Here is a 57,671-nt window from a genome sequence, read left to right on the forward strand (position 1 = left end):
AGAAATAAATTAGCAACGCTTGTAGATCGCACAGTTTCAGCGATTAATATCGACGCCTTAGCCTCATTGGTAATGGAAAAATATATGCGGCGTCAGTTAATTAAAGCTGGTAATGAAATTGTGCAATTGGGTTATCAAACGGAAAGCGAATTACCTCAAATTCTCGATCAAGCAGAACAAAAAATCTTCGCCGTTACTCAAGAACGTCCTCAGTCTGGTTTAGTCCACATTTCTGATAGCTTGGTTAATGCTTTTCAAGAAATAGAAACTCGCCATCAAGGTATAGCTTTACCAGGTATTCCCTGTGGATTTTATGATTTAGATGCCATGACTAGCGGTTTTCAGCGTTCAGATTTAATCATTGTTGCTGGCAGACCGTCAATGGGGAAAACCGCATTCTGCTTGAACCTTGGTTATAACGTCGCCGCTTTATATAAACTACCAGTTGCGATTTTTAGCTTAGAAATGTCTAAAGAACAACTGGTACAGCGATTAATAGCTAGTGAAGCAGAAATAGAATCTAGTTATTTGCGGAGTGGACGCATCAGTCAAGCCCAATGGGAACCTCTCAGTCGTGCGATCGGCTTACTTTCAGAGATGCCAATTTTTATTGATGATACGCCGAATATTACAGTTACAGAAATGCGTTCTCAGGCACGACGTTTGCAAGCCGAATTAGGTTCAGAACTAGGATTAATTATTATAGATTACTTGCAATTAATGGAAGGAGCAGGGGACAACCGCGTACAAGAATTGTCTAGAATTACTCGTAGTATTAAAAGTTTGGCTCGTGAATTATCTGTACCAGTAATTGCCTTATCTCAGTTGAGTCGAGGAGTGGAAGCACGTACAAATAAGCGTCCCATGATGTCTGATTTGAGAGAAAGCGGCTCGATTGAACAAGACGCGGATTTAGTAATCATGTTGTACAGGGATGAATACTATAATCCCGACACTCCTGATCGAGGTATTGCAGAAGTTAATATTGCCAAACATAGAAATGGCCCTACTGGAACTATTAAACTTTTATTTGATCCGCAATTTACAAAGTTTAAAAATTTAGCTAGACCAAATTATTAATAGTTAGTGGTTGATTGTTGTTTGTTGTTTGAAAAAATCAACAACCAACAACCAACCATCAAAGATCAACTATCAACTAACCTTCAATAACTCCACATCAAAAATTAGAGTGGCGTTGGGAGGAATGACACCGCCAGCACCACGAGCACCATAACCTAATTCTGCGGGAATGATTAACTTACGCCGTCCGCCGACTTTCATAGTACTAAGTCCTTCATCCCAACCTTTGATCACTTGTCCCTGGCCAATCTTAAACTTGAATGGTTGATTGCGATCGCGTGAACTATCAAACTTCTTACCGTTTTCGAGTGTACCAGTGTAGTGAACTGTAACCGTTTGCCCTGGTTCAGGAGTCGCCCCAGTCCCCTCTTCTAAATCTACGTACTTTAACCCAGAAGGCGTGGTAACAACATTAGCATCAGACATAGGAGCGCTCGCAATCAGAGTATTGTTTTCAATAACAGTAGTGGGTGCTGGTGTACTGTCTGTGACTTGGGCAGCGATCGCAGACTCTTGCTTACCACTGCCAATTTGGGCTACCACCAAAATCACAACACAAATCAGCATGAAACCCACGCTGAGTAAAATCGCTTTCAAAATTAACCCCCCCTACTTAAGCTGGTTTTAAAATTTAGCATAACTAGTAGGATAAAATTCAGTGTAAATCAGAAAGCGCCCCTAAATAGAATATTAGATTTTAGATTTTGGATTACAAAATTGTTAATAGCACAATTAACCATTAGCTATTAGCGCCAGATCTTATTTTCTAAATCTCGTACTTGACGCTCTAATCGGTCAATTCTACCCCGCAATTCATCTACTTCTGACTGGCGTGCAACGCCTAAGTCTTGCATCATATTCCGCATTTGTCGTTGCATATTTGCTTCCCAGTTGCCCTGCTCAGACTTTAACTGGTTTACTATATCATCCATTACTGCTTTAGCTTGCTCAGGATCGAGTTTGCCATCTTTGACTAACTGATCACTCACTTGTTTCATTTTCTCTGCTACCAAGGATGTTGTACCAATACCAAGTATTAATAGCTGCTGCATCCAGTTGTTGCTGTCCATACCTAATCCCTATTAATTTTTATCTCACCAGAAACAATAACCTTACTTTTGCATCTAGCCAGAAACCAATGGCGCAAGGATAATTATCAAGGTCGGGTGATGTGAAAGCCTTACTTTTAAAAGTGAATGGTTCAAACAGCACATCACCCAGTAATTGGTAATTGGGAAGATTGCAAACAAATTTTACCCATTACCTATTACCTATTAGCCATTACCGGGACAACCCCGCTACCAAAACATGGGCGAATTCCCCAAAATTTAATCGGGGTGTCCCCTCAATCTAGACTATAGCTCTATTGTGACAAACCTACACGGGGATTAAAAGGAGTGATTATCGAACTGCTGCGGGTGAAAGTACCACCTGAACATCGGGAACAATACATCCAAAAGGACGCCGAAATTTGGACAGCAGCACTTGCTCGTTATCCTGGTTTCCTCGGGAAAGAAGTTTGGATTAATCCTAATGACACCGGAGAGATTATTTTAATAGTGCAGTGGGCGACAAGGGAGGAATGGAAAGCCATTCCCCAAGCTGAACTTGATGCTATAGACCAAAAGTTTAATCAAGAATTAGGATTTCAGTTTGAGATCGTAGAGTTTTGTGAGTACCAGGTACGGAAATTTCCTAGAAAGAGTGAGGTTTGAGGATCAACCCTCTGTTAAGAAGCATCATAAATCTGCCAACCTCGAACACCCACCGTTTGAGAATTGGTTCGGCAATGGGCATTTGATCTAAGAAGTCGGGGATCTACTTTCTTTGACTTTTTTATCAACGTCGTCAAAATGCGATCGCATCTGATCAAAATATATGATCGAACTGTCGATTAGGAATTCAAACCACAACAAAAAATCAATGAATGACGAACACAGATGAACACAGATGCACACAGATAATTCATCTGTGTGCATCTGTGTGTATCGGTGTTCGCTTTCCCAAAAATTTTTATCTTTAACCAATCTCAAATATGGAAATTGCCTGTAATTTTGAATCCTGCCCAATAATAGGGATGACTATAAACTTTTGTATCTGCCGCCATTTGACTAGTTCTATACAGTTCTGATGCTAAATGGGTTTTAATTCTTAATCCCTCTGAAGGTATTTGCTTTAACAAATCTTCATACCATTGTCTCAGTTCTGCAGCAGTTAATTCCTTTAGCCATAATATGGCTTCACCTAAAGCGAGAGTAGGTGATATATTTTGTTGGATTCTTTGGTAAAACTCTATCATTACCAAAGTACTAGCTGGTGATTCTACAGTCCAGAGATTACTAACAATATGATGAATTTTTAGACTCAGCAGAAAGTTTAATAAGTCACTACATTCAGTAGTTATAGTTTGAGGACAAGCTGTTGTAGTTTTGATATTGCACAAGGTAACTAGTTTGTAGTTTGCCAGTTGATGAATATCAAGTTCTGCAAGAGTGATTTTCTCTTGATTTGCTAATACTAATTCTGAGGCACACGGCTGGCTATAATTAGGAATTACCTGCCCCAAAAAGTGAAACATGTTGTAATCTTTTTGTAGAGAATTGATGACAAACTCTTTAGTAGCCCGTGCTTCTTGAATGCATTGAGAATGAGTAAATGTTTGGCTTATTACTTCAGCTTCTACCTTAGCAAGTTTGAGTTTCGATGAACCTGTAGCTTGTTCAACATATAACAGCAGCTTTTCATCTGTTTTTTCTATAGCTTTGGAATTTAAAGATAAACCCATCTGAACGCTTGGTAGGTAGGTAATTGTGAAATGAGAAGATACATTTAAGGATTCTTCCTCACTCGCACAGTTGAGATAGAAAAGCGCATGAAGAGGTAATTTGTGCAAATCGCGGTGGGGAATCAAAATCAATTGGTTAATGTCTTCAAGTTCTTGCACAATCGCAGAAATATTGAGAATTTTTTTGAGTTGTAGCAGTTTGCGTTCAATGTCCGAGTCCCAAGCATACTTGCTTCGGCTTTGTTCTTCTTCACCGAGACTAGAATATTCTTGATATTTTTGATGCCATTGTTCTATCCAATCTTCAAATGCACTTAAACGTGCAACTGCTTCCGGTACAGGCAACTCATCAATTGAGGCAAAATTAAGTATTGGTGTAAAAATGGGTATAGGTTCAGGGGATTTGTATTTAATAACAAAAGTGCGTAATGTACAAGGGCTAATATGCCAGTAAATTATTGCTGTTTTGGGATTAAGTAGTTGGTGAATTTCGTTGTAACTGGGTGAGAAAATTTGCTCACGCCAACCAGAAAATAGCCAAGTGAAACAAGCATTTTTGCCGTATTCGGCAATTTCCCAACCTTGTGCTAACTCTCCAAATTGTATGGCTATATCAACAGCCAACTGCCATAAACCCACAAATTTCAAAGCCAGTTGCTTTTTATCTTCGTTGCTGCGAGTCGGTTCTTCTAACAGACTTTGCAATAAATCGGTAGCACGCTTTTGGTATTGGTGGGCTAGTTTTGTTTCTCCTAAAACAACCAAGGTTTTAATGAGATTTTGTAGAGTCTCTAAATGCAACAGAGGAAAGGTTTGATCTGTCAGGGTAGTCAGTGCATTTTCATAAGCAGCGACAGCTTCTAGCCAATAATGACGGGGTACAGGATGTCTTTTACCTCGATCATAATGAGCATTACCAATTGCTAAATGTAATCTACCCCAACCTTCAGGATGGGTGTTTGGGCTAAGATATTTAAGTCCCTCTTGATAACTGGCCAATTTTCCTTCATAGCCACGTTCGTTGAGAGCATGATTATCGGCTGCGATACTACTCAATACAGGCGATCGCCATTCCACCATAATTGCGTTTCCAGCAGCGCTACCCCGACCTAGCCAAGCTTCCCAGTAATCTGGTTTTATTTTTAAAGTGCCATCATAGGAGATAATCGCTTCTTCATATTGCCCTAAATAAAATTGCGCTACACCCCGGTTGTACCAAGCAAGATAAAAGTCGCTTTCGATTTCTATGGCTTTGTCGTAAGAGGCGATCGCTTCTTCTCGGCGTCCTAAATTGTCCAACGCTACACCCCGGTTAAACCAAGTTAAATAAAAATTAGGGTTAATTGCTATGGCTTTATCCCATGAGGCTATCGCTTCTTGCCAATTTCCTAAACTGGCTAAGATGACGCCTCGATCAATCCAAGCTTCGTGGAAGTTGGGTTGAATTTGTGTAGATCGATCATAGGCGGCAATCGCTTCTTGGATGTTACCTAATTTTTCCTGGACACCAGCCAATCCATACCAAGCTTGGTAACATTCAGGGTTGATTTGAATTGCTTGATGATAATTGGCGATCGCTTCTTCCCAGTCGCCGATGTTAAATAATGCTAACCCTCGCTTATACCAAGCTAAATCAAACTCGGGATGATATTCAAGGGCTTGATCGTAACAGGCGATCGCATCATGACTTTGCCCGGCTTCTGCTAAAGCAGTCCCCCGGAAATACCAGATTTCTGGATCGTGGGGTTGTAGTTGTAGTGAAGCATCAAAACTAGCAATAGCTTCAGATAACTGTCCTAGCTTTAGTTGTACTAGCCCTCGTCCAGACCAAGCTTCGTGATAGTCGTGTTTCAATTTTAAAGCTTCATCAAATGAGGCGATCGCTTCGGTAAAATTTCCTAACTCACTCAGGGCTGCGCCTCTGTTGTACCAGCCTTTATAAAAATCAGGTTTAATTCCAATCGCCCGATCATAAGAGGCGATCGCTTCTGGGAAATTTCCTAAATAAAATAGCGTTAAACCCCGGTTAAACCAATATTCATAAGCATCGGGTTTTAATTCTACGCTCTTATTGTAGTATGTCAACGCTCCTGCCAAATCACCTATTTTAGCCTGTTGTAGACCTTCGTAAAACCATGCCTCTGCTTGGACACTATTGCCATTTGATTCATCGCTCAGTGCTTCAATAATCGCATGAGTATCGGTGGTTTGAATTCCCAACCCCACAGCTAATTGTTGTACTAAATTAGTACTCTGCTCTAACCTCAGCAATAGATCATCAAGTGAAGTTTCTACAATTGGCGATGAGTTTTGCCAAGTTTCGTCTAATGCTGTAGCTGCAAGACTTTCTCTGACCCAACTTTCTTCTTCGTATTCTTGCCAAGCAGTATCCTCTTTTACTACATCTAAAGGTGGAACAAAATGGTCGAGTGTTTTGCTTACTACACCATCTTCTTGGTACTCCCATAAAAGTTCCCCAAGATTGCGTATCAAATCTATCCCTGGAGTTGCCGATACAGGTGTGGGTATAGTATTTCCCTCATGCTGATTCGGCAGATTTGCGGGTAATTCTGCTTGTGGTAAAGGAATAGAGTTAGGTTTCGACTCTGGGGTTTCAAAGTCTATTGCCAAATCTTCTGCATCAGTTTGCCAATATTCTCCACCTAAATTCCGTGTTAACAGGCGTATACCAATATCGTAGGCAAGGTCTCCGACTGTTCCAATCCTCAATTCACCTAATTGCACCATCCTTTCTGCCAGGTGATTATTTGGTGCAGGTGAAGATAGTAATTTTTCACCAAAGTTTAACAACCACTCTATCCAGCGATCTGTACTGATACGATTTTCCATCCGTTGCAGATACTTGATCGCCCAGTGCTGTCCTCGCGCCTGATACACACCTTCTAGCAGTTGGGTGAACAAAAATTCCAGATCTGCGTCCGTCAGTTCTGGTAGCTGCTGTTCCACCTGATACCCCGCTACAGCCTTGCTATGAGCAGTCTGCTTTCTGCCATAGGGGGACTTCCATAACCTTTTTAGCCAATCTACTAGCCACTTGAGCATTTCAGGGACTCTTGGATGCTTTTCATATAAATTTTAGCGATCGATGTTTAAAAAAACTCATTAATTACGTAAAAACTCGTTATATTGTTACATAGAAAAATGCTAAATTTATCACCAGATATCTAAGCTAATTCTACAGTAAGACACTGGTCTAAAATTTATAGCGATTATCTCAGTGATGGTCAAGTGCATAGTATACATAATTTGACACTCTCTCTTGAAAATGGGTGTGGGAGTGTAATACCGTTTCATCATTAGTCTGATGTACTTGGCGAACTGGAAGACAAGGCAGAGAATTTGTATCAATAATTTGGTGAAATGGTCTAAGGGTGCAGGAGTGATAGTTTAAGTTGCGATTAGCTAACTAGAATAAGGCTTTTAAACTGTTAAATTTTACATCTTGCAAGAGTTGCAACAGCCAGGAGGCTGAGGATCCAAACCCTTGTTAGCAGTAACATGAACAAGAAATTCTGGCTTTTGTTGATCTTGGTGCAAGACTTCCATGAGCAGAGTTGACAATCAAGCAATTAAAATTTCTTTTTACTCCTTCTACCTTCTGCCTTTCCAGACAGTTAGCAGAACTTATGACTGTGAACTCAAGTTCACGACTTGATGCAAGATGTAAGGTATCAGACTATTCATAGTTGACGTTGTGTTACCTTAGTATTACTTGCAAAGCTAAACTCTTGAAAAATTGAGAGGAAATCATTATCGTAGTCCAAAAACAATTAATTAACTCCCAAATCAAGTCTCCTCAAGTCTTGTTGATTGATCATGAGAATAACAATCGTGGTCTTGTTGACACCCGTGAAGCTCTAGAGCTAGCCCAGAGCGTAGATCTTGACCTAGTTGTAGTCTCTCAAGACAAAGATACTCCTGTGGCGAAGATTCTCAACTATGGTAAGCTTCAGTATCAAAAGAAAAAACGTCAAAGCCAGAGTGCTAGACCCACGGTCAAGGAAGTACGATTCCGTCCAAATGTGGGTGCGGCTGACTACAATTTACGTATCAGCCAAGCGACTCAGTGGTTGAGTAAAGGTGATTCAGTAAAATTTGCCATTCGTTTAAGAGGTCGAGAACATCAATATCGTGATCAAGCTGGAAAATTACTAGACCGTATTGTCAATGATCTTACTTCAGTGGGTAAAGTCCAGTCGCTTGATAAACGTTCACTAATTCTTCAAGTCATTCCTGCCTAAATTTATCTTTTAATAATCTCGTTAGAAAGTCCCTCAATGAAGAAATTGAAGTTAAAGAGGGTCTAATAATATTGAATGAGCCAGACGACCAATCCACAAATCAAAATTTTTTCTAGTGGAATGGGCCTCTGGCTCGTTATCATTTAGGTGATAAAATTGATAACTGAAGACTGATAACTATTAAAGCCAATCTCGATAAGCTGAGATTTCATTGACACTAATTTCAAAGGGCATCCCTTTACCAAAGGGAGGATAGACGCGAAGATTGGCGTTATTATTAAATTTTTCTAGCTTGCTTCCTAGTTGGGGAATATTATTGACGATATGCCAGTAGGTGACTATATCTGGGCAGTCAATTACTAATTTCAGACTACCGTCTTTGGTCGTGAGATACCACTGACAACTAGATAATAATACTTGTGTGATGCGATCGCACGCTTGAAAAAAGCACGCACCTATTGACTGTTCTAGTTCCAGATACAACATTCTATCCTGTGGCGTTACCTCGTTGGGTGGCATGTCATCTGGAGGCAAGAAGGGTTTCTTCATGATATTAGCCCTTGATTCAAAATTTGTTGATGGTTAGTAGATAGTAGTTAGTAGTCAATTTTTCCCACTAACCACTAACCACTAACAACTAACCACTAACCCTTTTCAGACATAACTTCGCACTTCTTGGTTGTAGCGGGTTAAACTTTCGAGATTTTTTTGCCAATCAAAAGCTGAGGGTTTGAGTGCCAGTGCATCTATATTTAATTCGTCCTGAAATCTTTTGATTTTGTCGCGACAAGTTGCTACGTCACCAATAATTGAGTTCTCAATCAGGTAGTCTTCTTCAAAACAAATATTATGGCGATCAAAAGGCTTTTGATGCTGGTTGCCGTGATTTTGATTTTGCATCACGACAGCAGCATTGGCTTGCATTTTTTGGCTAAATTTGCGGATAAAAGGTAAAGCCTCACTCACTGCCTGATCATAGGTTTTAGCAACAAAAAAGAAGCGTGCCAACATCAGTTTCTCAGAACCACTGGAATTTAATGCCCGATATTTGACAACAGTGGTTTTCAATCTCTCTAGGGAAAAGGGTGGCCCCCCCATTAAACCAAAAGAATGTTTGGCGGCAAAGGTTATCCCCTCGTCATCACCACTGGCAATATACACAGGTATCTGTTTCTGCAAAGGTTTGGGGAAAATTGTGATGCGATCGCAATGATAGTAATTCCCCTGAAAGGATACATCTGTTTCGTACAAAAGTTTATGAATTAATGTCATCGCCTCTAAAGCTTTGGCACGAGATTCACCCATAGGTGTGGCAAAATGCCTATTGTGTTCAGGGAAAGGTCCGCCTTTGGCTATGCCAAAAACTAGTCGTCCACCACTGAGGTGATCGAGTGTGGCAATGTCTTCTGCTACCTGGATGGGGTTGTGAAATGCCAATAATACCGCCGCCGAACCTAAGCGAATTTTGGAAGTCACGCCCGCTAAGTGTGCCATCAATACCAAGATTGAGGGACTGAGATTGAATTCGTTAAAGTGATGTTCTGTTACCCAAGCTTCATCAAAACCTAAACTTTCGCAGTGTTTTACCATCGCAACTTGTTCAGTAATGGCGCGATGGGCGTCTTGATGATAGTTTTCGTAATTGCAGAAAATTCCAGTTCTCATTGCGATCGCTATTATTCAGACATTGCTACCCAATGCAAATCTAACCACAAGCGCGGATCTGCTTGCTTGATTTTCGACATGGGATCACGTAACAGTCGCGAGGCATTCAGGAAGACTACCTGAACTAACCCCATGTTCTCTGCTAAATCTCGGAGTACTTCTTTGTGGGCTTGCACACGGGGCATCATTTCACCAGGACAATAAATCCCTATGTAGCGCAAACGTTTGGGAGGTCGTCCCCAATAATTGGTGATGACTTTGACATAACAGTCATCTAACAATTCTCCGACTTTGGGGTAATATTTTTTGACGATCCTCACATATTCTTTGGATAATATATCTTCTCTAATCATGACAAAACCTATTCCAATCAGGCAAGAGTCAGAATTAGGGATGAAGAATGAAATTTAATACTTCATGCTTCATTCTTAATATGCTTTCAATTGGTCAATTAAGTTCAGCCACCATGCCCTATTTTTTAGGGTTTATCACATTATTAATATAACATGATTTATCATGTAAATATGACCAAATCATAGAATAAATAATAAATTATGTGAAATTTACAATTAAAAAATAGAAAAATTTTTAATAACCAATTCATCATCAAATAAAAGTTTGTAGTGAAATTAGCAAAAATCACTACAAACATAACAACACACAAGCAATGTATAAAATTTTTATTTTTATTTCTACCTGTTAACGAAAATTACGCTCTGACACTAATACTTCAGCTACCAAACTTGGTAATTCTGTCAGATCAGCATATCCTTCTGAACCATGAATTGGAGATATAAATGTATAATCTGGATCACATTCTCCTGTGTCATAAACTTGCATATACCACCGATCAGGAAATCCCTCTACAGCTATTTCTACAATGTACCAACTCATGCCAATCAAACGAGAATTAACAATGACAAACCACTCTCTATTTGCTTCTAAAACGTTCCACTCAGCCATGAGAAACTCTAAAGCGATTTGTCCTGCGTCAGTTGCAGTTAATAACATCTTTACTCCTTATTTGGAACTTCAGGAATTTCAGGATATAACCCTAACTGCTTAGATAATTCACGGGCAACATGAATCAAAAACTTTGCTCCATCATCATTGCCTTGATGTGCAAATACAGCTGCAACTTGTAACATTGTTTGTATTAAACCGGCATCAAGTAATTCTGGCTGAGTTTCCAAAACTTCTGGTTCCTGACCATTAGGACAGCTAAGTAACTGATCAATCAAATCAAAGTATAGATTTTGGCGTTCTTCTGTCATTGTCATAAATTTATTATGTATTCCTTATTGCTCAATGCTTTCCTGCCATAGTTTTTCCAAAATTTCCACTTGTTGTTGAAAAATTCCAGCCCTATAAACTAGATACCTGTCGTATAAAAAAAAGAATATTCCCAAAACTATAGGGAATAACAAAAAGAACCATTTCAATAAATCAACAACTTTATATATTTGAGTGTAAGTGAGCAAAATATGTAGAAAATTGGTATCAAATATTTTGATGTTATTTGTATCATGAGCAAACTTTTGACATTCTTGCTCAGGAGTTAACAAATCAGTATGTTGGCTACCAATAATACGAAATACACCTGTTTGCATTTGTTCTACTTTACAGGTTAAATGCTGTATTTCGACTAGCTGCATATGTTGTTCCCAAACCACACTCAATACTACTAGCTCAGGTGAAAGCACTATCAAAGTCAGTAAGCAAACTATAAAAAACTTAGACATTTGTAGTCTCATTTTGGCTCTCCCTTGCTAGGTAGTATGCACCCCGTGAGACAGTATCTTTTTGTCTGAATTGACCCTGTGGAGTAATTAAGGTATGAACACCCAAAAGTTAAGCCCAATCAGTTAACAGTTATCAGTAAACATATAAATGTGAAAACTGATAATCACAAGAAAGTAAAGAATCACTATTGTTTAACAAGCCGAATTTTTACAAGAGAACTTACACATTCCAAGCCACTCATATATTAGTTCATCTACTTTACATTTGTGAGGGCTTAAGAAGTCCCCCCTTTGCAGGGGGGGTAGAGGGGAATCTCTGCGTAAATCCTATATGTTTTATAGCAGATGCCTTTGCCGAGAAGAGTTGTTTGCAGCCAGATCAAGATTATTAAATTAATTAAGTTTGTACTCAAAGCTAATAATTGCCATTTAATCAGTATTTAAAAAATATTTTGGGGGATGGGTGCTAGTATTTTGAGGTATAGGGACTCGCATTTTCCAGATAGGGTACTGGCATTGATGTACTCAGTCAGCAATTTGTAGAAGTCAAAGGTCGAAAGTCAAAATTCAAAAGAGAAAATTATAATTTCACTTCTATAGATAGTACTCATTCTGAAATTATTGAAAAAATTGCCAAATTTTAGTAAGAGAAAAGTCAGAGTTTCAAGAAAAAATAGCTAAGTAAATATACACTTAATTAACATTAATAAAAATAAAAAGATATATGATATCATTTTTAATGATTTTCAGAGAAAAGCTTTAAATTATCATTAAAAATTACAGAAATCAACTAAATTCTCTTTTAAGATTGTTGGTTGTTGATGGTTAGTAGTTAGTGGTTAGTAGTTAGTTGTTAGTAGTTAGTTGTTAGTAGTTAGTTGTTAGTTGTTAGTTGTTTACTCCCCACACTCCCCACACTCCACCCTTAGGGGAAGCCGCTACGCGTCTACACACTCCCCACACTCCCCATCACCCCATCACCCCATCACCCCCATTTCCCAACAAGGAGTTTTATTCGTGCGAATTGCCCGTGACGTGACTGAATTAATTGGACGCACGCCATTAGTCCAGCTGAATAAAATTCCCCAAACAGAGGGATGTGTGGGCAGAATTGTTATTAAGTTGGAAGGAATGAACCCGGCTGCTTCTGTAAAAGATCGGATTGCTGCGAGTATGATTACAGCAGCAGAAACTGCTGGATTAATTGAACCAGGAAAAAGTATTTTAGTAGAACCAACATCCGGAAATACGGGAATAGGATTAGCAATGGTGGCGGCGGCGCGTGGTTATCGTTTGATTTTGACTATGCCCGAAACCATGAGTATAGAACGACGAGCCATGTTAAAAGCTTATGGTGCAACTGTAGAACTAACACCAGGAACAGAAGGAATGCGGGGAGCAATTCGCAAAGCCGAAGAAATCGTGGTTAACACTCCCAATGCTTACATGCTGCAACAGTTTCGCAACCCAGCTAACCCCAAAATCCACCGCGAAACCACTGCTGAAGAAATTTGGACAGACACAGATGGACAAGTAGACATTGTCGTCGCTGGGGTGGGTACTGGTGGAACAATTACGGGCATAGCTGAAGTTATAAAAGCACGTAAACCAAGTTTCCAAGCGATCGCAGTTGAACCCCAAAATAGCCCTGTACTTTCTGGTGGACAACCAGGATCACATAAAATTCAAGGTATTGGCGCAGGATTTATCCCTGAAATTCTCCGTACAGACTTAATAGATGAAGTGATCGCAGTCAGTGATGAACAAGCGATCGCATTTGGGCGACGTTTGGCGAGGGAAGAGGGTTTGTTATCGGGTATATCTTCGGGTGCAAATTTGTGTGCAGCAATACAAGTAGCGAAACGACGGGAGAATGCACAAAAGTTGATTGTGGTGATTCAGCCTTCCTTTGGAGAGCGTTATTTGAGTACACCGATGTTTCAGAATTGGTAATTGGGGATTACTTAACCCTCTGTTAAGAAGCAAGACCCAGGAAAGAAGTCAGACGGCATTTGTACCTGCTCAAAAAGTGTAGATTGCTGGATCACGATCCCATGCTATTTCCATTGCATAGAGAACCTTGCTACAAACAACAAAACTTGTAAAGATACGTAAAGCTAAAAAAAGAAACTTAATGGCAATGGGCAGAGTGCAACGCTGAACGTCACCCACTGCGGTAGTCTAGATGAAGTGAATTTATCTCTGCCCTTTGACATAATTGGTTTATGACATCAGTGGTTTCCAGTCCGAGCCGTACAATCCGCATTGGTTCTCGTAAAAGCCAACTTGCTCTAATTCAAACTTATTGGGTACAAGAACAACTACAAAAAAGCTTTCCCGATATTACTTTTGAAGTCCACACTATGGCCACCCACGGCGACAAAATCTTGGATGTGGCATTAGCCAAGATAGGTGATAAAGGACTGTTTACCAAGGAACTCGAACTGGGAATGATCAATCAGGAGATTGACTTTGCTGTTCATTCTCTCAAGGATCTGCCGACTCGCTTACCAGAGGGTTTAGTTCTAGCAGCAATTACAGAACGGGAAAATCCCGCCGATGCGCTTGTGGTGAATGAAAAGTACAAAGACAAGCAAATTGACACCCTGCCAGAGGGAGCGGTGATTGGTACATCTTCTCTGCGTCGCCTAGCACAGTTACGCCATCGCTATCCCCATTTCACATTTAAAGATGTGCGTGGTAACTTGAACACACGCATGGCCAAGCTAGACGCTGGTGAGTACGACGCTTTGATTTTGGCAGTAGCTGGATTGCAGCGTTTAGGAATGGGCGATCGCATTCATCAAGTTCTCCCCAAAGAAGTTTCTCTACATGCTGTTGGACAAGGTGCATTGGGCATTGAATGCCGTGCTGAAGATACAGAACTGATATCCTTACTCAAAGCCATCGAACACCCCGAAACACGCGATCGCTGTTTAGCGGAACGCGCTTTCTTGCGGGAACTAGAAGGTGGTTGCCAAGTTCCCATCGGTGTAAACACTGATGTAAAGGATAATAATTTGACTTTGACAGGAATTGTCGCCAGTGTCGATGGTCAAAAAGTGGTCAAAGACACCATTTCTGGCGCAACCAAAGACGCAGAACAGCTGGGTATAGAACTAGCACAACGGATGCGGGGACAAGGAGCGCAGGAAATTTTAGATCAAATCTTTGCTGAAATCCAGCGTGGTTCTTAAATCAGTGAACAGTTATTCAGCTATCAGTGATTAGTCAACAGTTACATCTAAATGTAAATCCACACTGCATTCATAGCATCGTTATTGGATCAACGACCACCAAATGATGACAAAATGCACACGAATCATCTATCTATGTATATCTGTGTTCATCAGTGTTCATCGGTGGTCGATTTCTCAAACATAAAACTTGTTGTGTTTTGAATTCAGATTAGGCATCAGTTAGAAAAATGACAACTGGTAACTGATAACTGTTATTGTGGTGATATTAAGAAAAATTACAGTTGCTAAGCAGGTCTACCAAATTTGGCTGGCAGTTTAGCAAGGAAAATTTGAATACGTAGGCAAATTCGGGGAAGCAAAAATTACCATGCGGATTCTATTTGTTGCAGCAGAAGCAGCTCCGGTTGCAAAAGTTGGCGGAATGGGTGATGTCGTTGGAGCATTACCTAAAGTCCTGAAAAAAATGGGGCATGACGTGCGGATTTTCTTGCCTTACTACGGCTTTCTGCCAGACAAAATGGAGATTCCCAAAGACCCCATTTGGCATGGATATGCCATGTTCCAGGACTTTTTCGTTTACGAAAGTGTTCTCCCTGGTACTGATGTGCCATTGTATCTATTTGGACATCCAGCTTTCTGGCCCCGTCGCATCTATGGTGGAGAAGATGAACACTGGCGGTTTACTTTGTTTGCCAATGGAGCTGCTGAGTTTTGCTGGAATTACTGGAAACCAGAAATTGTTCATTGTCACGACTGGCACACAGGCATGATTCCTGTTTGGATGCACCAGTCTCCTGATATCACCAGTGTGTTTACAATTCATAATCTGGCGTATCAAGGTCCGTGGCGCTGGTATTTGGAAAAAATAACTTGGTGTCCCTGGTATATGCAAGGACACAACACAATGGCTGCTGCGGTGCAATACGCTGACAGAGTGACTACTGTTTCCCCGACTTATGCTGAACAAATCAAGACGCCCACCTACGGTGAGACTTTAGAAGGTTTAATGTCTTTTATCAGTGGGAAATTATCGGGGATTGTCAATGGCATTGATACTGAAGTTTACGATCCCGCAACTGATAAATACATTGCCCAAAACTTTACCAGCGACACCCTAGAAAAGCGCAAAGCCAATAAAGTTGCTTTACAAGAAGAAGTAGGGCTAGAAGTGAATTCGAGTGCCTTTTTAGTGGGGATGGTGACACGCCTAGTAGAACAAAAAGGTATTGATTTAGTGTTGAATATTCTGGATCGGTTTATGTCTTATACCGATGCCCAGTTTATTATATTGGGTACAGGCGATCGCTACTACGAAAGCCAATTGTGGCAGATGGCATCCCGCTTCCCCGGACGCATGAAAACTTATTTACTTTATAATGACGCCCTAGCCCGTCGTATCTATGCTGGTTCTGATGCTTTCTTGATGCCTAGCCGTTTTGAACCCTGCGGTATTAGCCAAATGATGGCTTTGCGCTACGGTTCTGTACCCATTGTCCGTCGTACCGGAGGATTAGTGGACACCGTATCGCACCATGTCCCCATCCATCATAGCGGTACTGGTTATTGTTTTGACCGCTATGAGCCGTTGGATTTATTCACTTGTATGGTTCGCGCTTGGGAAGGCTTCCAATACAAAGATTACTGGCAAGATTTACAAAAACGTGGCATGGGTCAGGATTTTAGTTGGTATCGCTCAGCTAAACAGTATGACAAACTGTATCGGTCGATACTTGGCTTGCCGGAAGCAGAGGAACATAAAGAACCTGAAACGGAACAACCTGATTTGATTTTGAAATCTTGATCGAAAATAGAGATTTACTGAGATTAATAGGGGACATTAGTTATCTAATTCTGCTCCTCTTTTAAAGATTGCAGTTTCTTAAGTGCCTCTTCTACATGACCTTTAAAGTTGAATTGAGAGTTGAAAATGTGCTGTACAATTCCATTTTGATCAATCACGTAGGTGACACGACCAGGAAGAAGACCAAGAGTCGTCGGGACACCGTATAGTTTGCGAACTTGGTTACTTGTGTCACTTAATAATATGAAGGGCAGCTGGTGCTTGTTCGCAAATTTTTGGTGAGACTCTGGGGAGTCGCCACTAATGCCAATAACCTCAGCACCAGCATCCTGGAAGACTTCATACTGATCTCTGAAGGCACATGACTCTGCTGTACATCCTGGCGTATCGTCCTTCGGATAGAAATAAAGGACGACACATTTGCGACCGCGATAATTACTAATGCTAACTAATGAACCAGACTGGGAGGGCAGAGTAAAATCGGGAGCAATATCTCCAACTTTGACTGACATATGTGTTGAGCAAAAAAACTTAATATATATGACCAATATTTAATTATCCGAGTTTACTGTATCACTGCCAAGAAACTGGTTCGTTCCTGCAAAAGTAAAGTTGTCAACTAGCACGATAAGCGAGGCGCAGACTTTGTACAAGAATAATCAGAGATGCGATCGCCATCAAAGCTCCCCAAAACCAGTAAGGTAAAAGTAATTGTTGCTGAATTTGGGCTGTATCGGATAAACCTAATGGGCCTGCACTGTAGCTAAATAAATAATCGAGTTGGTGATATGTACTCACACAAGCTTGTACACCCAAAAATTGCACAGCAAATCCCTGTAACCAGCGTGGTGCTTTCAAACCAGTACCCAGAATAATTAAACCCAGTAAGGGAATTGCCACTAACCCAAATAGGGATCTGACCCAAATTACCGTTGATAGCAGTAAAAAACCACCTAATATTTTTAAACTCCACGAAGCAGTTTTAAAATTGCGAGAAGCCAAGATTAAAGCCGCACCAGCAATAGGTGGCCCCATGGGGCCAGCTGCTGCAACTACAGCACGACTAAGAGAACCTAGTAATAATCCATCGTTGTAGCTATAATATGCGACACCAGATCCATTGGAAAAAATCAGTAATTGTTGAAAATTACCGCCCAGAATTAAGGCCATCAAGCCATGACCCATTTCATGAAACCAAGTCGCTAGGATAGTAAACGGGTATAAAATATAATTCCCTGCCGGAACTTGCCACAGAATTATGGTCGCGATCGCTGCTCCTATTAGCCAGGTAAGCCCCATGCGTTCAACCTCTGGTGGAGCTTCGTTAGCTAATAAGGGTTGATTTTCTTTTTTTGATTCCCTCATGGGTTATCCGATTTTGGATTTTGGATTTTGGATTTTAGATTTTGGATTTTGCCCAGTAATAAAGTTATTTAAAAGTCTATTTAAAAGTCATCCACCTCAAATGTTGAAGTTGCTTTTGTATCTATCTTAGCTGCTTGGTGAAAGTGGAGGGTGGGGGTGGGGAACTAGGGGCCCCTGGTGGGGATTAGGGGCAATGGGGAGTGTGAGGAGTATGAGGAGTGTGAGGAGTAGAGAAATAATTATTAACAACTAACAACTAACTACTAACTACTAACTACTAACTACTAACTATTCACCTTTTCCTGGGTAAACTTTCAATTTCTTGATCTGATTGTTCTCCAATCTCTGTTTCTCTTTCTGCATTTACGAGGGTTGGCAAGCAACGCTGGGACTTGCTAGCTGGTGTGGTTGTCGTTATTCCTAAACGAATTTGAATTTGCGGTCCAGAACGAGCAAGGCGGAGGATGACTCCATCAGTAACTGGTACTCTCACAATTGCTTCCCCATCCACATAAGTTCCGTTCGCACCTAAATTGAGGACTTCCCAGCCATTGTTTACTCGTCTTAATTCTATATGGCGACGGGAAACCACAGCACTATACAGAACAACATGGTTATCCGCCGCTCGTCCGATCAAAATGGCTGGTTCGTCGTCTGCAAAAGTCCAACTTTGGGCTGGAACGGGTTGTAGTGGGTGCAAGAGGATAAGTGTAATCACGCGCTAGGCTTGTATCAATTCTCCTCCACTATAACTGAGCATTTAGGAGATTTGAAATATGAATGTCACTAGATCTCCTTTACCTAAACTGATGCGATCGCCTGGTCTCAAACGATGCCTATTTCCAGGTAATAAGGGCAAATTATTAATATATGTGCCGTTAGAGCTGCCTACATCTTCTATATAATAAGCATCTCCCTCAACACGAATATCCGAGTGTATGCGTGAAACAATTTCTGAGTTGGGAAAGCCAGAAACATCCACGTCAGGCGGAATCCGGTCATTAGGCTTACCAATATGAATTACAGACAGATTCTGTGGCAACTCAATTTGCCTATCTGTTTGGACATGAACAAGCCGAGCAGTTACTTGCTGTAATTGCGTCCTAGCAGGTGATGGTGCTACAGGTTGTGCTGGTGGCGGAGGTGGTGGCGTGGGTTGTGGTGCTGGTTCACTTTCTAGAACTGGACTCTCTTCTTCTACAACAACTAGTGGCGGGGCTGCAACGGTTGGAGGTGGTACAGCAACTGGTGGTTCTGGGGGTGCTGGTGGTGGAGACGGGCTAGTTTCCTCAGCATGAAAAGCTGGAATTGGAGGTGGTGGTGGACTGCTTTCTACTGAAGGAAATGCCACAGCCGTTGGTGGCAAAGGTGGTGAGTCAGGCGTGGTATAGCTGCCAGATCCACTCACTGATGCAGGTTGTGGTTGTACAAGTGGATCAGGTGAAACTAACGGTTGGACTTCCACTGGAATATCAGGTGCTACAGTTGCTGCTACTGGCGTGACAGTACCTGTACGCAGGTGATAGCCACACTGCCCGCAAAAAGAAGCATCTGCCTGCACGGTTGCCCCACAACTAGGACAGTTAGTAGTCGCTGGTAAGGGGGTATAGCAAGCTTCACACTGGGTAGCGCCATCAGGGTTGTGGTGATTGCAGTTAGGGCAGACGATCATGGAAATTAAACCTTTGTTTTAGGTCATCGTACAATAGTGCTGGCAAGCAGAGGCACAACTCTAGCTTCCGATTTTAACAATTACTTTTGAAGGCAGGAGGCAGAAGGCAGAAGGATAAATTAATTTTTAATCCTTCATAATTCATAATTCATAATTTAATTTCATCACCTGCTGCTGCATCCAGTAGCCACCAAAGTTCTCCTTGAGGTTGAATAAGACGGGATGGATAAGTAGAGTTATCAGCTTCTGGTGCGAAAACTTGGGTAAGGGCTGGTTTTTTGTTCGCGCCAGCAACTACGAAAATAACGCATCTAGCCGCATTAATAAATGGATAGGTAAAGGTAATACGAGGATTACCATCTTTGTTGCCTACAGTAATTAAGCGATCGCGTACTTTTAGTGCTTCTGTGTGCGGGAACAAAGAAGCAGTATGGGCATCATCGCCCATACCCAGCAAAATCACATCCAAAGCCGGAAATTCTCCAGGTTGACAATTAAAAAACTCTTGCAGTTCCTTTTCGTACTTAGCCGCAGATACTGTTGGATCACCTTCAGTTGTGGGTACAGCATGAATGTTTGCTGCTGGTATATCCACACGATCTAGCCAAGCACGACGTGCCATACCTTCATTACTATCTGGATGATCCGGCGGAACGTAACGCTCATCCCCCCAAAAGACATGAATTTTGTCCCAAGGGAGATTTTGGGTAGCGATCGCTTCATACAATGGTTTGGGTGTACTGCCGCCAGATAGGGCGATGGTAAATTTTCCTCGCTGTGCAATAGCAGCGTTAGTTTGCGAGAGGATTAATTCTTGAGCCCGCGCTATTAAAGCTTTTTGATCTGGTAAAACCTCAATTTTTCTTGTCATCACTTCCTCATCAATAATAGGCGATATCCAGCATTACATAGCGAAATTACTCACCTCGTGAAGTCAATAGTCAATGGTCATTTGTCAAAACTCTAGACAATTGACACTTGAGTCTGGACATTAAACTTCTTGAAGGGTTTAACACTTGTTTATTCAAACCAATTACGGCAATTTAATAAAATCTTGCCGAATCTTAATAAAAATCATCAGTAACAATGACAGTTATCAGCTATCAGTTTTTTAATTGTTCACTGTTAACTGTTCACTGATTTTCTTATCCTTGATATATTTGATGCCAATCAGGGATCGCTTGTCGTTGGGCAGCTAATAAATTTTGAATTCCTTTTTCAGCAAAATCTAGAAGCTGATTCAACTGGGAACGGCTAAAACAGCCTTCTTCCGCAGTTCCTTGAGCTTCAATAATTCCTAAATGCTCATTCATCACCACGTTAAAATCTACTGTAGCGGCAACATCTTCAACGTAGTTCAAATCTAAAAAAGGCTCTCCCTTTAATAAGCCTACAGAAACAGCTGCCACTTGTCCAACAAGGGGCGATCGCTCTAAAACCCCTTGCTGCAATAATTTAGAAATTGCATGTGCAAGAGCAACAAAACCGCCTGTAATCGCTGTGGTTCTTGTGCCTGCATCTGCTTGTAAAACATCCGCATCCACAGTCAGCGTACGTTCTCCCAGTAATTCTAAATCTACTGCTGCTCGTAGACTACGTCCGATTAAACGTTGAATTTCCTGAGTTCGTCCAGATAATTTCAAAAATTCTCGTTCTTGTCTTTGGTGAGTAGCAGTTGGTAACATACGGTACTCAGCAGTGAGCCAACCTTTGCCAGTACCAGCAAGAAACTTAGGGACTCCTTCAATCACACTGACAGTACACAGCACTTTCGTCTCGCCAGCTATTGCCAAAACCGAACCACAGGCAAAGCGAGTAAAGTCTTGATGAAAGGTAACGGGACGGAGTTCATAAGGTTGCCGACCGTCTGGACGCTGCCAAACCATTGCAGTAGCCTCAAATTTTATAAGACACTGCCTTCAGAGTATCGTTTCAGGTCACACTTTGAATAAATTTAAACAACTATCTAAGGATTGGGGTGGTGGGGAGATGGGGAGGTGTGGGGAGTGTGGGGGGTGTGAGGACAATAAATAGTGACAAATGACTATTAACCACTAACTACTAACCATTAACTACTAACAACCAACAACCAACCACTAACTACTAACCACTAACAACCAACAACCAACAACCAACCACTAACTTAACAAACAGAAAGCAGATTCATAATACTGTGTAGCACCATTTCTGGTGATTGGTCGCCGTTAATGGTTAGGAGACGGCGGCGACGGTCGTAATATTCCAAGATCGGAATGGTGCGATCGTAAAATAACTCAACGCGACGTTGGACAATTTCTGGTTGATCATCTGGAAGAGAACGTCCTAAAGCACGGCTCACCATAACCGCTTGTGGTACTTGTAGATAAATTGCCCAAGTTAATTGTTGTCCTAATTGATCCAACAAAAAATCTAATTCTTCTGCTTGAAAGGCTGTACGAGGATAACCTTCTAACACCCAACCACGTTTAGCATCAGGCTGCTTGAGTTGAGTCAGGATAAATTCAATAATCACCTCATCTGGCACTAATTCCCCTGTTGCCATATATGGTTGTGCAAAGCGACCCAAGTTGGTAAAGTTAGCAATTGCTTGACGCAATAGCTCACCTGTTGCGATCAAAGGAATTTCCAATTGACTACATAGCTTTTGCGCTTGAGTACTTTTCCCAGATCCTGAACCTCCCACAATCACTAATCTCACAACACTAAACTCCTGGTCTTGTCAATTTCACAACTGTCTAAGTCTGTTTTGCTGAGTTAAAAGAAAATTTAAGATCTGAAAAATTCCGGAATTTTTCAGATTATTTAGCGATTTACCTAAATTTCTTCCTTTGATTGAAATTGGAAATTATGTGTTTTAATTTTTACCAATCTTTTCATAAGTCAAACCAAAAATAAAATCTTTACAAACCTTGACTTGAGTACAGAGGTAGTGTTTGACTAAGAATGCAACTTGCCAAATAAACTACATATCCTAAAAATAGTTTGATTATACAAGCAGACTTACCAGAACAAACCTCCGCGAAAACGCTTTAATCTATTGTATTTTTTTATATTCACTTATGATTGCCCAGCTAGAAACTCCAAACGAAAATTTGACACTCAGCTTACCATACTCGATAAAAGGACTCGTACAAGTTTTCACGAGTACGCATCGTAGTTTTTTTACTAGTGTGATGGCTCAAGCACTGAGAATTGCTGGTCAAGGTACGCCAGTGTTAATAGTGCAATTTCTCAAAGGAGGCATTCATCAAGGACATGAACGGCCGATTCGGTTGGGGCAAAATTTAGATTGGATTCGTTGTGATTTGCCTCGTTGTATCGATACACCACACCTTGATGAAAGCGAAACTCAAGCCTTACAAAAGTTGTGGCAACATACACAAAAGGTCGTATGTGAAGCTAAGTATTCTCTCGTTGTCTTAGATGAGTTAAGTTTAGCAATTAACTTTGGCTTGATTCCAGAAACGGAAGTTATGGCCTTTTTGGCAAAACGTCCTGCTCATGTTGATATCATTCTCACAGGGCCAGATATGCCCAAGTCGATTCTGGAAGTAGCGGATCAAATCACAGAGATTCGTCGCAGTCATCAACCTTGAGGCGATCGCGAAACGGTTACTGGGGGCTAGGAACAGGAAATTAAGAATTAAAGATTATTTCTACCTAAGCTGATCCCTAATCACCTACCCCCTATCGCCCATGTCCAATTCAGGATATTCTATATAATTTGGTTTTTCGATTATTCTCTACTTGTGATTAAGAACGATATTTGGATTTCTCAAATGGCTCAAAAGGCTATGATTAAACCCTTTGAGCCTAGCCTGATTCGAGAAATTAAAGATTCAGATGCTCCACACTTACGCCGTGTTATCAGCTATGGTTTGTCTTCTTACGGGTATGATATACGGCTTTCTCCTGTTGAGTTCCGAATTTTTCGCCACATTCCTGGAACTGTTGTTGATCCCAAAAACTTTAATCCTCACAATTTGGAACCAACACCACTGCATACAGATACTAATGGCAGCTACTTCATCCTACCTGCACACTCCTACGGTTTAGGGGTTGCCTTGGAAAGGTTGGAAGTGCCAGACAATATAACAGTAATTTGCATTGGCAAATCTACCTATGCAAGATGCGGTATAATTGCGAATCTAACTCCTGCGGAGGCTGCGTGGCGTGGTCATTTAACTTTAGAATTTTCTAATTCTTCTAGTGCTGACTGTCGGATTTATGCCAATGAAGGCGTTGTGCAATTACTATTTTTAGAAGGTGAACCCTGCGCTATTAGTTATGAAGCACGTCAGGGTAAATATCAAGATCAGCAAGAAAAAGTGACTCTTGCTAAAGTCTAGTTTTTAAGGTGTGTTAGGGTAACACACCTTAAACCAACAATTGAAAATAATTACGTAGATGACACAGTTTTTTCTGCTACTGTTGTTGCCTCATTTTGTGAATTTGGGAAAAATTTCTTCGCTATCCAGTAAGTCAAAATGTGAGAAAGTAATCCCATTGGCCCAGCAAACAAACATAAGGCAAGGGAATGAATTGTCCAAATCCCTGTTTTCTGTCCTTGTAAATAAATGTGGCGACCGACAAACAAATCCATTACTAAAAAATGAATCCAACCTGTAGCAGCTGCTGTTTCATCAGCGAAAAATTTGGCAATGTCTGCTAATTGAGGATTCGATAATGCTTGGGCATTTTCTGGTGTAATGCTGCTGACAAATAAATATATATAAGCTAATGCTAATGGCACAAAAGGAATATATGATTCCATTACCCGACGACTAATTTTCCAGTTGGGTAAGAAAATCATCAAAGCCCAAAAAGGTAAAACGTAAAGATTGGCAATATTAAACAGTTGAGCAATCGTCATAGCTATTACAAATAGAAATAGTGAGTAAATATGAGGTTGTGATCAACTATTGCCCTCCTCCAGAACGAATGATCTGTCCTGTAATTCACTAGGCTTGTGATCAGGCAATAAATTAACACAAACTCGCTTCTAACTGTGCTGCAATTTCAGTACGATTGAGCTTGCGACCAATAAAAACTAGCTGGGTTTGCTTTACTTCATCTGGTTTCCAAGGGCGATCGTAAAATTGTTCAAAACGTGTCCCTACGCCTTGCATAACTAAGCGCATGGGTTTGTTAGGTACTGCGACAAAGCCTTTAATCCGGTAAATTTCTTTTTGTTGGGTAAGAGTTTGCAATTGTTTTTGTAGTATTTGCGGGTCAAAATCACGGTCTAAAATTAAGTGCGTTGCTGTGATTTCTTCGTCGTGATCGTGATCTTCTTCGGTGTCGTGGTGGCTGGGACGAGTATCTAAGTTTTCTTCAACTGCGGCTTTAAATCCTAATAAGATAGATGGATCAAGTTGACCTTTATTACTTTCTACGATCTTGACGACTCTGGGTAATTCTTGTTTAACTAAATCCTCAACTTTTGCTTTTGTTTCTTGATCGATTAGATCAGTTTTATTTAAAATAACTAAGTCTGCACAAGCTAGTTGGTCTTCAAATAATTCTTGTAAGGGTGTTTCGTGTTCTAAGCTATCATCTGCTTGTCTTTGTGCTTCTACTGCTTGTGGATCACTGGCAAAGGTTCCAGCTGCTACTGCTGCACAATCGACGACGGTGATTACAGCATCAACTGTAGCACCGGAACGAATTTCTGGCCAGCGAAATGCTTTTACTAATGGTTTTGGTAATGCTAAACCAGAGGTTTCGATCAAAATACAATCGATGCGATCGCGTCGCTTGAGTAATTGTTGCATTGTGGGCAAAAATTCTTCCTGCACTGTGCAGCACAAGCAACCATTGGTTAATTCAAAAATGTTATCTTCACTCTCACCATCTTCTGGACAAATTTGACAGGATTTCAATAGTTCGCCATCTATACCAAGTTCACCAAATTCATTGACCAGAACAGCAATGCGTCGTCCTTGATTATTTTGTAACAAGTGGCGAATCAAAGTAGTTTTACCACTTCCTAAAAAACCAGTGATTACGGTGACAGGAATTTTTGTAGCCATGCTGGGAATGATTTTTTCTAGTCTTAGAAATAAGTAAATTCCAGTACTTAACTTGTAACTATATTATTTTGCTAAATACTGAACTTAATTGAGTGTGGAAATTAACCTCTGTTATTTTAAGCCGAAACTCTACTATTCTTATCCCAACTTTTGATTTTTCATTTTTAATTTTTAATTGTTTAGGGGTAGTCTCCTTGCGCTTACCCATGCCTGCTACAGGTAATCTCAAGGCTACTACCCCTAAGATTTTTATACCAAGATTTAGTACTATCTGATTTTAGATTGGCAACTAATTATTGTTTTCTACAATCCAAAATCCAAAATTGTTACAGCTTTTACTCGGCTGTAGCGAGTCCGGTTTCAGTACTACCGCGAGTCCGACGACGGGTGAGGGTGTTGTAAAGCATTTGCCCGATCGCTTTAATCAAATTACCTTCTAATTCGTTGAACATCTTCATGTTCATACCAAAGGCGTCGTTTGCTTCCTGAACAATGCGATCGGCTGTAGCTTCATCAATCGGGAGTTCGTCCAAGGCTTGACGATATTTGTTTTTGAATGCTTTTTCGTCGTCAATATCTGCAAATTCATAGAAGGCGACACCATCCCCATTCAGGTTCATTGCTGTTTGGGCAATTCCTTTGAGAATTTGTCCCCCAGACAAATCACCCAGATAACGGGTGTAAGAATGAGCAACTAACAATTCTGGTTCTTTTTCAGAAATTTCCCGGATGCGCCCAACATAGGCTTGTCCTGCTGGGGAGAGTTGGATTTGTTCCCGCCAGTTAGTACCGTAGTAATAAGTCAGGTCTTTTTCTAAGCTGTGTTGTCTGTATAGCTCCAGAAAATTAATTTTGGAAACAATAGGGTGATCTTTGTGCTTTTGCATTTCCTCTTCCATCGCTGAATACACGAAGTAGAGGTTGGCAACCAGTTTGCGGTAAGAGTTTTTCTCTACAACTCCTTTTAAAAAACACTTGACAAAACCAACGTTTTCTGCCATCGTGTGGGCTTTTTTGGTGCCTACACGCAATTTAGTTGCTAAATTACTGCTCATGCTAAATTTCTCAAATTTAAAAGGTAAATAGTTGCCTTTTTTCAGAACGGCTACAAAAGCCACTAAAACGTTACAGTAAAGCTATTTGATGAGAATTTCTATTAATATTTTTTAAGTGTCAAGACTTTGTATTGTGCAACACAGCAACGACAATCACGGGCACAGAGGTATGTTTATGAATTGTAAAAAGAAGTTAAAATCTGTAAAGTCATGGGGATACACGGGGACGCGGAGAATAACCAATGCCTAATGCCCGCCAACCCCAACAACTAACAACTAACCACCAACATAAATTAATTTTTTGAGATTATTTTTACCAAAGCTTCATATAATTATTAAGTATTTCTGCTTAAATGAGAGCTGAAGAGCAAATAAATCTGTAAAAAGAAAACAAATCAGATATCGTGGTAAAACCTAATTGATAGGGGATTAGTCATAATCTTCTGTGTGTCTGTGTGGAGTGTTTCTACTTATGGTCTCATCTATAACTCGGACTCAAGGCTTTGGTGGTAGTTCTGCTTCTGAGCCTGATAAATTGCAGAAAGCTATCGAGGGTAGCCTTGCACCCAATAGCATCTCATTACCGACAACTCCCTTGTTTGGCACAGACGGCATTCGTGGGCGAGTAGGGGAATTACTGAGTGCACCTCTAGCATTGCAAATTGGTTATTGGGCGGGTATCGTACTACAGTCTTATACCGCTAATTCAGGAGCAGTAATTGTTGGGCAGGACTCAAGAAACTCCAGCGATATGCTGGCAATGGCCTTGAGTGCAGGGTTAACAGCAGCAGGACTAGAAGTTTGGTATTTAGGCTTATGTCCCACTCCCTGCGTTGCCTATCTTACCAGTATGAGTGATGCCATTGGTGGGGTAATGATTTCTGCTAGCCACAACCCGCCAGAGGATAACGGCATTAAAATATTTGGTGCAGATGGTTTAAAGTTACCCCAAGCTTTGCAAGCAGAAATTGAAGCCGGACTGCGGGGTGTGGCAGCATCTACCGGTGTTAGCAATTGTGGTAGATACTATCCACGCCCGGAGTTGGTGGGGAGTTACACAAATGCGTTAACGCAGTCTTTGGAAGCAGCTAATCTCCAAGGTATGAAAGTAGTTTTAGACTTGGCTTGGGGTGCAGCAGTTGGGTTAGCACCATCAGTATTTGAATCGATGGGGGCAGAAGTTATTTGCTTGCATCACCAACCGGATGGCGATCGCATTAACGTCAACTGTGGTTCGACTCACCTCGATATTTTGCAAGCAGCAGTTAGGGAACACAACGCTGATCTAGGTTTTGCCTTTGATGGCGACGCTGATCGCGTGTTAGCAGTAGATAATCATGGACGGCAAGTCAATGGCGATTACATTCTTTACTTGTGGGGACACCACCTCCAGCAAAAGCAAGCATTGCCAGATAACTTAATTGTGTCCACCGTCATGGCAAACTTGGGCTTTGAAAGAGCATGGAAGCAAAGCGGTGGTAAACTGATTCGCACACCTGTCGGCGATCAATACGTGCAAGCAGAAATGCAGAAAACTGGCGGTATGCTGGGGGGAGAACAATCTGGTCATATTTTATGCCGTCATTATGGCATCACAGGAGACGGATTACTCACAGCTTTACACGTCGCAGCCTTAGTACAGCAGGCAGGTGCTTCCCTCGCAGAAATGGTAGATCAAAGCTTTCACACTTACCCCCAGCTATTGCGGAACGTACGAGTAGAAGATCGCCACAAACGCATGGCGTGGAAAGAATGCCAACCTCTGCAAGAATCAATAGCTAAAGCTGAAGCTGCGATGGGTGATACTGGGAGAATCTTAGTCCGTGCTTCTGGCACAGAGCCAGTGATCCGAGTCATGGTAGAAGCAGAAGCAGCCGATCTTGCTAACTACTGGACAAATGAATTAGTGCTGCAAGTGCAGAAATATCTGGGTTGAGGGCAATTGGGGATTAGCGATCAATACGGTTCAGTAAGATCTAAAAACCTAATTTCGTGTAGTGGACTAACAAGACTAAAACGCTGCATTAATAAACCGCATGAAGCAAGAGAGAACACATAGATAAAACAAGAGATTTATTGCACTATTTTAGTTGTTTCAGCTTACTACACAAAATTAAATTTTTTCAAAAACCAAACCGGATTCCTATAAAAACCAGAAGATTTATCAACACTTTATGAAAGTAGTTGCCTTTAGACTCAGACCTAATGAAGATTTAAGAGAGAGCCTAAAAATTTTTGCCATAAATCAAAATATTAACGCCGGATTTATCTTAACTGCAATTGGTAGCCTCAAACAAGCAAGCATTCGTTTTGCTAATCAACAAACGAGTACAGTCTTAACAGACAAATTTGAAATTCTTTCTCTCAACGGTACAATTGCTAACACAGGTGTTCATCTTCACATTGCGATCGCTGACAAAGAAGGTAAAACTATTGGTGGACATCTTGATAATGGATGTATTATCTACACTACTGCGGAAATAGTGATTGGATACACAGAAGAATTTGCTTTTACCAGAACAGTAGATGAACAAACAGGCCATCAAGAACTAGAAATTATTCCAAACTTTGGTAATCGGTAATTGGTAATAGGAAAGAAAAATACTTATTACCTCTTGAAACGCAGAGGATCGCAGAGGTTTCCGCACTAGGTAGCAGAGTGTCCATCGGTGTTTATCGGTGTGCATCTGTGTTCGTCTTCCAAAACATAATTTGTAACACAGCTAAAATTCACATCAGCCACAATTCTACCTCCAGGATGCTGCATGAACATCTTGAGGAAGATGTGGAAAATTCCAGAAATTTAGTATTTATCAAAGCGGGAGGTAAAAAAACCATCCTGACAAAGGAGACAGAGTTAATGAAATTAACAGTGATTTGGGATTTACTCAAAGAAACATTTAACGAATGGCAGCAAGATAAAGCATCGCGGTTAGCGGCAGCCTTAGCTTATTACACAATTTTTTCTATCGCCCCATTATTAATAATTGTGATTGCGATCGCAGGTGCAGTATTTGGAGAAGCAGCAGCAAGAAACGCAATTTTTACCCAACTTCAAGGATTAATTGGCCCTGCGGGTGCAGAAGTTATTCAAAATGCTATTGAAAGCGCTAGCCAACCGCGAGCAGGAACTATTGCTTCACTCATTAGTATAGTAGTCTTAATTTTTGGTGCTACTGGTTTATTTACAGAATTACAAGATTCCCTCAATACGATTTGGGAAGTACAACCCAAACCAGGAAAAATGGTAAAAAACATGGTTCGCCAACGCTTTTTGTCCTTTGCAATGGTGTTAGCGATCGGCTTTTTACTCCTCGTGTCTTTGGTAATTAGTACAGTATTGTCAGCGTTGGTTAACTATTTTCAATATTTACTGCCAGGCGTCGATTTTGTCTGGCAAATTATTAACTTCATACTGGCTTTTGTCATCACTACTTTACTATTCGGGTTAATTTTTAAAGTTCTACCAGATGCCAAAATTGTTTGGAAGGATGTTTTAATTGGAGCAGCTATTACCTCACTTTTATTCTCCTTGGGTAGGTATGCGCTAGGACATTATCTGGGTAACGCTACTTTTGGTTCTACCTATGGGGCTGCTGGGTCAATAGTAGTGATTTTAGTCTGGGTTTACTATACCGCTCAAATCTTGTTTTTTGGGGCAGAATTTACGCAGGTTTATGCTCGTAGATATGGTTCTCGTATTGTCCCAGCTGATTATGCAGTTTCTCTAAACGAAATAAACAAGGAGAACAAAAAGACACGGAGAGAAAACAATTAAAAATTAAAAATTGGGAAGAAGGACAAGGGAAACAATGGGGAACTCGGGGTTCCCACCTCCCCACACTCCTCGCGATCCCCGATCCTTTAACGCACAGGTCACTGTACAATATGACGGTTGTACTCTGTGACGGACTGTGATTGAGCGTTATACCTTGCCTGAGATGGGCAATTTATGGACAGATGCATATAAGTTTAAAACCTGGTTGCAAGTAGAAATCGCTGTTTGTGAGGCACAGGCGGAATTAGGTTATATTCCAGCCGAGGCGGTTGCAGAAATTAAAGCCAAGGCGAATTTCGACCCCAAACGAGTGTTAGAAATTGAAGCAGAAGTCCGTCACGATGTCATTGCTTTTTTGACAAATGTCAATGAATATGTGGGTGATGCTGGACGATACATTCACTTGGGTTTAACTAGTTCTGATGTGTTGGATACAGCTTTAGCATTGCAACTTGTTGCTAGTCTGGATTTATTATTGCAACATGTGCAAGCATTAATTGATGTGATTCGTCAGAAGGCGAAAGAACATCGCTACACGGTGATGATCGGACGTTCTCATGGTATTCATGCCGAACCCATCACCTTTGGTTTTAAACTCGCTGGGTGGCTAGCAGAGGTATTGCGCCATCAAGAACGTCTGCAAATTCTCCGGAAAACCATCGCTGTGGGCAAAATTTCCGGTGCAGTGGGAACCTATGCCAATATCGAGCCACGGGTAGAAGCGATCGCCTGCCAAAAACTCGGACTCCAAAGAGATGCAGCGTCGACACAGGTAATCTCACGCGATCGCCACGCCGACTTCGTGCAACAATTAGCTTTACTTGCAGCTTCCATCGAACGTTTTGCAGTGGAAATTCGCAACCTCCAAAAAACTGATGTTTTGGAAGTCGAAGAATTCTTTGCTAAAGGACAAAAAGGTTCTTCTGCCATGCCTCACAAGCGCAACCCCATCCGTTCCGAACGCCTCACAGGCATGGCTAGAATCATTAGAAGTCATGCTGTCGCAGCTTTAGAAAATGTTGCCCTTTGGCATGAACGGGATATTTCCCACAGTTCTGTCGAACGAGTAATTTTGCCAGACGCTTGCATTTTGACGCATTTTATGCTTGTGGAGACAACCGACTTGGTAAAAAACCTACTGGTGTATCCAGAGAATATGGCGCGGAATATGAATGTTTATGGCGGCGTTGTCTTTAGCCAAAGAGTTTTACTCACCTTAGTAGAAAAGGGAATCAGTCGCGAAGAAGCCTATAAAATTGTCCAAGAAAATGCTCATACTGCTTGGAACAAACCGGAAGGCAATTTCCGTGACTTGATTAGCAAAGATCCCCGTGTCACCGCCAAATTGTCACCAGCAGAAATTGCAGCATGTTTTGATCCACAACACCACTTGCAGCATTTAGAGCAAATCTATCAACGGTTGGGAATTTAGTTGTTTGTTGGTTGTTGGTTGTTGATTGTTCCAAACAACAAACAACTAACAACTAGCAACAACCACTACCCAAAATATACGGAAGTAGTATACAACATTAATATATCCAGATACTGATAAACTTCAGTACTCTAATACCTAAGCTATTTAATCTGTGAAAAAATCACATCACAGGGAAGTGTAAATAGCTACTGTTTGCTTCTGCATTTGTGATTTTGAGCCTTATGATTGAACTCCTAGCCGCACTTTCTGCCTCAGCCGCAGCAGGAATGAGAACTGCCTTACCCTTGCTGTTTATTGGACTATTACAAGGTCGGCTTCTTTGGTCACAAGTACCAATCTTATCTCACATTTCTTCACCTGTCTTGCTAGGCATTCTCACAAGTTGGTCATTTGTCGAACTACTTGCTTCTAAAAAACTGATGGGACAACGAGTGCTGCAAGTGGTGCAGCTTGTCTTGTCTCCACTTGTAGGAGCAATCATGGGGTTAGCAGTAGCTTCAGCCACAGCACCTGCCAACTGGCTGATTGCTCTGATTGGAGGTACATTTGCCTTGGTACTCCAGCTAACTCAAGTCGGCTGGTTCTTTCGTTTGCGCGGCATACCCCTGTGGGCAGTCTTCATTCAAGATTTATTGTGTATTGTCCTGGTATTTTTTGCCCTTGGCGCTCCCCGACAAGGAGGATTAATTGCTCTGGTCTTGCTTTGGTTTGCCCTTCGTAGTGGTCAATATTGGTATCGGCGATATTGGCAAAACCTTAAACAGTAACACCGAGATAATTAAGAGCTTTAATTTGGTTTGTTATTATGGTGCTTCTCGTTTAGATGAAGTAATACCGTAAAAGCATAGACCCGGAGCGGCTTCAAAAGAGATGATCTTGTAACGAAAAGTAAAGTTGACTAAACACCTCTTTATTTGTACCATCTGCCTCCTGCCTTTTCATAACGACAATTTTTAACGCTACTTCTGCGTAATTTACTCTTAAAAACTTGTAATAATTTCTGCAACGGATGTAGATGCACAAACACAAGCTTCGTAATATTTCTCTGTAATTTTATCGCCCCAATTTCTGTAATCTAAAGATGGGTTTTTGATATTAAACTTAAGTTTATTGTTCTACGATTGCTTAACAAAAGCGCTTCGTTGTGGAGCGCTCTTTTTTTTGGTCAAAGGTTCAGTACTATAAAAACCGCAAGTAATTTCTTCATAAGTAATTTTGCAATCATGCCCGTACGTCAAACTTTAGCAAAGACTGATATTCAACTTTCTTATTTGGAGTGGAACCAAAATCCAGGTCAAGAAAATTTATTGCTACTGCATGGTTTAGCTGACCATGCCCTAGTTTGGTCTAGTTTGGGAGATTATCTAGCGCCACACTACCACATAGTTGCCCCTGATTTACGCGGTCATGGCGAAAGTAGTAAGCCAGAGAAAGACTATAGCTTTGAGAGTGCGATCGCAGACCTAGAAGCATTGATGAATAAATTAGGATGGACAAGCACTCATATCGTCGCCCACTCTTGGAGTGGTAAATTAGCTTGCATCTGGGCCAGACAAAATCCACAAAGATTGCGGAGTATGATTCTAGTCGACCCGATTTTTATCTGGCAAATGCCCAGTTTCTTGAAGGTGACATTTCCCATGTTGTATCGCTTCTTGTCATTTCTCAAAGCAATGGGCCCATTCCCCACTTACGAAGCAGCCGAAAAACAAGCCCGTCAGTTGAATCAATATCAAGGCTGGAGTCCCTTACAACAAAAAGTTTTTCAAGCAGGTATAGAACAAAAACCTGATGGTAGCTGGGGTAGCAAATTTACAATAGCTGCACGCGATCGCATTTTTGAGGAAGTAATGCAGGTTCCTGGTTTAACAGTTCCAATTCACACTCCCGCCTTATTTGTCCAGCCAAAAAAAGGTCTTAACCGCCAAGAATGGCAACTGAAGCCTTACAAAAAATACCTCAAAAACCTACAACTGTGCCAAGTTCCTGGTAATCATTGGCCATTTTTGACCCAACCTGAAGCCTTTAACCAAACTGTAAAAGCTTTTTTGCAAGAAAATTAAACTCTTTAACCCAAAAGCATACAAATAACCTATCTGTGTTTATCTGTGTGCATCGGTGATCGATTTCTAAAATACGATTTACGTAAGACGGTGAATTGAAGCAGCAATATAAGGTTTTTTGGCAATTGCTTAGTTGATTTTGATTGACGAACATTCATGGAATACAGGATACACACCGATAATCTATCTGTGTTCCATGAATGTTCCATGAGTGTACCCTACGAGAAGCCACTGTTGGGGACGTCTACGATTTGAAAAAAATATGATATTTTGTACTGGCGCGATCGCGCTACTCATGTCTCACCCTCACTGCTGGATTTAATTGATTGGTTGATGGCGCGGGATGTAGCCCAGCGTCCTGCTAACACCCAAGAAATTTTACAACGTTAAATATTGCTACGATAAGTACGTAAAATAGTATCTCTATAACTAGGAAAAAATGGGCTTTTACTCACAAAAAATCCTTCCCTATCTGATTGATTGGTCGCTATCAGATCCTAGTCTGGCTAAATATCGTCAAGAGGTTTTGGCAAATGTAGAAGGAGAAGTTCTCGAAATTGGTTTTGGTAGCGGAGTAAATCTTTCCTACTATCCAGAACATATTCACAAAATTATCACAGTTGACGTCAACCCAGGCATTCATGCACTAGCCCAAAAACGTATTCAGGCATCTTCAATTACAGTAGACCATCACATTTTAAGTGGTGAAAACCTGCCAATGGCAGATCATGCATTTAACAGCGTAGTCAGCACTTGGACTTTATGTAGTATTGAGAATGTTGAACAAGCTCTCAAAGAAATCTATCGGGTGCTAAAACCGGGAGGAAGATTTTTTTTCATTGAACATGGGCTAAGCAATGAACCTAATGTCCAAGTCTGGCAAAATCGATTGACCCCATTACAAAAAATAATTGCAGGCGGTTGTCATCTGAATCGAAATATCCGACAAATTTTGGAGAATCAGTTCGATAAAGTGAGCTTGGAAGAGTTTTATACCAAAAAAACGCCCAAAATCATCGGATATCTTTACAAAGGAATCGCAACTAAAGCTAGGTAATTTAACATAGTCGTAAAATCTTCCTCCCCAGGACAGTAATTAACGGGAAGTGAATAAATTATATAGATGGGATTGGCAGTTTTGCTCAGCTTAGGGATTGAGGCGATCGCTAATTCGACAGATCAAAATCATTTTAATAACACCTCAGCCGAAATTTTCATAAAATTTAGGTCTTTTTGTGCCATTTCCTGCATAATCCTGTGTTTGCAATTCCCATACATAAATAGCAAGAACCCTCAGATTCACAGAGTCAGGTTGACTCATTAATAGTTGACCGAAGCAAAAACCAGAGGACACTTCATGAAAAAACGTGAAGATATCATTGAAAAGTTCTCAACGTTTCTCAGTTTTGGCAACTCCAGTAGTGATCTAAATCCTATTTGGCAAACAGACCCAGACCTAGAACGTTGTATAAAAAGTTTAGTGGAGTCAGAACCAGACGCAAATGAAGAATTTTGGGCGCAGTACTTTCTGAAAGTTTTAAGGAAGGCGTCAACAGAAGAAGATACGGAGACAAAAGGAAACGGGGACGCGGTGAATATTGATGGACTCTCCGCGTCAACCCGTCTCCCCTTCACCACGTCTTCTTTTATAGCTGGAAGACATATGTCTGCATATTTGCAAGAAGCTTGCTTATGGGCTTCTCAAAAAGCTTATCAAAGATTTAAATATCTCCGGCATAAATATCCATTGGAAGAATATTTTCAAATCGCCAATGCAGCTGCTAATCCACCAGGTAAACTCCTGAAAAATTTTAATGTTGAATATCCCCTGACTAATATCGAAGGATATGCTAAAACAGCAATCATAAGGTTAATTAGCAATACAATTTATCAGCATGATATAGAAGCAAAGAGAGGAAAATTTTCTGATTATGGTTTACTCAAAGATTTAAACGCTAAAGAATTACGGGAAGCATTGCTCTCTAAAGGGATAAATCACAAAAAGCTTAATTCTTACTGCTTAGTTTGGCGATGTTTAGATAAAATCTATCAACCAACACGCTCTCAAGGAAGTCGTAGTTTGGAACCTCCCAATCAACAGCATCTCCAAGAAATTGCCCATTGTTATAACCAGCAAATAAACAAACTAGATTTTCCCACAGCACCAGTTTCCAGCGAGAAAGTTCAATTTATGCTATCAACCTGTGTGCGGGCAGCTCGTGATTATCGTACCAAACGTTTTTTATCCTTAGAAGAATATGACAATATTTTTGACCCCACACTAACACCTTGGGATAATCTCATACAAGAAGAAGCATGGAAACAAGTTAACTCAATTATCTCCAATTTATTTGCTTCCATACCAGAAACTGGTCAAATAATCTTAAAACTTTGGCAAGGGCTAAGCTTGACTCAAACTGAAATAGCAACAATTTTAAGAGCTACTTATCCAGACTTACAAAAACAATATCAAGTAGCCCGTCAATTATCAAGATATAACCAAAGTATATTAAAAGATTTAGTAAAGGAATTAAAGAAAGTTCATCCCGATGTTTGTTTTCACAATGAAAAAGATATTGAAAATATTAAAGATGCCATGAATGAATGTATTAGATCGCATTGTCAAAAACTATTATATTCAACATTAGATAGAATTGGAGAAAAATCTCCAGAACAAGATAAATTGTTGGCTGTTTTCCATGAAATTCAAATTTTAGGACAACAAAACTATCAGCAGATTAGTATTTTCTTATCGGAAGCATCAAGTCTATTATCACAGGTGAAACAAAACCTAATTATATCTTTCAAAAACGAATTAGAAAAGAACATGAATTTAGAACAAAATTCTCTCGAAATAGTCAATCAAAAAATAGCTGAATTCATTGAAGAATGGTTGAAAAGCAAATTGTATTTTGCCAAACAGGGATAAAAATATGAAATCGGAAATGAATGATTTAATGGTGCTTTACCCAGATAAGTTATGGTTAGATTTATCAGATCAAGAACAACAAACTGCATGGCAAATATCTGCTCAAAATCATTACTCTAACCCTACTACCCGTTGGAATGCCTATCTCAATTGTTTATGTTTGAATGCTTTTTTAGATTGGTTGAAAGAAGAACCTGATTTAGGTGAAACTCCCAAGGTTTGGCCAAGTGATCATCAGTTACCTAGTTTTTGGGAATTTGTGAATGGTACTTGTTTAACTGTAGGTGAACTGCGGCTAGTGCTAATTCCTAGCGATAAAAGTAATCTGACAGAATTTCGCATACCCCAAGAATGGGTTGATATTCCCAACTGGGCGGCTGATTATTATCTAGCTGTGCAGATTAACTTAGAAGAAAACTGGATAGGAGTCTGGGGATACACAACCCACCAACAAATTCGAGAAAAAGCTAAATATGACTTGATGGATCGAACTTACTTGTTAGATGAAGAAGATTTAATTGCAGATATAAATGTAATGTGGGTGGCACGGGAAGTATGTTCTGTGCAAAAACCAGAGCTAAAAATGTTGCCAGAATTGTCAAGTGTACAAATCGAGAAACTACTCAAGCAACTGGATCACTGGACTCCTGATTTGCCCGAGAATGTGAGTGGGCAAGAATGGATGGCATTACTGGCACTAGATCAAGGTAGACAGGATTTATACCAGAAAAGGCTTGCAAAACATAAAGGTAATTTAGTTGCATACAGCCAACCCTTGGTAAATAACTTGAGTAAATGGTTTCAAAATGTCTTTGAAGGAGGTTGGCACTCTTTTGACACCCTCGTTAGTTCACAACAAAATACTTTAGCTGTGCAGTTCCGCAGTGATGCAACCTTGAATGAAGTTCGTGTCAAGGGAGCTAAGTTGATTGATTTAGGAATGCAACTCAGGAATACTGCTGTGGTGCTGCTGATTGGTTTGACATCAGAGATAGATGAGAAAGTCAGTATCCGTGTCCAATTACATCCAGCCAATGAAGAAGTGTATCTACCACCTGATTTGAAGTTACTTTTACTTTCGGGGTCGGGAAACATTCTTCAGGAAGTACAATCTAGAAGTCACGACAATTTCATTCAACTCAAAAAATTTAAATCTCCCCCAGGCAAAAATTTTAGTTTACAAGTAACCTTAGGTGATATCAGTATTAAAGAAGATTTTATGCTTGAGAAGCTTGTTGGCTAACAGCCATGAGTAAATTAGTTGTATTGAACCTGGGAAAGGGTAATTTAAAGCAAGGCTTTCCCTCTGTTACTGCTGCACTCTGGGAAGAAGGTAATCCCATCGCCATGCAATTTACGGGTAGCCTACCACCCGCACCAGAAATTTGGTCACTTTACAAACGCTGGCAACTGCTTTATCAATTACTCTATGAAGCTCTTTACCCTAGCTTGGATTGGCGCAGTTACACAGATGATTTAGAGGATACAGATATCGAAATAGATGAAGATGATGTCACGAATGTTTCCTCTGTTGATTTTAGTAATTTATGCGATGATTTACACAAACAAATTAATTCCTGGCTGAAATCTGAGCAATTTCGTCACATTGACCAAAAATTACGCACCAAATTAAATCCTGATGATGAAATCCGGGTAATTCTGGCAACAGAAGATCACCAGGTGAGACGTTTACCTTGGCATCTGTGGGATTTTTTTGAAGACTACCAAAAGGCAGTGGCATGTTCAAGTGTTTTAGAGGTTGAGCAAGTTAAGCCCTTACGTAAAAATCCTGGGCGAAAAATTAGGATTCTCGCTGTTCTGGGTAATAGTCAGGGAATTGATGTCCAGCAAGATCGGGCGATTCTAGAACAGTTACCAGGTGCGGAAATTATTTTTTTGGTCGAACCACAACGGCAAGAGTTGGATCGCTGGCTTTGGGATAGACGAGGCTGGGATATGCTATTTTTTGCAGGTCATGGTTCCACTGGTGCTGAAGGAGAAACTGGTCAGATTCATATCAATCAAACAGAGACGTTGACGATCGCTCAATTAAAAAATGCTCTCAAAGCAGCGATCGCACGCGGTCTGAATTTAGTCATTTTTAACTCCTGCGAAGGTTTGGAATTAGCGCGGGAATTAGGTTCTCTGCATATTCCCCAAATGATTGTCATGCGCGAACCAGTCCCCGATTTTGTCGCCCAAGAATTTTTAAAGCACTTTCTCGAAGCTTTTGCTCATGGAGAATCTTTTTATTTGGCGCTGCGAGAAGCACAGAATAAATTACAAGGTTTGGAAAATCAATTCCCCTGTGCCAGCTGGTTACCGATGATTTGCCAAAATCCAGCAGCAGAACCGTTAGTTTGGCCACAACAACACCTAAGCAACCGCCCCCCGATTTTACCTCCCCGACGCATTCTCCCCATCATCTTCAAAGCAAGCGTGGTAATCACTGCTCTTACTGTTGGCATTAGATCACTAGGAATGTTGCAGTCGTGGGAACTAGCAGCTTTTGATTTATTGATGCGATCGCGCCCTTCTGAAGACCCCGATCCTCGGATACTGGTAGTAACAGTCACAGAAGCTGATGTGAGCGCCCAACCCGCCACAGAAAGAGCAGGAGCATCGCTATCAGACAAAGCCTTGGCTGAAGTTGTGAAAAAACTGGAACAGTTCAACCCCAGCGTTATTGGTTTGGATATCTATCGTGAGAACCCTGTCAAACCAGAATATGCAGATTTAGCCAAGACAATGCAAACAAGCGATCGCTTTATTGCCATATGTAGAGGTGGTGAAAACAAAACTGATTCTGGTGTTCCACCACCCCCAGAAGTTTCTAGTCAACTTCAACGCCAAGGTTTTAGTGATGTCGTTACTGATCCTGATAACGTCATTCGTCGCCAAATCTTGACTATGGCTCCTGCACCTCCCTGTGCGACTGATAAATCTTTGAGTTTTCGCCTTGCGAGTCGTTACTTAAAAAATCATGGTATTCAACCTCAACTAACTCCTGAAAATAATTGGCAGTTCGGCAAAGTTGTGTTTAAAAATATACAACAAAACAGTGGTGCCTACACTGGTATAGATAATCTCGGTCATCAAGTCTTGTTAAATTGGCGCGCAGCCGATTCAGTTGCCCAACAAGTTACTCTCAAAGAAATTTTCAACAATCAACTTACTGCCGATTTAGTACGCGATCGCATAGTTCTCATTGGTACCACTGCCGAAAGTTTTCACGATTACTGGTCTACTCCCTACAGTCATCAAACGCCAGGGGTAGTTGTACAAGCACATATGGTAAGTCAGATCCTCAGTGCTGTCCTGGATGAGCGACCGTTGTTATGGGTTTTACCAAAGTGGTCTGAAATATTGTGGATCTGGAGTTGGTGTGTAGTTGGTGGTGTACTAGCTTGGCAGATGCGATCGCGCTTACGTTTGCTGATTGCTCTAGCAGGTGCGAGCAGCATTTTATATGTGACTTGCTTATACTTAATTATACAAGGAGGCTGGATACCACTGCTTCCCTCAACATTAGTCTTACTAGCTGGTGGAGCAAGCGTAGCAACCCTAACTTCATCTCAAAGTCAAGAGTAAAAATATATTTATTTGTTAAGTAAAATCAAAAAACTATTGTAACCTAGTACACCATTTCATTAATTCGTAGTGGATTAAATTTAGCGAGACTCTGCGTTCCTCTGCGCTAACTCCGCGTGCCTTTGCGTTAAAAAAGTTACTACAATATGTAACTTTGTACCGTGCATAAAAAATTTTTATGTTTTTACATTAGCTCTGAAGTGCATAATCTGATTTTAATTACACCAACAAAGAATAATAGCAAAGATTAACTTAACAGACTTGACTGATGTTCCTGATATGGTCAAACCAAAAAAAATTGCATTCTCTAGGAGAAATTCCAAAAATATGTAGTAACCAATCAAGAAAACAACAGTTTTTTGATTTGATTACTATATGCTCAACCTATGACAATTGATTGTTAAACCCCGTCCTTAAGGACGAGGTCTTAAACATACAAAAACAATGACAAATGAGCAAATCAAAATGTGCATTGACTATAGCTTGTATGTTGCTTGGCTGGGTGAGCTATTTCCTACCAGTAATAGCACAACCCAATCAACCGACTAATAACAATTCTCAGACCACACAAATTCACTTTCAAGACAAAGAACCAGATGGATCAAGCCGAGGTAGGCCTATTAAAAGGAAAGGAACTGGAAGTCGTGGTGACTGTCCGCCTGTAGATGTTTTAACGACTGCATTGATACCGGAAAAAAATGTAGGTTTGACTGTTGATGAATCTCCTAGCTTTTGGTTTTTTGTTCCTTATAAACCAACAGACACACCCATTGGCGAATTTGTATTGCAAGATGAAACAAATAATGACGTTTACAGAACAAATTTTACTCTGCCTAATACGCCAGGTATTGTAAGCTTGAAGTTACCACCCACAGTAGTGTTAGCAGTTAACAAAGACTATCAATGGTACTTCAAACTTTATTGTTCTAAACAACAACTATCTAACCCAATATTTGTACGTGGATGGGTGCAAAGAATACCTCTCAAACCTGAATTAGCAAGTCTTTTGAAATCAGCTACCACACCACGGCAGCGCATCGCTATTTATGCTGAAAAAGGCATTTGGTATTCAGCTTTGTCTGAGCTAGCTGAACTTCGCCTTGCTGAAACAAAAAATCCTATTTTTGCTAATGATTGGGCTAACTTGTTGCAGTATATTGGTTTAGTTGATTTTGCGTCAAAGCCTATTGTGGGAGAAGTAACAGAGGTGAAATAATATCATGTTCGCTGGAATACTTATACTGTCGCGTAGGCTGGTAATAGGTAATGGGTAATTTATTTTCTATTTTCTTCCGTGTCCCCCTTGTCCCCTTGTCTGATCACTAAATCCTATCAGAAAAATAGTGAAACGGTATCATTTTCTCGCCTGTATTACCTGTAAACTTCCACCTGCATACAAACATTGCTTGTCGATACTGAACCCCATCTCCATCAATAACCCAAGTAAATCAGTTTTTAACAACTGCCAAGCAGTCTCGGTTTCAAATAACCATAAAAATAGCCATACAGATGGCAAAAATAAGGGATTATGAGGATTGTGGAAATCAACAAGAGTGAATACTCCACCAGGCTTAAGCACACGATGTACTTCTCTAATAATTTTGCGCAATTGTTCAGGTTGCATTTCGTGTAAGGCAACACTTGTATGCACCAAATCAAATTCATTATCTGCAAAGGGCATTTCTTCAGCAAAAGCTTCTACATATTCTGCTTGGGGAACATTCTGTTTTGCCCTTAGCAGAGATAACGGTGATGCATCTAATCCTGTTACATTTTGTGACAATCTCACTAAAAATTGTGTTGTTTGTCCACTGCCACAACACAAATCAAGAACTTTAGTATCTGAGTGAATTGTTAAGCCTTGGAAAGCCAATTGTCGAAAACGTTGTTCACCACCAACACTGATAGCTGCCAAACGGGATACACCATCGTACAGCCACTGGTAACGATAACTCCAATCTCGTAAAATTGTAGCCACTGTCTCTATCCTTTGTCGTTAACTTATATATTTAATAAAGATATATTGTTAACATTAGTAAAAAAGCTGAAAAGATTGGGGGATTGTTACTGCTATGGGTCGTGTAGGCGTATTACTACTCAATCTCGGTGGCCCGGAGAAATTAGAAGATGTAGGGCCGTTTCTTTTTAATCTGTTTTCTGATCCGGAAATTATTCGCCTACCTTTCCCCTGGCTGCAAAAACCCCTAGCCTGGTTTATTGCTTCACGGCGTACGAAAAAATCTCAAGAGAACTACCGCAAAATTGGTGGTGGTTCCCCACTGCGGCGCATCACCGAAGCTCAAGCAGATGCCCTCAAAGGACAATTGCAAGCCTTAGGGCAAGATGCGAAAATCTACATTGGTATGCGTTACTGGCATCCTTACACCGAAGAAGCGATCGCTCGCATCATCCAAGATGGCATTGAAAAACTGGTGATATTACCTCTTTATCCACAATTTTCTATCAGTACCAGTGGTTCTAGCTTCCGACTTTTAGAAAAACTTTGGCAAGAAGACTCCAGACTCCAGCAGATAGAATACACAGTTATTCCTTCTTGGTACAAACAACCAGGCTATCTCCAGGCAATGGCAGAACTAATAGCCCAGGAAATTGACCAACTACCCAATCCCCATGAAGCTCACGTCTTCTTTAGCGCTCACGGCGTTCCTAAAAGCTATGTAGAAGAAGCAGGGGACCCCTACCAGCAAGAGATTGAGGAATGCACCTATTTAATCATGCGGACACTTGATCGCCCCAATGCGCATACATTAGCTTACCAAAGTCGTGTTGGCCCAGTAGAATGGCTACAGCCTTATACTGAAGATGCTATCCCTGAACTAGCAACAAAAGGTATTAAAGACTTAGTAGTCGTGCCGATCAGTTTTGTTTCCGAACACATTGAAACTCTGGAAGAAATTGATCTTGAGTATCGAGAATTAGCAGAAGAAGCAGGAATTCACAACTTTCGCCGTGTACCTGCTCTCAACACCCATCCAGTATTTATTAAAGCTTTAGCAGACTTAGTTGTTGATGCTCTCACAACGCCCAGTGTCAAGCTCTCGCAAGTCTACCAAATGAAGAAAAAGGTAAAAATTTATCCACCAGAGGCTTGGGAATGGGGTATTACTACGAGTGCAGAAGTCTGGAACGGACGTATTGCCATGCTTGGCTTTATTGCTTTGATGATTGAATTGATTACCGGACGCGGTTTATTGCATATGATCGGGATTTTGTAACTGCCATATGCACTAACACTCATTAATGAGTCCATTGTCATTACCTAACATTTTTCTCATGTTATCCTGCCCAGAACTCAAGTTCTGGGCTAATAGCTTAAGTCCACTTCAAGTGGACTGATATCAAGTCCGGCTAATTACTTACGATAAGGCTTAAAAACATGAGTTGCCTTCTGTCTGTTGGCTTCTTTCTTCTGCCTTCAATCTGGAATATCGAGGACGGCATGGTGTTCCCCAAGATACCTTAGCAGCAGGAATATCAGTAAAAACACTGCTGCGTGCACCAATAACTGCATTTGTGCCAATTGTAACTCCTGCACCAACAAAGCAATCTGCTGCTATCCATACCCCATTGCCAATGCAAATACTCGCTGTTTTCAAGCCAAAGGCTGGATCGTACATATCATGACTACCAGTACACAGATAGCTTTTCTGGGAAATTACGCAATTTTCACCGATATGTATGTCATCCAAACTGTATAAAACTACGTCATCACCAATCCAACTATAGTTACCTATAGTGATTTTCCAAGGGTAAGTGAAGCGAGCAGTAGGTCTAATTATTACTCCTTTACCAACACGAGCGCCAAACAGACGTAATAAAGCACAACGCAGACCATTAAACGGATGAGGAGTTAGAGGAAAAGCGATCGCTTGCACAAACCACCATAAAAGAACATACCAACTTGGACGCCCCCGGTCAAACCAAGATTGGTCATATTTGCGTAAATCTATAAATGCTTGGTCATTAGTCATTTGTCAATGGTCAATGGTCAATGGTCATTAGTTAATTGTTGGTTGTTGATCGTTGGTTGTTGATGGTTGTTATTTACCCCTCACACTCCACCCTACGGGAAGCCGCGCAAAGCGCGTCTACATACTCCCTCTACTCCCCATCTCCCCATCAAACAACTGTCTGTCTCACTTTCTGAGGGAGAGCAGTTGTTGTCACAGAAGTAGACTTGGTGTTAAGTTTGCCGCCACAGTGGCGTAATTCGTAGAGTTTAACCCCAATTTGATATTCATATTGGCTCAGCAGCTTTGCATAAATGTATCCAGCTCTACCATCCAAAAAACCACGCTGGATCCAATAGAACAACACAAACCGTAAAAAAGGTTTAAATGGCAGTCGCACCCAAATTTTTTTCAAAAAGCGTTTACGCTGCACAGCATCACCAAATAATTTAGCGCCAATAGTACCGTTGTCGTGATTACCTGTAAGCAAATTATAGTAAACACGGGCTTCCCAATTAGAATAGCGATTATGTCGTTCTAACCAATGAAAAAGGTCACGAAAATCCTCGTGAATCATATCATTTTGCAGATATCCTGCTTTTCCATCTAGGATGACGTGTTCGTGAACTTCGTTATCACCTGTATTCGGAATATCTTCTGTATTAAGATTTTCGTAACGCCCTTTTTTATGCTTAAATAAACGCAAGTTCCAATCCGGATATTTACCACCGTGGCGAATCCATTTACCTAAGAAAAATACACGGCGATTGAGGTAGTAGCCATTATATTCAGGATTTTGAATTGCTTGGGCAATTTCTTCCCATAACTCAGGGGTGATGCGCTCATCACAGTCCACAATTAAAACCCATTCATTCCGAAAATTGAGGTTTTCTAAAGACCAATTTTTCTTTTTAGGCCAGCGTCCATTGAAATGAAACTGCACGACACTTGCACCATAACTTTTAGCAATTTCGGCGCTTTGATCACTACTTTGTGAATCTACTATAAAAACTTCGTCTGCTCTTTGTACACTAGCAAGGCAAGCTGGCAAATTTGCTTCTTCGTTTTTAGCTGGAATTAGTACAGAAACTGGTATTTTAGAAAATGACATAATATTTTGTTAGTGGTTAGTAGTTAGTAGTTAGTATTTAGTGGTTGGTCGTTGGTTGGTTGTTGGTTGGATTGCACAAATGTAGATCTGTACACTAGTTAATAGCTAATGACAATTGACAATTAACAATTGACTATTGACTATTGACTCTTTTTGCTAACAATCCTGCAATGGCAGCATTTAAGTAACCAATCTGACCATAGGCATAGACAAGTTTGTCAAATCGTTCTGCGGGGTCAGCAAAATATTTAACTGCTGTGTACAAACCACGCAAAAAACGCTCACTACCGCGTTTTAGCTGGCTAAAACCTGCTGTTCCTGCTAGTTGTTCCTGATAACACTCACTAATACCCTGCCACCAACCCCGATTTAAAAACCAAGAACGTTTAATACGTTCGGGGGAAACATTATGAAACACGTGGGCTTCGGGTAGATACATGACTTGCCAACCTGCTTGGAGGGCAAGTTCAGTTATTTGCAGTTCTTCGTTAGATAATAATTTTTTACCTATGCGACCAAGTTGAGGATCAAAGCCTCCAATTTCTTCGAGAAAAGCGCGGCGTATGGAGTAATTTAAACCTCTAGGAGTTAAACCAGGCTTGTCTATGGAGACTATGTTCTCACCCAGGTCATATGCCCCTAAATTAGCAGCTAGTCCTGGAGAAAGCCATAGTGGTGATTGCATTCCCTCAGGCCATAACAAGCTGACTTTGCCACCAGCGATCGCTAATTTTGGGTTATTTTTATAAGCGTTATATAAAACTTGCAGCCAGCCACGGCTAGCGACGGCATCATCATCAAGATATGCCAGGATTTCACTGCTTGCAACTTGAGCGCCTGTATTCCGGGCTACAGATAGACCAATAACAGGTTCATAAACATACTTGAGGTAGGGATGATTTGCCCTTTGTTCTACAACAGAACGAGTGCGATCGCTAGAACCATTATCCACCACTATCACTTCAAAGCCAGAAGCAAAATCTTGCGTGAGGAGGCTATCTATAGCAGCGCCTAAATAATTGTCTCGATTGTGAGTACAGATAATGGCAGAGATTAGCGTATCTGGCATAGGGAGTTATTGGTTATTGGTTATTGGTTGTTAGTTGTTGGTTGTTGGTTGTTGGTTGTTGTTTTAATTACAACTAACCACTAACTACTAACCCCTAACTACTAACCATCAGAAAATTCAATCTTGTCTGTTCTGGAGCTAATCTATACCAAATAACCCTGACTCACCAACCGAGTTTTTTCGGAAATCACCCTGATATCTTCACCCAAGATGCTCATAGCTAAATTTGCTATCACCGCAAATTAAAAATTTTGAGGCTTTATTCTGAAATTGCCTGTTACTTGCTTTACTGACATTGAATGTGACCATGTAATACCACGAGTGTCTCAGCCAGTTGTGAGAGACGAGTTTCTAAGTATTGCTTGCGTCCTAACAATTGACGTAACTTTTGGTAACGAGCGATCGCCATACTCACACTAGCAACCTGATCTGGAGGACAGGGACGTGTCCACACTGTACCGGAAGCATCCAAACCACACAAACGGTAGCCACTAGAAGATGATTGATAGGAAATTTTCGATTGTTGGGCGCAAATTTCTTCTACATAATCCATCAAGCGGTTGACTTCTGCATGACGTAGTGTCGCACTTCCTCTTGGTTCGTTGTCTGTGTGCGATTCTAACCAACCATTGACTATTGGTCCTTCTAGATAAACATCTTGTATTTGCCGTACGATTTTTTGCAGTTCCGCTTGCCAACAGGCAACAATTTCCTGGATTTCTTGCAACAGATTCATTGCTAATGCTGGGTTGGCTGCATTGCGATGGTTACTAAAGCTAGGAGTTTTGAATTTGGGTAGGCTTGGTGTTTTGCAACCGTTTTCTTCTACTGGGAATGTCTGTACAGAGGTGTGATGAAACTGAGAGTATTCTTCTGGTTGCTGATCATACTCATCTTCTGATTGAATATCATCATTTTCTGATTTTTCTGTTCCACTAACACTGATCCGAAATGATAAAGGCTGCTTGTTGACTTCTGATGACTCAGTAGTAGTGATGTCGCGATTTCCTAAATCGTGTAGAGTAGCCTCAATACGCTTTAAACCTGCTTTCATAATGGGTATCTCTAACTATTCTGTGACTTGTGATCGTGGATGGTGCTGAATTGATAGTTGGGATTTTTGACTCTTCCCAATAGTTGCATCATATAGATGCTGAGTGTTAATTTTATCTCTTAAAAGTTATTTGGGGTCAACAATCTCATCCCCAAAGTGAAAAATTATGGTAAACAGTTACAACCCCAGCTAATCCAAGATACTAAGGAAATAGCTTGGAGTAAAGCCACCAGGCAGGGACATTGGGGATTTTGCTTCGCGGATCAGGCATGGGATAAGGGTAATATTGATTTCTAAGTTTTGATTCATAATTCCCACTTCCTAATTTCATTTTTACCCCTGTGTTATGAAATTTTTATAATTCTAAGTTGAGCAAGCAAAAAATGAATCAAATCATTCTGGTGACTGGACCTGCACGTTCTGGGAAAAGTGAGTGGGCAGAAGCTTTGGCAATACAATCACACAAATCAGTAGTTTATATAGCAACCGCAACAAACGATTCTGATGATCAAGAATGGCAGCAACGTATTCAACGACACCAACAACGCCGTCCTCAAGATTGGACGACATTGGAAGTACCAATGCAGTTGTCTGCTACTCTTGCCCAAATGCAACCAAATACCTGCGTTTTAGTTGATTCTTTGGGAACTTGGGTAGCAAATCTACTCTCTCAGGAAGAGGCTATGTGGGAAAAAACTATGCAAGAGTTATTGGAGACGGTGCAACTAGTAGCAGCCGATATGATTTTTGTTGCTGAGGAAACAGGATGGGGTATAGTTCCAGCTTATCCGATGGGTCGAACTTTTCGCGATCGCTTGGGTGGATTAGTACGACACTTAGGTTCCATCTGTGAACCTGTTTATTTAATCACTGGTGGTCATGTTCTCAATCTCAGTTTACTTGGTTCCCCGTTGCCTGTGGGGAAGATAGGGTGATGGGGAGTGTGAGGAGTATGAGGAGTGTGAGGAGTATGAGGAGTGTGAGGAGTATGAGGAGTGTGAGGAGTGTCAGGAGTGTGGGGAGTGTGGGGAGTGTGGGGAGTGTGGGGAGTGTGGGGAGTGTGGGNGAGTGTGAGGAGTGTAAGGGTGGGCATTGGAAATTACTAACTACTAACTACTAACTACTAACTACCAACCACCAACAATTGATTATTGACTATTCTTAATTATTTATTCCAAATTTATTATCGAAATTCTAAATAAAATTAGAGTATGGCATCTCAAAATGAAGTTAAAAAATATCTAGCTTACTGGTTTCAGCTAGGCAAAAAAGTAATCATCAGTAATGGTGCAGAAACTTTGTTGCCTAAGCCTGTAATTGCAGGCGATCGCTATAGTGATGAATTTGAAGAATGTTGGCGGAAAATCACCTCTGAAAAAGCAGGTGATTGCTATCTTGAAGGTACAAGTGAAACTATTGCGGAATTGCTAACATCCGATTGGGAAATGTTTGCCTGTTCGCGTTGTACAATGCCCATACCTGTGCGAAGTATGGGTATGCCTGCTGAATCATGTCCATGCAATGATTTATCTGACTGGCCAAATACAGAAGTTCCTCTTCCCAGAGGACCTGTAAACAGTCAAGTACAGCTAAAATTGATTCGCGATCAACTTGTAAAAATGAATGAGCTGTCTCATCATTCTAATAGTTGATTATTGAATAAATTGATTCTGTCTCAAGATTTTTCCAATTAATTTTATATTTTAGATTATTCAGTAGCCCGGTTTTGATATCAAAACCGGGTTTTGGGTTTTATTGCCATGTATTTTTCAGAAATAGCACTCGTATAATCCTGCAATTAATGCTTCTTAAGGTGGTAAATAAGTTTACATAAATTGCAAATGACTTATGTATTAGAAAGGGTATATCGTAATAGGCAAGCAAGAAGTTGAGCTACTCAAGAAACTAATCAACTCCAATTATCACACATAACAACAACAATACAAGCAAGGTAACTATGTCTCACGAAACATTTACATCTAATTTGTTTAGTGAAGTAACCGAAGAACAACAGCAGATGGTTGCTGGTGGTAAGACTATATATGACAGTCTCGGCACCTACTTTAATGCAGATACAACAGCCTTTGTGTTTGCCGCAGCATCCGGTCCTGGTGGTAGTCTTGTGACTCAGGAATTTGCTGAGCAGGAAATTAACACCAGTGCTTACAAAACTTTTGAACTCAATCCCTACTTCTACTATCCATACTAAATAATTGAAAATTTCCGCATTAAAAAGAAAGGGTTTTCAACCATGTCTAACGAAGTTTTTGCATCTAATCTGTTCAGTGAAATCAGTGAAGAACAACAGCAAATGACCGCTGGTGGTAAGAGCATTAATGACTATCTCAACACCTACTTTAATGCAGATACAACAGCATTTGCTTTTGCTGCAGCATCTGGTCCTGGTGGTAGTCTTGTGACTCAGGAATTTGCTGAACAAGAAATTAATACCAGTGCTTACAAGAGTTTCCAACTCAATCCTTACTTCTACTACTACCCATACTAAGTCAGTCGAAAGTTGAGTACCTCATTTGGCTACTCAACTTTCAACATCACAATATAAACCTGAGCAAGGAGTTTTTGATCATGTCTAATGAATTGTTTACTGAAGTGTGCGAAGAACAACAGCAAATCGTTGTTGGAGGTAAAAGCATTTACGATTACATCAACACCAATTACTATCAAGACTTAACTGCTTTTAATTTTGCAGTTGGTTCTGGACCTCAGGGTAGTTTTGTTACGCAAGAATTTGCTAGCCAAACGATTGATACCAGCGCTTATAAGAATTTCTTGCTCAATCCTTATGGCGACTATTATTACGATCTAGATGACTAGCATTTAGATAAAAATATGTGAAATCAATTGATTGTATTCAACTGAATTTCCACGATACCCTTGATGAAGGTCAGCTATCAAGTTCATATATACAACAGATAGCTGACAATTGGTAAATATTAACAATTTTGTTTGGACACTTTTTTAACTGTGTATACGAATAGGATAAAGAGGTAAAACTGTGTCTACAGATGGAAAATTAACTAACTCTCAGCTTTTTGTAGAGTTATCTGAGGAAGAACAAGAAATTACAATTGGAGGGCGTTCATCTTCACTATATGACTTTGTGATCAAAAAGACAAACATTGTTACTTTTGCAAATCATGAAAACAATTTTTCGGATGGTGTACACAACATTTCATCTAGACAACAAACTGGATATTCACTTTCAGAAATTACCTTTGGATTTAATTTTAGTGGAGTCCGTGGACGTAAATATGGTTTGAGCGGCTTGGAAATCTTACGTCGATTAATTTTTTATCTCTTTACTTAATTTTTCAGCAACAAGCAAACAGATTGACTAAACCTTCAGGTTTTCAATCTTTTGGGTGGACTACAGATGAAATACAAGTTTGTTAAACAGCATAGTGAAGAAGACTGTGGAGCCGCTTGTTTAGCTACCATTTCTAAGCATTATGGACGTAATTTTACTCTTAATCACATCCGTGAAATGGTAGGTACTGGACAGTTTGGAACTACTTTATTAGGGTTAAAACGGGGTGCAGAATCACTTGGATTTAATGCTCGTCCAGTTAAAACGTCACCAGAACTTTTAAACCGAATGAAAGAAGCACCTCTACCAGCAATTATTCACTGGCAGGGAAATCATTGGGTTGTTTTATATGGCAAGCAAGGTAAAAAATGTATAATTGCTGATCCGGCGGTAGGTATTCGTTATCTGTCTAAAAAGGATGTAGCAGATAATTGGACAGATTGGTTAATGCTGTTGTTACAGCCAGATCAAACTCGCTTTTTTTCCCAAGAAGACGATAAAGTTAGCGGCTTTTGGCGTTTCTTGCGGCGTGTTTGGACTTTTCGTGGCATACTGGCGCAGGCATTACCTTTAAACTTAATTTTAGGACTGCTATCTTTAGCCTCGCCATTTTTGCTACAAATTCTTACTGATGATGTGTTGGTGAGAGGAGATACAAGGTTGCTCACAACTGTGGCTATTGCTGTAGTTGTGATGCATTTTGTTTCTACTAGTCTTTCATTTGTACAGTCTAATTTAATTGCTCATTTTGCTCAGCGTCTGCAATTAGGTTTAGTGTTGGAATTTGGCCGACAAATTCTGCGCTTACCTCTTTCTTACTACGAAGCTCGTCGCAGTGGAGAAATTGTCAGCCGCTTACGGGATATAAATCAGGTTAATCAGTTAGTTGCTCAAGTTATTGTTGGTTTACCTAGCCAATTTTTTATTGCTCTTATTTCTTTTGGCTTCATGCTGTTTTATAGCTGGAAGTTGACGGCAGTAGCTGTAGTAATTGCTATAGTAATGAGTATTTCTACAGTTATATTTCAGCCTAATTTACGAAATAAAACCCGTGAACTATTAGTTCAAGAAGCAGAAAATCAAGGTGTTTTAGTAGAAACTTTTAAAGGCGCACTTACCTTAAAAACTACTACTGCATCACCACAATTTTGGGATGAATTTCAAAGCCGATTTAGTCGCCTGACAACCCTAACTTTAAATACAATTCAAATTGCGATCGTCAATAGTACATTCTCAGGATTTGTTGCTGCTGTTGGCGGTGTTATTTTGTTGTGGTTTGGTGGGAATTTGGTAATTGAGCCACAGGAAAATCTGAGTATTGGGCAATTATTAGCTTTTAATGCGATGAATGCTAATTTCCTGGGTTTAATTGGTAGTGTGATTGGTTTTGTAGATGAATATACTCGCGCAAAAACTGCTGTTCAACGACTGACGGAAGTTATCGATGCTAGACCAGAAGATGATAAAGATGGTAAAAAGCAATTTGCTAGGATACCTGGAGATGCTGACATTACTTGTACTAATGTCAACTTTCACTATGCAGGTAGGATGGATTTATTAGAAGATTTTTCGTTAACAATTCCAGGTGGTAAAGTAATTGCTTTTATTGGTAAATCTGGTTGTGGTAAAAGTACCCTTGCCAAATTAATTGCAGGCTTATATCCATTACAATCTGGTAATATTCGGATTGGATTATATAACTTAGACGATCTTGCTCTTGATTGTCTACGCCATCAGATAGTTTTAGTTCCCCAAGATGCTCACTTTTGGAGTCGTTCGATTATTGAAAATTTTCGTTTAGGATCACCTCATGTTACTTTTGAGCAAATTGTTAGATGTTGCAAAATAGCAGAAGCCGATGAATTTATTAGCAAACTACCTGATAAATATCAAACTGTTTTAGGTGAATTTGGTGCAAATATTTCTGGTGGTCAACGTCAAAGATTAGCTATAGCACGTGCTATTGTTAACGATCCACCAATCTTAATTTTAGATGAGTCTACAGCAGGGCTGGATCCGGTTAGTGAAGCACAAGTATTAGATAAGTTGCTTCAGCATCGTCGAGGAAAAACAACAATTTTGATTAGCCACCGTCCGCGAGTTATTAGTTGTGCTGATTGGATTGTGTTTTTAGAACAAGGTCGGTTAAAACTACAAGGTTCTGTGGAAGAATTAAGCTCTATAGCTGGTGATCATTTAGATTTTTTAACTCCTTAAATTAGTTGTTGGTTAGTAGTTAGTAGTTAGTAGATAGTGGTTAATCAATAAAAAATGCGTACGTACTAACCACTGTACGGATGTCTACGTCTCTACTAACCAATAACCACTAACCATTAACCACTAACCACTAACTATTAACAATTATGCTTTATACTCATAATCAAAAATTTCTACCATCCGTTAATATCGATGAGTTTTTACCACCAATTAGTCGTTGGACAACCTTAGCTGGTATATTTTTGGTTACAAATGTCGCCACAGCGATCGCTCTTGCTTCATACATTAAATATAATGTCACTGTCAAGACTTCTGCAACTGTACGTCCTACAGGAGATATTCGGATTGTACAACCAGAAATAGAAGGAACTGTTAAAGGTATCTTTGTTAAAGAAAATCAGATAGTTAAACAAGGAGATGTAATTGCGAAGCTTGATGATATGGAATTACATATCAAAAATAGTCAATTACAAAATAGTATTGAAGAAGCTAATTTACAATTAGCTCAAATTCAAGCCCAAATCCAAGGTTTAGATATTCAAATCAACGCAGAAAAACAAGTCATTGAAACAACAGTTATTTCTGCTCAAGCAGACTTGGCACGTAATCAAAGAGATTATCAAGAAGAACAAGTCAAAACTCAAAGCGAATTACTATCAGCAGAAGCAAACTTGCAAAAAGCTGAAGCGAGTTTAAAAAAAGCCAAGGCTGATTTGAATTTCGCTAAACAGGATCGCGATCGCTATAAAGAATTAGCACAATATGGAGCGATTGGTAAACGGGATTATGAGCAGAGAAAATTAGCTGTTGAACAAGCAGAATTAGCAGTAGAGGCGGAAAAAAGAGCTATAGATATAGCTAAAGCTAGCCTCCTAACAGCGAAAGCTGCTCTGAATCCGAGTGCAGCAACTGTGGAAATTGCTCAGGAACGCATAGCACAAGAAAAGGCAAAAGGTCAATCTAGTATTGCTGCTTTAATTAGAGAGAAAAATACTTTAATTCAGCGACAAATTGAACTTAGAAATCAAATTAAACAATACCAACAGGAATTACAAAAAAATATAATTCAAATGCAAAGTAGTGTCATTCGTGCTACTAGCGATGGTGTGATTCTCAAGCTCAATTTACGCAATCCTGGTCAGGTAGTACGTCCCTCTGAACCTGTTGTAGAGATTGTCCCTCAACATGCGCCTTTAGTCGTGAAAGCCATCATTCCTGCGGCTGAAATTAAAAAGGTGGAAATTGGTCAAAAAGTACAGCTGCGAGTTGATGCTTGTCCGTATCCTGATTATGGTACTCTCCAAGGTGTTGTTACTGCTGTTTCTCCAGATACAATCGCACCTGTAAATAATTCAGATGTGAGTGCAGCAAGTAATACAAGTCCTGCTGCTGGATCTTTTGAAGCAATTATCAAACCAGAAAGTTACAGTTTTGGAAATCATGAACATACCTGCAATCTGCAAGTAGGTATGAATGCATCTGCTGATATTATTTCTAAACAAGAAACAGCCCTAAAATTTTTACTTAGAAAAGCCAGATTAATCACTGATTTGTAATATTTAATAAATCTTTAATTCAGGTAAAAACTATGCATTTTTCGGTAATAAAAACAGCTTGTTTAGACAATTATCTTGTCTACTTCAAGCAATTATTTGAAGAGAAATATATCGTATGTTATTTAATACTACTCCATTTGTCTGAGAAAATAATAAAGAAATTAATGTGCTGTGAATTACCAATTAACTGTACAAATTTTAATTTTCATCTTCTACTTTATGACACTAATTTTGTTAGTGAAAAAATTGTATCAAACTCAACAAGCATTGCAATGGTGGTCTTGTAGACAATCACTAAAAATGTTCTTGGAAGCAGAAAAAATTCGAGACGGTATATTACAAGAATCTTTTACTATTCGTCGTAGTCTAGAACTCTTGCCAGGAGTAAATTTAGATTTATCAACAAGTAAAACTCAAGAACTTTTAAAAAGATTTGACAATTTTCACCAATCTTTAGTGCAATTGAGCGATCGCTTATTTCCAGTGTATATCCAAGACAATTTTCCTTTGGCAATTCAGCATCTATTAGAACCCTGGTTTACATCTCACTCTCAGATATGTTTTCATCTTGATATGCCTAAGTCTTGGCGACATGAATCAGTAGATCGCAGTCTAATTATTTTAAGGACTCTAGAAGAGTTACTGAAAATTAGTTTACCTGAAGTTTTAACCCAAGTTTCTATTTACATCTGTCTACAACAACAAGTTAATCTCGGTAAGCTTGTATTACAAATTACTTATCCTGATATTTCTACTCTTGTATTTTACAAAAATTTACCTGAGCGAGAATATATTTGTAAAACTTTTAGATTTTTAACATCAGGCAAATGTTTTTGCTGTATTAATAACCTCAGTTTAGTCTGCTACCTATATTGGTAGATGATTATGCTTATACTAGAATAAAAATTAAAGTATTTTTAAATAAATTTTAAATTATCATTTTTAATACAGAGTATTTATTTTAACTTTTACTATTAGCCAAGAATTCTGAACAAAATCCAAGCTCCCAGATTTATCTGTGGAATCAATCCCAAATCCAAAATCTAAAATTCAAAATCGAAGAACCTGTGGAAAACTCCACAGAGCGTATCTACACTCTATGACAAGCTTTGAATTTTCTAGGTAGCAGTAATAGTTATCTACTCAATTGTTGGGGTGTGAATTATGAAACAAGCGTTAACAAAACAAGCATTACTAAAAATTTTAGTCATAGATGACCATGAATCAGTATTGGGTGGAACCATAGAAGTACTACGAAAAAAGTACGTGGATGCTCAATTTCTCACAGCGGTTACGGCTCAAGAAGCGCTTGAGCAAGTAGCAAAGATGCAACCTGATTTAGTAGTTATGGATCTTTCTCTACCAGAGAGTCCTGGCAAAATGGCACGACCAGATATAGGTGTCAAACTACTTAGAAACTTGATGAAACATCATATAAATTTGAATATCGTCGTCCAAAGCGCTCATGTAAGAACATTAGTACGAATCAGACCTGATATTGATATTCATAAAGGAGGTTTTACAGTTGCTGATAAAAGTCTTTCTAGCCAAGAAATGTTGACTAGGGTAGATTGGGCATTACAGGGATTAACTCATACAAAAGATATTAAAGGTGTTCATGCTGGATTAGAAGTAAAACCAGAATGGTTAAGGGTGCTAGCTCTCGCATTTGAAGAAGGATTAACAGATAAGGCGATCGCAGAGCGCATGTGTGTTGGTGAACGCATGGTGCGTCATTATTGGAGCAAGTTACAAGATGCTTTAGATGTTTATCCTGAAGAGGGAAAAAATATGCGAATTCAAACGGAAATGCGAGCCAGAGAAGAAGGACTAATTGATTAATATTTAGCTGTTGGTAGTTCGTTGTTGGTTGAAACAAATACCAAACAACTAACATCAAACAACAAACAACAAACAACAAACCAATGCAGGCTGAACTGTGGAAAATTATTAAAGAAGAAATAGCCATTTGGCGTGTAGGTGCATTACCAGGAATAGCAGTTATAGCGCTGGTAATAATTACTCGTTTAAGTGGTTATATGCAATCTCTTGAATGGTTAGCCTTTGATAATTTTCTGCGTATACGTCCAGCTGAACCAATTGACGAACGTGTTGTCATTATTGGAATTAATGAAGAAGATATCCGTAGGGTGGGAACCTACCCCATACCAGATAGAGAAATTGCAGCACTATTGAGAAAACTCAATTCTCTAGCACCCACAGTCATTGGTCTTGATATTATTAGAGATTTACCTGTTGAACCTGGACATCCTGAACTAGTTAGTGCATTTCAGGATATCAAAAATTTAGTTGCGATTGAAAAAGTATTACCGGAAAAAATTGCTCCTCCGCCAACATTACCTCCAGAACAAGTTTGTTTTTCAGATCAAATTATCGATGCTGATGGGAAATTACGACGCAGTTTGTTGGCAACACCAACAGAACAAGGATACAAGTTTTCTTTGTCTATTTGCTTAGCAAAAACTTATTTAGCTAAACAAGGTTACACCCTAGAAAACGGTATTCGTGATCCCCAAGCGCTTAGGTTTGGCAATCTTGAACTACCCCGATTTTTTCCCAATTCTGGAGGATATGTCAGAACTGATGCTGGTGGAGTGCAAATGCTGCTCAATTTTCGCAGTGGTCAAAAAAGATTTAGAATTTTATCTCTTAATGATATTAAAAACGGAAAATATCAGCCGCAGTGGATACGCGATCGCATTGTCATTATTGGTGTAACTGCGCCTAGTGTGAAAGACTTCATCACTACTTCTGCGGTAACATCCATAAAACCTGCACAGGGACGTGTTTATGGAGCGGAAGTTCAAGCAGATGCTAGTTCTGCAATAGTGAGTGCGGTGCTGGACTCCAGATCACTGTTGAATAGTTGGACAGAGTGCTGGGAATATG

General features: G+C 40.1%; 55 protein-coding genes (2 of these 55 running past the window's edge). 31 read left to right on the forward strand and 24 right to left on the reverse strand.

Annotation, left to right across the window (positions count from 1 at the left end):
* Positions 1–1,080 carry the 3' portion of a replicative DNA helicase gene (gene dnaB, locus NIES592_RS05430; RefSeq protein WP_073555139.1) on the forward strand. It extends 273 nt beyond the left edge of the window, so the window shows 1,080 of its 1,353 coding nt (coding positions 274–1,353); its start codon lies off the left edge, out of view; it ends in the stop codon at positions 1,078–1,080.
* Positions 1,081–1,152: 72 nt separating this feature from the next.
* On the opposite strand, the gene NIES592_RS05435 is transcribed toward dnaB, so the two are convergent.
* Together NIES592_RS05435 and NIES592_RS05440 are read right to left on the reverse strand one after the other, a co-directional pair.
* Positions 1,153–1,677, reverse strand: a complete 525-nt coding sequence (locus tag NIES592_RS05435; protein WP_062243297.1) for an FKBP-type peptidyl-prolyl cis-trans isomerase — start codon at positions 1,675–1,677, stop codon at positions 1,153–1,155.
* 149 nt (positions 1,678–1,826) lie between these two features.
* Positions 1,827–2,150: a phasin family protein gene (locus NIES592_RS05440; RefSeq protein ID WP_073555140.1), complete on the reverse strand. Its 324-nt coding sequence runs from the start codon at positions 2,148–2,150 to the stop codon at positions 1,827–1,829.
* A 327-nt stretch (positions 2,151–2,477) separates the two neighbouring features.
* On the opposite strand from NIES592_RS05440, the gene NIES592_RS05445 reads away from it, so the two are divergent.
* Positions 2,478–2,795 carry a TIGR03792 family protein gene (locus tag NIES592_RS05445; RefSeq protein WP_073555141.1) on the forward strand — a complete coding sequence of 106 codons (318 nt, stop codon included), beginning with the start codon at positions 2,478–2,480 and terminating at the stop codon, positions 2,793–2,795.
* Positions 2,796–3,109: 314 nt separating this feature from the next.
* On the opposite strand, the gene NIES592_RS05450 is transcribed toward NIES592_RS05445, so the two are convergent.
* Positions 3,110–6,928 (reverse strand): tetratricopeptide repeat protein, encoded by a 3,819-nt coding sequence (locus NIES592_RS05450; RefSeq protein WP_073555142.1) that lies wholly within the window; start codon positions 6,926–6,928, stop codon positions 3,110–3,112.
* Positions 6,929–7,659: 731 nt separating this feature from the next.
* Here NIES592_RS05450 and infC point away from each other — a divergent pair.
* A complete protein-coding gene (gene infC / locus NIES592_RS05455) occupies positions 7,660–8,127 on the forward strand; it encodes a translation initiation factor IF-3 (RefSeq protein ID WP_256678073.1) in 468 nt (155 codons plus the stop codon).
* A gap of 180 nt (positions 8,128–8,307) precedes the next feature.
* Here the strand turns inward: infC and NIES592_RS05460 are convergent, their stop codons facing one another.
* The 6 genes from NIES592_RS05460 to NIES592_RS05485 form a co-directional block, all read right to left on the reverse strand.
* Entirely contained in the window at positions 8,308–8,676 is a 369-nt protein-coding gene (locus NIES592_RS05460) for a hypothetical protein (RefSeq protein WP_009456570.1), read from the reverse strand.
* Between the two features lie 105 nt (positions 8,677–8,781).
* On the reverse strand, positions 8,782–9,792 hold the full coding sequence (locus NIES592_RS05465; RefSeq protein ID WP_073555143.1) for an LLM class flavin-dependent oxidoreductase: 1,011 nt from the start codon (positions 9,790–9,792) through the stop codon (positions 8,782–8,784).
* An 11-nt stretch (positions 9,793–9,803) separates the two neighbouring features.
* Complete coding sequence (locus tag NIES592_RS05470; protein ID WP_009456574.1) at positions 9,804–10,145, reverse strand: hypothetical protein; 342 nt, start codon at positions 10,143–10,145, stop codon at positions 9,804–9,806.
* 346 nt (positions 10,146–10,491) lie between these two features.
* Positions 10,492–10,803, reverse strand: a complete 312-nt coding sequence (locus NIES592_RS05475; protein ID WP_062243312.1) for a hypothetical protein — start codon at positions 10,801–10,803, stop codon at positions 10,492–10,494.
* Between the two features lie 2 nt (positions 10,804–10,805).
* A complete protein-coding gene (locus tag NIES592_RS05480) occupies positions 10,806–11,072 on the reverse strand; it encodes a hypothetical protein (protein ID WP_062243315.1) in 267 nt (88 codons plus the stop codon).
* A gap of 18 nt (positions 11,073–11,090) precedes the next feature.
* Entirely contained in the window at positions 11,091–11,546 is a 456-nt protein-coding gene (locus tag NIES592_RS05485; RefSeq protein WP_062243318.1) for a hypothetical protein, read from the reverse strand.
* Positions 11,547–12,551: 1,005 nt separating this feature from the next.
* Between NIES592_RS05485 and cysK the strand changes: the two genes are divergently transcribed.
* The 3 genes from cysK (at position 12,552) to glgA (ending at position 16,535) form a co-directional block, all read left to right on the forward strand.
* Positions 12,552–13,487: a cysteine synthase A gene (cysK, locus tag NIES592_RS05490; protein WP_073555144.1), complete on the forward strand. Its 936-nt coding sequence runs from the start codon at positions 12,552–12,554 to the stop codon at positions 13,485–13,487.
* 272 nt (positions 13,488–13,759) lie between these two features.
* Complete coding sequence (gene hemC, locus NIES592_RS05495) at positions 13,760–14,731, forward strand: hydroxymethylbilane synthase (RefSeq protein ID WP_073555145.1); 972 nt, start codon at positions 13,760–13,762, stop codon at positions 14,729–14,731.
* A 370-nt stretch (positions 14,732–15,101) separates the two neighbouring features.
* The gene (gene glgA / locus NIES592_RS05500) at positions 15,102–16,535 is read left to right on the forward strand and encodes a glycogen synthase GlgA (RefSeq protein WP_062243321.1); all 1,434 of its coding nucleotides are present in this window, start codon (positions 15,102–15,104) and stop codon (positions 16,533–16,535) included.
* A 44-nt stretch (positions 16,536–16,579) separates the two neighbouring features.
* On the opposite strand, the gene NIES592_RS05505 is transcribed toward glgA, so the two are convergent.
* The 7 genes from NIES592_RS05505 to NIES592_RS05535 form a co-directional block, all read right to left on the reverse strand.
* The gene (locus NIES592_RS05505; RefSeq protein WP_073555146.1) at positions 16,580–17,047 is read right to left on the reverse strand and encodes a peroxiredoxin; all 468 of its coding nucleotides are present in this window, start codon (positions 17,045–17,047) and stop codon (positions 16,580–16,582) included.
* Positions 17,048–17,150: 103 nt separating this feature from the next.
* A complete protein-coding gene (locus NIES592_RS05510; RefSeq protein ID WP_062243330.1) occupies positions 17,151–17,900 on the reverse strand; it encodes a M50 family metallopeptidase in 750 nt (249 codons plus the stop codon).
* A 292-nt stretch (positions 17,901–18,192) separates the two neighbouring features.
* Positions 18,193–18,618 (reverse strand): FHA domain-containing protein, encoded by a 426-nt coding sequence (locus tag NIES592_RS05515; RefSeq protein ID WP_062243333.1) that lies wholly within the window; start codon positions 18,616–18,618, stop codon positions 18,193–18,195.
* Positions 18,619–18,660: 42 nt separating this feature from the next.
* A complete protein-coding gene (locus NIES592_RS05520; protein WP_062243336.1) occupies positions 18,661–19,572 on the reverse strand; it encodes an FHA domain-containing protein in 912 nt (303 codons plus the stop codon).
* Between the two features lie 148 nt (positions 19,573–19,720).
* Complete coding sequence (gene pgl, locus NIES592_RS05525) at positions 19,721–20,443, reverse strand: 6-phosphogluconolactonase (RefSeq protein WP_009456595.1); 723 nt, start codon at positions 20,441–20,443, stop codon at positions 19,721–19,723.
* 274 nt (positions 20,444–20,717) lie between these two features.
* Positions 20,718–21,458 carry a ribonuclease PH gene (gene rph / locus NIES592_RS05530; protein ID WP_009456596.1) on the reverse strand — a complete coding sequence of 247 codons (741 nt, stop codon included), beginning with the start codon at positions 21,456–21,458 and terminating at the stop codon, positions 20,718–20,720.
* Between the two features lie 257 nt (positions 21,459–21,715).
* Entirely contained in the window at positions 21,716–22,270 is a 555-nt protein-coding gene (locus tag NIES592_RS05535) for an adenylate kinase family protein (protein WP_009456598.1), read from the reverse strand.
* A 361-nt stretch (positions 22,271–22,631) separates the two neighbouring features.
* Between NIES592_RS05535 and NIES592_RS05540 the strand changes: the two genes are divergently transcribed.
* Together NIES592_RS05540 and dcd are read left to right on the forward strand one after the other, a co-directional pair.
* A complete protein-coding gene (locus tag NIES592_RS05540; protein ID WP_073555147.1) occupies positions 22,632–23,168 on the forward strand; it encodes a P-loop NTPase family protein in 537 nt (178 codons plus the stop codon).
* Positions 23,169–23,351: 183 nt separating this feature from the next.
* Positions 23,352–23,921 carry a dCTP deaminase gene (dcd, locus tag NIES592_RS05545; RefSeq protein WP_062243346.1) on the forward strand — a complete coding sequence of 190 codons (570 nt, stop codon included), beginning with the start codon at positions 23,352–23,354 and terminating at the stop codon, positions 23,919–23,921.
* A gap of 50 nt (positions 23,922–23,971) precedes the next feature.
* Here dcd and NIES592_RS05550 read toward each other — a convergent pair whose 3' ends face one another.
* From NIES592_RS05550 to NIES592_RS05560, 3 genes are all read right to left on the reverse strand, one after another.
* Entirely contained in the window at positions 23,972–24,445 is a 474-nt protein-coding gene (locus NIES592_RS05550) for an ABA4-like family protein (RefSeq protein WP_062243350.1), read from the reverse strand.
* 112 nt (positions 24,446–24,557) lie between these two features.
* Positions 24,558–25,604, reverse strand: coding sequence for a cobalamin biosynthesis protein CobW (gene cobW, locus NIES592_RS05555; protein ID WP_062243353.1), 1,047 nt, complete (start codon positions 25,602–25,604; stop codon positions 24,558–24,560).
* A gap of 335 nt (positions 25,605–25,939) precedes the next feature.
* Positions 25,940–26,659, reverse strand: coding sequence for a biliverdin-producing heme oxygenase (locus NIES592_RS05560; protein WP_009456616.1), 720 nt, complete (start codon positions 26,657–26,659; stop codon positions 25,940–25,942).
* A gap of 472 nt (positions 26,660–27,131) precedes the next feature.
* Here NIES592_RS05560 and glmM point away from each other — a divergent pair, with 472 nt between their 5' ends.
* The 11 genes from glmM (at position 27,132) to NIES592_RS05615 (ending at position 41,671) form a co-directional block, all read left to right on the forward strand.
* Positions 27,132–28,595, forward strand: coding sequence for a phosphoglucosamine mutase (glmM, locus tag NIES592_RS05565; protein WP_073555148.1), 1,464 nt, complete (start codon positions 27,132–27,134; stop codon positions 28,593–28,595).
* A 238-nt stretch (positions 28,596–28,833) separates the two neighbouring features.
* Positions 28,834–29,241, forward strand: coding sequence for a PPC domain-containing DNA-binding protein (locus tag NIES592_RS05570; protein WP_062243359.1), 408 nt, complete (start codon positions 28,834–28,836; stop codon positions 29,239–29,241).
* 278 nt (positions 29,242–29,519) lie between these two features.
* Positions 29,520–30,437 carry a YihY/virulence factor BrkB family protein gene (locus tag NIES592_RS05575; RefSeq protein WP_073555320.1) on the forward strand — a complete coding sequence of 306 codons (918 nt, stop codon included), beginning with the start codon at positions 29,520–29,522 and terminating at the stop codon, positions 30,435–30,437.
* A gap of 136 nt (positions 30,438–30,573) precedes the next feature.
* Complete coding sequence (purB, locus tag NIES592_RS05580) at positions 30,574–31,869, forward strand: adenylosuccinate lyase (RefSeq protein WP_073555149.1); 1,296 nt, start codon at positions 30,574–30,576, stop codon at positions 31,867–31,869.
* A 224-nt stretch (positions 31,870–32,093) separates the two neighbouring features.
* On the forward strand, positions 32,094–32,639 hold the full coding sequence (locus NIES592_RS05585; RefSeq protein WP_062243368.1) for a DUF4126 domain-containing protein: 546 nt from the start codon (positions 32,094–32,096) through the stop codon (positions 32,637–32,639).
* 456 nt (positions 32,640–33,095) lie between these two features.
* Positions 33,096–33,935: an alpha/beta fold hydrolase gene (locus tag NIES592_RS05590; protein WP_073555150.1), complete on the forward strand. Its 840-nt coding sequence runs from the start codon at positions 33,096–33,098 to the stop codon at positions 33,933–33,935.
* Positions 33,936–34,374: 439 nt separating this feature from the next.
* Positions 34,375–34,992, forward strand: coding sequence for a class I SAM-dependent methyltransferase (locus NIES592_RS05595; RefSeq protein WP_073555151.1), 618 nt, complete (start codon positions 34,375–34,377; stop codon positions 34,990–34,992).
* Positions 34,993–35,292: 300 nt separating this feature from the next.
* Positions 35,293–36,864, forward strand: coding sequence for a hypothetical protein (locus NIES592_RS05600; protein ID WP_073555152.1), 1,572 nt, complete (start codon positions 35,293–35,295; stop codon positions 36,862–36,864).
* Between the two features lie 4 nt (positions 36,865–36,868).
* Positions 36,869–38,107, forward strand: coding sequence for a DUF1822 family protein (locus NIES592_RS05605; RefSeq protein ID WP_073555153.1), 1,239 nt, complete (start codon positions 36,869–36,871; stop codon positions 38,105–38,107).
* A 5-nt stretch (positions 38,108–38,112) separates the two neighbouring features.
* Positions 38,113–40,455, forward strand: a complete 2,343-nt coding sequence (locus tag NIES592_RS05610) for a CHASE2 domain-containing protein (RefSeq protein ID WP_073555154.1) — start codon at positions 38,113–38,115, stop codon at positions 40,453–40,455.
* Between the two features lie 451 nt (positions 40,456–40,906).
* Positions 40,907–41,671: a DUF928 domain-containing protein gene (locus NIES592_RS05615; RefSeq protein ID WP_231936340.1), complete on the forward strand. Its 765-nt coding sequence runs from the start codon at positions 40,907–40,909 to the stop codon at positions 41,669–41,671.
* A gap of 138 nt (positions 41,672–41,809) precedes the next feature.
* Here NIES592_RS05615 and NIES592_RS05620 read toward each other — a convergent pair whose 3' ends face one another.
* Positions 41,810–42,433: a class I SAM-dependent methyltransferase gene (locus NIES592_RS05620; protein ID WP_073555155.1), complete on the reverse strand. Its 624-nt coding sequence runs from the start codon at positions 42,431–42,433 to the stop codon at positions 41,810–41,812.
* 94 nt (positions 42,434–42,527) lie between these two features.
* Between NIES592_RS05620 and hemH the strand changes: the two genes are divergently transcribed.
* Positions 42,528–43,691: a ferrochelatase gene (hemH, locus tag NIES592_RS05625; protein ID WP_073555156.1), complete on the forward strand. Its 1,164-nt coding sequence runs from the start codon at positions 42,528–42,530 to the stop codon at positions 43,689–43,691.
* A 153-nt stretch (positions 43,692–43,844) separates the two neighbouring features.
* Here the strand turns inward: hemH and hpsU are convergent, their stop codons facing one another.
* The 4 genes from hpsU to NIES592_RS05645 all read right to left on the reverse strand — a co-directional run bounded on the left by hpsU (position 43,845) and on the right by NIES592_RS05645 (position 47,660).
* Positions 43,845–44,447 (reverse strand): hormogonium polysaccharide biosynthesis acetyltransferase HpsU, encoded by a 603-nt coding sequence (gene hpsU / locus NIES592_RS05630; protein WP_009456644.1) that lies wholly within the window; start codon positions 44,445–44,447, stop codon positions 43,845–43,847.
* A gap of 148 nt (positions 44,448–44,595) precedes the next feature.
* Positions 44,596–45,537 carry a glycosyltransferase family 2 protein gene (locus NIES592_RS05635; protein WP_062243396.1) on the reverse strand — a complete coding sequence of 314 codons (942 nt, stop codon included), beginning with the start codon at positions 45,535–45,537 and terminating at the stop codon, positions 44,596–44,598.
* A 133-nt stretch (positions 45,538–45,670) separates the two neighbouring features.
* Positions 45,671–46,606, reverse strand: coding sequence for a glycosyltransferase family 2 protein (locus NIES592_RS05640; protein ID WP_073555157.1), 936 nt, complete (start codon positions 46,604–46,606; stop codon positions 45,671–45,673).
* 286 nt (positions 46,607–46,892) lie between these two features.
* Complete coding sequence (locus NIES592_RS05645; RefSeq protein WP_062243401.1) at positions 46,893–47,660, reverse strand: hypothetical protein; 768 nt, start codon at positions 47,658–47,660, stop codon at positions 46,893–46,895.
* Positions 47,661–48,043: 383 nt separating this feature from the next.
* Here NIES592_RS05645 and cobU point away from each other — a divergent pair, with 383 nt between their 5' ends.
* The 11 genes from cobU to NIES592_RS05700 all read left to right on the forward strand — a co-directional run.
* The gene (gene cobU / locus NIES592_RS05650) at positions 48,044–48,595 is read left to right on the forward strand and encodes a bifunctional adenosylcobinamide kinase/adenosylcobinamide-phosphate guanylyltransferase (protein ID WP_073555158.1); all 552 of its coding nucleotides are present in this window, start codon (positions 48,044–48,046) and stop codon (positions 48,593–48,595) included.
* Between the two features lie 276 nt (positions 48,596–48,871).
* On the forward strand, positions 48,872–49,312 hold the full coding sequence (locus NIES592_RS05655; protein ID WP_062243410.1) for a hypothetical protein: 441 nt from the start codon (positions 48,872–48,874) through the stop codon (positions 49,310–49,312).
* A 305-nt stretch (positions 49,313–49,617) separates the two neighbouring features.
* A complete protein-coding gene (locus tag NIES592_RS05660) occupies positions 49,618–49,869 on the forward strand; it encodes a CTB family bacteriocin (protein WP_062243413.1) in 252 nt (83 codons plus the stop codon).
* 42 nt (positions 49,870–49,911) lie between these two features.
* On the forward strand, positions 49,912–50,166 hold the full coding sequence (locus NIES592_RS05665) for a CTB family bacteriocin (RefSeq protein WP_062243416.1): 255 nt from the start codon (positions 49,912–49,914) through the stop codon (positions 50,164–50,166).
* An 80-nt stretch (positions 50,167–50,246) separates the two neighbouring features.
* A complete protein-coding gene (locus NIES592_RS05670; RefSeq protein WP_062243418.1) occupies positions 50,247–50,495 on the forward strand; it encodes a CTB family bacteriocin in 249 nt (82 codons plus the stop codon).
* A gap of 181 nt (positions 50,496–50,676) precedes the next feature.
* On the forward strand, positions 50,677–50,988 hold the full coding sequence (locus NIES592_RS05675; protein ID WP_073555159.1) for a hypothetical protein: 312 nt from the start codon (positions 50,677–50,679) through the stop codon (positions 50,986–50,988).
* A 66-nt stretch (positions 50,989–51,054) separates the two neighbouring features.
* Complete coding sequence (locus NIES592_RS05680; protein ID WP_073555160.1) at positions 51,055–53,205, forward strand: peptidase domain-containing ABC transporter; 2,151 nt, start codon at positions 51,055–51,057, stop codon at positions 53,203–53,205.
* A gap of 146 nt (positions 53,206–53,351) precedes the next feature.
* Positions 53,352–54,761 carry an HlyD family secretion protein gene (locus tag NIES592_RS05685; protein WP_073555161.1) on the forward strand — a complete coding sequence of 470 codons (1,410 nt, stop codon included), beginning with the start codon at positions 53,352–53,354 and terminating at the stop codon, positions 54,759–54,761.
* Between the two features lie 219 nt (positions 54,762–54,980).
* Positions 54,981–55,640, forward strand: coding sequence for a hypothetical protein (locus NIES592_RS05690; protein ID WP_073555321.1), 660 nt, complete (start codon positions 54,981–54,983; stop codon positions 55,638–55,640).
* A gap of 285 nt (positions 55,641–55,925) precedes the next feature.
* Complete coding sequence (locus tag NIES592_RS05695) at positions 55,926–56,603, forward strand: response regulator transcription factor (RefSeq protein ID WP_073555162.1); 678 nt, start codon at positions 55,926–55,928, stop codon at positions 56,601–56,603.
* An 83-nt stretch (positions 56,604–56,686) separates the two neighbouring features.
* A protein-coding gene (locus NIES592_RS05700) for a sensor histidine kinase (protein WP_073555163.1) crosses the window boundary here: on the forward strand, positions 56,687–57,671 show its 5' portion. It continues 902 nt past the right edge of the window; 985 of the gene's 1,887 nt are visible here — the first part of the coding sequence; the start codon lies at positions 56,687–56,689; its stop codon lies off the right edge, out of view.

Source organism: Fischerella major NIES-592, assembly GCF_001904645.1.
Taxonomy (GTDB): Bacteria; Cyanobacteriota; Cyanobacteriia; order Cyanobacteriales; family Nostocaceae; genus Fischerella; species Fischerella thermalis.

Coding starts and splice junctions, on each gene's coding strand:
- NIES592_RS05440 (WP_073555140.1), bottom strand. CDS start 2,150: ATGGACAGCAACAACTGGATGCAGCAGCTATTAATACTTGGTATTGGT.
- NIES592_RS05450 (WP_073555142.1), bottom strand. CDS start 6,928: ATGCTCAAGTGGCTAGTAGATTGGCTAAAAAGGTTATGGAAGTCCCCC.
- NIES592_RS05460 (WP_009456570.1), bottom strand. CDS start 8,676: ATGAAGAAACCCTTCTTGCCTCCAGATGACATGCCACCCAACGAGGTA.
- NIES592_RS05465 (WP_073555143.1), bottom strand. CDS start 9,792: ATGAGAACTGGAATTTTCTGCAATTACGAAAACTATCATCAAGACGCC.
- NIES592_RS05470 (WP_009456574.1), bottom strand. CDS start 10,145: ATGATTAGAGAAGATATATTATCCAAAGAATATGTGAGGATCGTCAAA.
- NIES592_RS05475 (WP_062243312.1), bottom strand. CDS start 10,803: ATGTTATTAACTGCAACTGACGCAGGACAAATCGCTTTAGAGTTTCTC.
- NIES592_RS05480 (WP_062243315.1), bottom strand. CDS start 11,072: ATGACAATGACAGAAGAACGCCAAAATCTATACTTTGATTTGATTGAT.
- NIES592_RS05485 (WP_062243318.1), bottom strand. CDS start 11,546: ATGAGACTACAAATGTCTAAGTTTTTTATAGTTTGCTTACTGACTTTG.
- hemC (WP_073555145.1), top strand. CDS start 13,760: ATGACATCAGTGGTTTCCAGTCCGAGCCGTACAATCCGCATTGGTTCT.
- glgA (WP_062243321.1), top strand. CDS start 15,102: ATGCGGATTCTATTTGTTGCAGCAGAAGCAGCTCCGGTTGCAAAAGTT.
- NIES592_RS05505 (WP_073555146.1), bottom strand. CDS start 17,047: ATGTCAGTCAAAGTTGGAGATATTGCTCCCGATTTTACTCTGCCCTCC.
- NIES592_RS05510 (WP_062243330.1), bottom strand. CDS start 17,900: ATGAGGGAATCAAAAAAAGAAAATCAACCCTTATTAGCTAACGAAGCT.
- NIES592_RS05520 (WP_062243336.1), bottom strand. CDS start 19,572: ATGATCGTCTGCCCTAACTGCAATCACCACAACCCTGATGGCGCTACC.
- pgl (WP_009456595.1), bottom strand. CDS start 20,443: ATGACAAGAAAAATTGAGGTTTTACCAGATCAAAAAGCTTTAATAGCG.
- rph (WP_009456596.1), bottom strand. CDS start 21,458: ATGGTTTGGCAGCGTCCAGACGGTCGGCAACCTTATGAACTCCGTCCC.
- NIES592_RS05540 (WP_073555147.1), top strand. CDS start 22,632: ATGATTGCCCAGCTAGAAACTCCAAACGAAAATTTGACACTCAGCTTA.
- dcd (WP_062243346.1), top strand. CDS start 23,352: ATGGCTCAAAAGGCTATGATTAAACCCTTTGAGCCTAGCCTGATTCGA.
- NIES592_RS05550 (WP_062243350.1), bottom strand. CDS start 24,445: ATGACGATTGCTCAACTGTTTAATATTGCCAATCTTTACGTTTTACCT.
- cobW (WP_062243353.1), bottom strand. CDS start 25,604: ATGGCTACAAAAATTCCTGTCACCGTAATCACTGGTTTTTTAGGAAGT.
- NIES592_RS05560 (WP_009456616.1), bottom strand. CDS start 26,659: ATGAGCAGTAATTTAGCAACTAAATTGCGTGTAGGCACCAAAAAAGCC.
- glmM (WP_073555148.1), top strand. CDS start 27,132: ATGGTCTCATCTATAACTCGGACTCAAGGCTTTGGTGGTAGTTCTGCT.
- NIES592_RS05570 (WP_062243359.1), top strand. CDS start 28,834: ATGAAAGTAGTTGCCTTTAGACTCAGACCTAATGAAGATTTAAGAGAG.
- NIES592_RS05575 (WP_073555320.1), top strand. CDS start 29,520: ATGAAATTAACAGTGATTTGGGATTTACTCAAAGAAACATTTAACGAA.
- NIES592_RS05585 (WP_062243368.1), top strand. CDS start 32,094: ATGATTGAACTCCTAGCCGCACTTTCTGCCTCAGCCGCAGCAGGAATG.
- NIES592_RS05590 (WP_073555150.1), top strand. CDS start 33,096: ATGCCCGTACGTCAAACTTTAGCAAAGACTGATATTCAACTTTCTTAT.
- NIES592_RS05595 (WP_073555151.1), top strand. CDS start 34,375: ATGGGCTTTTACTCACAAAAAATCCTTCCCTATCTGATTGATTGGTCG.
- NIES592_RS05600 (WP_073555152.1), top strand. CDS start 35,293: ATGAAAAAACGTGAAGATATCATTGAAAAGTTCTCAACGTTTCTCAGT.
- NIES592_RS05605 (WP_073555153.1), top strand. CDS start 36,869: ATGAAATCGGAAATGAATGATTTAATGGTGCTTTACCCAGATAAGTTA.
- NIES592_RS05610 (WP_073555154.1), top strand. CDS start 38,113: ATGAGTAAATTAGTTGTATTGAACCTGGGAAAGGGTAATTTAAAGCAA.
- NIES592_RS05615 (WP_231936340.1), top strand. CDS start 40,907: ATGAGCAAATCAAAATGTGCATTGACTATAGCTTGTATGTTGCTTGGC.
- hemH (WP_073555156.1), top strand. CDS start 42,528: ATGGGTCGTGTAGGCGTATTACTACTCAATCTCGGTGGCCCGGAGAAA.
- hpsU (WP_009456644.1), bottom strand. CDS start 44,447: ATGACTAATGACCAAGCATTTATAGATTTACGCAAATATGACCAATCT.
- NIES592_RS05635 (WP_062243396.1), bottom strand. CDS start 45,537: ATGTCATTTTCTAAAATACCAGTTTCTGTACTAATTCCAGCTAAAAAC.
- NIES592_RS05640 (WP_073555157.1), bottom strand. CDS start 46,606: ATGCCAGATACGCTAATCTCTGCCATTATCTGTACTCACAATCGAGAC.
- NIES592_RS05645 (WP_062243401.1), bottom strand. CDS start 47,660: ATGAAAGCAGGTTTAAAGCGTATTGAGGCTACTCTACACGATTTAGGA.
- cobU (WP_073555158.1), top strand. CDS start 48,044: ATGAATCAAATCATTCTGGTGACTGGACCTGCACGTTCTGGGAAAAGT.
- NIES592_RS05655 (WP_062243410.1), top strand. CDS start 48,872: ATGGCATCTCAAAATGAAGTTAAAAAATATCTAGCTTACTGGTTTCAG.
- NIES592_RS05660 (WP_062243413.1), top strand. CDS start 49,618: ATGTCTCACGAAACATTTACATCTAATTTGTTTAGTGAAGTAACCGAA.
- NIES592_RS05665 (WP_062243416.1), top strand. CDS start 49,912: ATGTCTAACGAAGTTTTTGCATCTAATCTGTTCAGTGAAATCAGTGAA.
- NIES592_RS05670 (WP_062243418.1), top strand. CDS start 50,247: ATGTCTAATGAATTGTTTACTGAAGTGTGCGAAGAACAACAGCAAATC.
- NIES592_RS05680 (WP_073555160.1), top strand. CDS start 51,055: ATGAAATACAAGTTTGTTAAACAGCATAGTGAAGAAGACTGTGGAGCC.
- NIES592_RS05685 (WP_073555161.1), top strand. CDS start 53,352: ATGCTTTATACTCATAATCAAAAATTTCTACCATCCGTTAATATCGAT.
- NIES592_RS05690 (WP_073555321.1), top strand. CDS start 54,981: ATGACACTAATTTTGTTAGTGAAAAAATTGTATCAAACTCAACAAGCA.
- NIES592_RS05695 (WP_073555162.1), top strand. CDS start 55,926: ATGAAACAAGCGTTAACAAAACAAGCATTACTAAAAATTTTAGTCATA.